We start from the raw sequence: 57,671 nt of genomic DNA, 5'->3' as shown, positions 1-57,671 counted from the left end.
ACGAGCCGGAAAAGGACGCCAAACAGCCTGACCTGGAAGACTACGACTACCCAGGCCAGTTCATTGATCGCGAGCGGGGCAAGTTGCTCAGCCAGCACGCTCTGGAACGTCATCGCGCCGACTACCGCCAGGTCGCCGGTAAAAGCGACCAGCCGACTCTGGTCTGCGGCCACTTTCTGCAATTGGGCGAGCACCCGCGCACCGAGTGGAACGACCTGTGGCTGCTGACCGAGGTGTGCCATGAAGGCAAGCAACCGCAAGTCCTCGAAGAGTCCATCACCAGCGACGTGCAAGTCTCGGACGGCTTTGTCCAGGGTTACCGCAACACGTTCAACGCCATCCCCTGGGCCACTTTCTACCGGCCACCGCTGCCACCGCGCAAACCCGTGCTGGCCAGCCAGACCGCCATCGTGACCGGGCCCAAGGGCGAGGAAATCTATTGCGACGAACACGGCCGGGTCAAAGTCCAGTTTCACTGGGACCGCGACGGCCGCTACGACGACCAAAGCAGTTGCTGGGTGCGCGTGGCGTCCAGTTGGGCAGGCCCCGGTTACGGCCAGGTGGTCATCCCGCGCATCGGCATGGAAGTGTTCATCACCTTCCTTGAAGGCGACCCGGACAAACCGCTGATCACTGGTTGCGTGCCGAACAATGTAACGCCAGTCCCTTACGAGCTGCCGGCGCATAAAACCCGTAGCGTGTTCAAGACCAACAGCAGCCTGGGCGGCGGTGGCTACAACGAACTACGGATTGAAGACAAAGCCGGGCAGGAAGAGATCTACGTTCACGCGCAGAAAGACCAGAATATCCATGTCAACAATGATGAGACGGTCTCTATCGGTAATGACCAGACCATCGGCGTCGTGCGCGACCGCATCACAACCATCGGCCAGGACGAGACCAACACTGTCAGTCGTAACCGCAAGGAGCACATTCGCCAGGATGTTTTCGTCACGATTGATCGCAACGAAGTGCGCAAGGTCGGTAACACACTGCAAGAGGACATCACCGCCAGCCACTTTGTGACGGTCGGCGAAAACGAAAAAATCGTGATCGAGGGTGTGCAATCCATCGAGGTCAAAACGGCCTTGCGTACCCTCACCCGCGAGTACCAGCTACAGGGCACCGACAGCATTCTGATTCGTGGGCCAGCTGGAAAAATCCTTCTCGACAGCAGTGGCATCACCCTGGATGCACCCAACATCCGGCTCAAGGGGAACGTGAGTATCGTTGCTCCTGCCGGCGACCAGGTTCAAGCCATCGAGGCGGCCATTAACCAAGGCTCGCCGCTGATCGAACAATGCCCCTTCGCCAAAGGGGACAAAGCATGAGTGCCTATCAGCATCTCGATGATCGTGGGCTGGCGAGTCGTGCAAGTAACGTACGGATGTTCGTCCTGATAGAGGCCTTAGCCGACCGCAATCTGTTGGCCCGCTTGGAGTTCCACTCTGTCAACCATCGTTCACTGTGGCGTCTGGAGTCACAGAGCGAACTGGAAAAACACGCCCCGTACCTGTGTCAGATCGAACCAGGAGGTGATTTCGATACCTGGTTGGGCGACAACTACGACAAGGTTGCCTTGACCTGGCTGTTCACCCGGATGTCCTTCGACGATCTCTGGCAACACTTGCGTCGCTTCAGCAAATTCGAGAACGAGGGGCGGTACTTTTTCCTGCGTATTGGCAGTCCAGGCTCTCTGCATCTGTACGTGGCCTCAATCGCTCACACGCCTGTGACCGTAGCGCGGCTCTTTGCCGACGGTGGCATCGAAGAGTTCTATTTTCATGATCCGCAAACCGGCCCTGTCACAGCGGGTGCAACCTCTGTTCGAGCAACAACGTGACACCGTCGCCGAATTCGACGGTTCCCTTGTCTGGTATGACGTCGTTGTGCAGGAGGCCGTCTGATGGCCTTACCCTCCATAGACCTTGGCGCCATGGAGCGCATAGAGCGTAAACAGGCCAATCGCCGGCTGGCCCGCTACCTGTGCGAAACCATGGCCCCCGTCCTGCCCCGCCTGCCCAGTGAACCGGAGTGCGTGCCGGGTTTCGTTGACCTGGCCAGCGTCAACGCCACAACCGCACAGTTCGATCAGGGGCGCCAGTACAGCATCCATATCATGATCAGTTTCTTGCTGGGGCTGAATTGGGAGCATGACCCTGCATACGCCTTGGTGCCTCTGATCTTCAGCGATGAAGGCATGGCAGAAGACTCACGCCTGGATATGGCCTTGAACACCGCGATCAAACTGCGCCAGCAGCTCGAAGCCGTGCAATCCCGCATGCACGCCGTGACCCTCGAAACCCTGTTCATTCCAATTGAACAACTCAACCAGCACGACATGTGGTCCGCCTTTCAGCGTTTGGCCGAACTGCGCGGCGTAGTCGATGCGCAAGACGTATTACATATCCTCACGCTGTACGAAGCCGACGCCTGCGAGTACTTCGGCTTACCCCCGATCAAGCGCAAAAAGCTGACGGCGTACGAACGCCTGGGTTATGAGCAAATGGGAATACCGCTGCCTCTGCCCACCGATGAACTCAAAGACATGGAGCGCGATAGCCTGATCCTGTTGACCCACCATGTCTTGCTGGCGGCGAGTTTTGGTCGCTTCTATCACGTCAATCCACTGCTTCAAGCCTTGCATCAATCCCTCAGCGACGCGGCCAACCTGCCTGCGCGAACCAGTGCGTTGGTGACCTTTCTACAGCAACATCAGAACGCCCTCACGGAGCCTGCCCATGGCTAACGAAGCAGTGAATGCCAGCTACGAGAAAATGGCTCAGGACGCAATGGATGACCAAGCGCCACGCCCAAAAGTCACCTGCACAGCGTGCGCTGAGTTGGGAGTGCCCTTCGCTATCAACGGCCCATCGGGGCCGCGTGATGCGGACTTGCTGCTGGGTATCCCCTCCAACGAGAAGGCGGCTACTGCGGACTGGTTTACCAGTAACAAATGGATCAAGGACAAGGTCCAGAATTTCCGTGACAGCTACTTGTTGCAGGTCATTGATAGTCTCGGGAAGACACATGGGGAGGCTTATCTCGCTGAGCTCTATTCTTTTCTGGCGGCCAAGGGCTATGAGTTCGTCTGTATGGACGACGAGATTGAAACCGAAGATTACGTGACTCCGCGTTTCTGGGCCGAGGTTGCTGGTATCCAACCGACACCCCCAACCATTGCGTGCGGCAGTAGCAATTTCGTCTTCCACAGCGGTCGCATCTATTTCTGGACCTTTACCTCCGCCCGCTATGTCGATGACCGATCGATCGGTCCACGTGGAGAGCGCTCTGCGCTGCCCCACTTCGACTGGACCATCACCGGCCAGTACGACCCAGCTAAAGCAGCCCGGGACCTGGCACAGCACTACCAACGGGCCAAGGAAATCGACAAGACCTGGATGAAGGTCTATGCCGTGACGGAAATCGTCTTCGGCGTCCTGACGCTCGTCCCCGTCGTGGGCACAATGGGCCGTGGTCTCTTCGGAGCTTACAAGGGTATTCGTTATGCCATTGCCGCCATTGACACGGCGCTGGCCTTGAATGCCATCGGCAGCGGTAGTACCAAGCTCATCACCGGCGAAAACATCGATGTCGGGGAAAAGCTCTTCGCAAGCCTGGGCAGACTCGCCGACCCCAAGGACGGGGGCGAGCGTGGCCGTCAGGTGTTCATGTTCATCAACCTCGTGATGTTGACGCCGGCTGCGTTTGGCGGGGCGCGCTGGATCCTGCGCAAGATACGGCGTGCACCAGCGTCAGCCGCACTCGACGTCAAGGTACTGAACGAAGAACAGCGCAAGCGACTAGGTGGCCATACCTCGGCCGAACCTCTGGCCATCGAACTGCGCGGCACCAAGCGCGAGACCGGCGCCAGTGCCAAAAACAGCGGTAACGAGACTGGCCCTGGCGAATGGTTCGACCGCCCTTCGCTGGACACTAATAGCAGTCAGGTTGGCTACTCCACCCCAATGGGCAAAGCCAACTACGCCGTCATGTCCAACTCCCTGCAATCCCGACTGAGTTTGTTGATCATTCAGCACTGCGGTAGCCTCAAGGTCGTGGGCCGTATATGCAAGATGGTCGGGGATGCAGGCGAAGAAGCATTTGCAGCCTCCCTGATCAAGCAATGGGGCGTGCTCCCCGGTCGGATCCTCGGCTATAGCAACAATGCGAAAATCCCCAACCGCTTCGGGCTGTCCAACAAGAGCGGCCATGGTCTCGATATGCTGGTCTGGGTGCCACCGCCACCCTCTATAACCGTACGCACCCCTACGGATGCCATGCGTCACGTGATCGACGGCAGCAATGGTATAGCGCCCACCAAGACCTTTACCTTTACAGAGGATACGCTGTTGGTCATTGAGACCAAGTCGACCTTGGGGGGAGCGAAGACGCCTAGGTTCAACAGTACTCAGCAAGGGGGTGGGGCGGGAAAGCTTCAAAGTTTGAGAAAGAAAATCAGCTCGCAAAAAAGTGGATGGACACCCGAGAAGATGGCCGAGGTTGAGCCAAATTATCGCGAAAAAATGAAAGCCATTGATAGCGCTCAACGCAATGGAAGGATTGAGTACTTCCATGCTCAGATATTCTTCGACTCGCAGGGAAACTTGAGCAAACTGGTTGGCAACGGTTCAGGCATACAACTTAATACGTGGTGACAGATAATGGCAAAGAACGCTATGAGCAGACTGGAGAAAAGTCTGCGTGGAACAAAAAAATGGGCATCAGGGAGTTCTTTTCCGACAACTGACTTTGAGGAGTATCTCGAAGGCCAGGGTGATGTTGGGGCCGCCGTAGGTGGATTCTTCGGGTTGTTTGCATTGGGACTGCAGGAGATAAAGAAAAGTCTGCTGGCCGCAGAGTCAGGACAGTGGAAGCTAGCCAACCAACATATGGGCTATGGCTTTACGCGTATGATTTACTCGGAGACTGTTGATTTAATCGATCTGAAGAACTCCACGCGTATGCTGTTCGATGACCTAGATGGCGCCACTCATTTGATGCTAGGCGCTATCGCAATGGGCCGGCCAGAACTCGTGAAACCCTTTCACCAAACAGTGTTTTCCGCTATCGAGGGAGGTTATGGCATTCGCGACGGCCATGATCTACCGCTTGGCACGACGCTACGATATGCTGCCTTCGGCCTGACCATCATTGGCGACTGGCTAGACCAACCCCTTGATCTGGACAAACACGCCTTACCACGTGACCCTGCTTGGGGGCAACTGGTTGCCAATTGGCGCAACCCGGATCCTGACGCACTACTGCCCGCACTGTTGATTGCTTGCGATACTCACGTGGAACGCATCGCGCTGACTGAACGCGAGAGCGATACAGGAAAGTTTGAATTCAGCTCCGAATTCCTCGCCGTACACCCCACCGAAATTCTCGCCGTATTACGCCTGCGTGATCTACTTGGCCTGCCCAACCCGAGCGAAATCGATCACCCACTGATGAAGACGCCTTACGCCGCCATCACCTGCCTGCCTGGTGCAATCACCGAGCGCGACGAGTTGCTTGATCAATTTCTCGCCATCGTGCGCCAGCGTGATCCGCATGTTTTGCCACCTGGGTTGTGAACGGTAACGACATCTCCCCTGCAAGCCACCTACATTATCAACGCTAAGGTGGCTTGAGTTAGCTAGTTTCTAGTGACTCCGGCATACAACTGAATACGCGATAAAAACAATGGCCAAAAATGCTATGGACAGGCTAAAAAAGAGTCTGCGTGGAACAAAAGAATGGGCATCAGGGCGCTCTTTTCCGATTACTGACTTTGAGGAGTATCTTGAAGGCCACGGTGATGTTGGGGCAGCCGTTGATGGAATCTTCGGATTGTTTGCATTGGGGATGAAGGAGATAAAGCAAAGCCTACTAGCCGCTGGGACAGGGCAATGGGCATCAGCTAACCAGCATCTGGCCCATGGTTTTGCACGCATGTTGTATGCGGAAATAATCGACATCAACAACGGAAAAGGCTCTAACCGTATAAAAATTGGCGATCTGGATGGGGCCACTCACCTGATGCTGGGAGCAATCGCCACAGGGCAAACTGAACTCGTAAAATCCTACCATGAGACATTGTTCGCCAGTATCGAAGGCGGCTATGGCATCAGCGATGGTCATGATCTACCGCTTGGCACAACACTGCGCTACGCCGCCTTCGGCCTGACTATCATCGGCGACTGGTTGGGCCAACCCCTCGATCTGGAAAAACACGCTTTGCCACGTGACCCCGCCTGGGGGCAGTTGGTTGCCAATTGGCGCACCCCCGATCCTGACGCACTGCTGCCGGCGCTGCTGGTTGCTTGCGATACCCACGTTGAGCGCATTGCCTTGACTGAGCGTGAGGATGACAGCGGGAAGTTTGAGTTCGGCTCAGTGTTCCTCGCCGTACACCCCACCGAGATCCTCGCCGTATTACGCCTACGTGATTTACTTGACCTGCCCAACCCGAGCGAAATCGATCACCCGCTGATGAAGACGCCTTATGCCGCCATCACCTGCCTGCCCGGTGCAATCACCGAGCACGACGAGTTGCTCGATCAATTTCTCGCCATCGTGCGCCAGCGTGATCCGCATGTTTTGCCATCGGGGTTTTGAGCGATAACCACACGACCACAACTGCTCCTATCGATTGATACTAAAAGGAAGTAACCATGTCTGGACGAGGCGCAATCCGCTTGGGAGATCAGCATTCCGGCGGTGGGACCATGATTGAAGCCAGTGGTTTTCCGGTGAATGGCATTCTGCAATGCCTGCTGGGTGACAAAGCATTTTGCCCAGCACACAAAGGCAATTTCCCATTGGTGTCCGGTGGTGATGGGACTGCGATTCATGATGGGCGCCCAATGGTGTTTGAGCCCGCACAACTCGCGTGCGGTTGTAGTGTCACTTCGTCGTGCACTGCTCAATATGCCAAGGCATGAGCGTCTCAATGAAGCGATGTTGCCGCTCAGTATCACTGATGCTGGGTATGGGTTTCATCAGTGCAACAAGTGATCAACCCCCTCCGCGAAGTACTCGAGTGTAGTGAGCAGACTCTCTAAACCGAAGGTCGATGCGAGGTTTGTCGGCCGCGACTTCAGTGTCGAGTAGCACTACGAAGCACTCAGCGATTCTGACACCGCAGCCAACCGCCCGGACAACCGCATCCTGGCCTTCAAAGACCTGCGTTTCAGTTATGACACCTGGGGCAACCTCAGCGAAAAAACCAGCGCAAGCGGCGCGATGCAACGGTTTCACTACGACAGTGAAAACCGCCTCATCCACGCCCAGACCTGGCAAGGCACCACCCTGAGCAGCGAGGGCCCGTTACCAGTACGACGCCGTCGGCCGACGCATCGGCAAACAGGTCACCCAAAACGAGCAAACCCAACACACCCGCTTGCTCTGGCAAGGCGTCTTCGCCTACCCCAGGAGCAACACACAGAGCGACGTAACCTGGCATGAACGAACTTCATTGGCTTAATGAGCAATTCCACGAGATACAGCCTAAAGCTGATTCTTTTCTGGACACTTATCTAAGTAGCGTCAAAACACGCGCCGTACGAAATGTAATAAGCAAAGGCGCGCTATACAACCTGAGGCCATTTGAGATCCAGAGATCCGGCTTTAAATTGGGCAAAGAACTTAAAGCACTACCCAAGAACATCAAAAACACTCATATATATTATTTCGACATAGAAGAAAGAGTTATATTAACTGAGATTTATGGGCAATCAGGAAAAATTAAAAACAGAGCGTTTTATTTTTACGAGGCCAATGAATTTAAAAGCATCTGCTTTAATTCCGGAGGCAGCATAAGAAATATAATGCTCAGCTCGCTTGATACGGGCAGGATTGTGCAGGAAATCAACTTTGGAAAATATGGCGAGAGCTCTTATAACTACCTGTATGAAAACAACAGGCTTACGTCGATTACGATCAAGCAAAAAGAGCATGATCAAGACGATTACTCCAGCCACCAGGTTTTGTTTAAGTATTTAGATGGCGAGATGATCAAAATCACTAATGTATTCCCAAACGGATACCAAGAGCAACGATATCCATAACGGAGGAGTACTGAATACCTCATACATACCCCGTACACCTTGCCGACGCCCAGGTTCAACAGGTGCATTACCAGTACGACAAACCCAACGATCAGTGCCACAGAGTTTGAAAGTGGGTTTTTCAACAGTAGCCTGCAATGACTAAAGCCTTTCATACAGACAACCCAACCATCAACGGTATCACTAATGACACAGATCGAATCGCCCACACATGACAACCCAAAATGAAGTCCTCAAAAAAGTAAGCAACCACACCTTCCTGGCGCGTATTTTCAGCAGAAACATTGACTGGAACGAAAATCTGGATACCCGTGACTCTACCGAGTTCGATAGTCCCTGGCGCACCAGCCATGACACGCTCAACACGGGTGAATACTCCGAGAGCGAAACAACCACATCAATAAGGGAATCCGTATTCAAGCAAGTCTTCCACCTAACCCAGAATGCCGACCTGGCGGGGTATGTGTCGGATGACTTCGGGTTGATTGCAATGGCATTCGACTGCAAGGCAGACATTGAATTCGTCAACAACCTCTGGGAAAGCTACTGCGAAGGAAGTTTTCCAGGCGGCCAAGCAGACTCTGTTGACCGAAACAACTGAGAAGCCTGCGGAACCAGTCCTCAAAACCGGGAAATAGTGAGCCCTGCGCTACGACAAATGGATCCAATCGCCTCTATAATGCCGCCCGCATTTTCAGGCAGGTTGTGACAAAGCCCTCGGCCAACCGTCACGCGTTAATGCCCGAAGATAGCGCCCTACCCTGTCCGTTACACCGTTTTAGTACTCATCCCTATAGCAAGGAAGTTATTCAATGAAATGCCCTCACTGCGCTACAAACATCAGCCCTTTTTCACGTGCGCTCATGGGCCCGAGCAAACCGGGCGGTGCCCGTGAGTGCAAAGGTTGCGGCCAGTTTTTTTCGATCACGGCGGACAAGAAACTGGCGGTGATTGTAGCTATCGCGGCATCGACTGTCGGTTTTCTGCTGTTGCGTCCCATCCCGACAGTCGGGCCAGCGCTGTGGGGTGGTGTCACCATGCTGGTGACGTTCCTGGTGGCTGCGCGCTTGGTGAAACACGAGCCTAAGCCAGAGTAATCCTGCGCAGGAACAGAGAGGGACGCGAGAACCGGCGCTTGCCAGGTTTCCCGGCGGCCAATATGATAACCATTATCATTAGCAACCCCCTCTCATCTCACTCTGTGCGTACTCCATGCCTTCGACTCCTCCGGCAAGCCTTTACGGTCTCGCGGCCCTGTACCGCGAGCAGCATTCCTGGCTGCAACGCTGGCTAAGGTCCCGGTTGGGTTGTTCACACAGTGCGGCGGACCTGGCGCAAGACGTGTTCGTTCGCGTGTTGAGCAAAGCCGAACCGATCGAGATTCGGGCGCCGCGAAGCTTTCTGGCGACGGTGGCACAGAGCGTTCTGTCCAATCACTTCCGTCGGCAAAAGCTCGAAAAAGCCTACTTACTGACGTTGGCGAGCTTGCCTGAAGCCGTAACCCCAGACCTCGAAACCCAAGCCATTTTGCTGGAAACCCTGCTGGAGCTGGACGCCGTGCTGGAACGTCTGGAGCTGCCGGTGCGCAAGGCGTTTCTCTGGTCCCAGCTCGAAGGGTTGAGCCACGGCGAGATTGCCGAACGCCTGCACGTGTCCATCGCCACCGTCAAACGCTATATCGTCAAGGCCGGTGCGCTGTGCATCACCCTTGACGCTGGCTGGGGCTGACCCGGCGATGAGCGCGCCTCAACGTGCGCCCGGCGCTGGCGCTATCCCGCTGAACATCGCCGAAGAGGCCATGCAGTGGTTGCTGGAATTGCAAGAACCGCAGGTGTCGGAGCAAACCCGCGCACGCTGGTTGCTCTGGCGTCAGGCCGATCCGCTGCACGAACAGGCCTGGCAGCGCGCCCACGCCTTTTCGCTGCGCATGAGCGCGCTGCGTTCGCCCGACCAGAAAGCGTTGGCCAGCGCCACGTTGTCACCGATGTTGTCGCGCCGCAGCACCCTGAAAAATCTGGCGGTGCTGCTCGCCGCCGGAGGGGTTGCCTGGGGCGCCAGGGACACCGCGCTGGTGCAAGACTGGTCCAGTGATTTCAGCAGCGCCGTGGGTGAACGCCGCACGCTGCAACTCGCCGAACACGTGACGGTGCAGCTCAATACCGACAGCGCCATTGACGTGCATTTCGATCCTCAGGCACGGCTGATCCGCTTGCGCCGCGGGGAAATCATCGTCGATGTCGCCTCTGTCGACGGGCACCCATTGTGGGTGCAAACCGCCGAGGGCCGGATTCAGGCGTTGGGCACACGATTTGCCGTACGCCAGCGCAACGGGTTTACCCAGGCCAGCGCGGTACAGGGCGGCCTCGGCGTGTTTCCGTTGGCGCCATCGACCGCCCTCGCCCCGCTGCCCCACGGCGAAATCATCAGCTTCGACAGGCAAGGCCAATTGGCCCGGCGCCCTCAGGATGCCGGCGAACTGGCCTGGACCCAAGGCATGATCGTTGCGCGTGGCCAACGCCTGGCTGATTTCCTTGCGGACCTTGCACGCTATCGCCCGGGTCATCTGGGGTGCGACCCATTGATTGCAGAGCTGCGAATCTCCGGGACTTTTCCGCTGGACGACACCGATAAAGTGCTGACAGCCCTGGGCGAAACCTTTGCCCTGGACATCCACCGAATGACCCGTTACTGGGTCACGCTGAAACCAAAAAACGCTTACAGCTGATTTTGTTTGCAGGTGGGTGAGCCGTTTTCGTTTCTCGCGAGACTTGTATCCCCAACGACCACTTCATTGGGGAACAACCCATGCACCACCCGAATCAAACACGCCCGCTCAAACAGCAACTGGCCGCCGCGGTGCTGCACGGCATTGTTTGCATGACCGCCACCAGCCCGCTGTGGCTGGCGTCAACACAGGTACAGGCTGCGCAAAACCAGCTCGACTTCGCCATCCCGGCCGGGCCATTGAGCGAAGCGCTGGCGCGATTCGGTGAGACCGCCCATTTGCTGGTCAGCTACCCTGCCGAATTGACCGAGGGCCGCAAGACCCAAGGTCTGAACGGACACTTTGACGTGGCCAGTGGCCTGGAAGTGTTACTCGGCGGCACCGGCCCTGCAAGCGGTGCCAGGTGCCAACGGTGCCTACCGTATCGCCGAACGCCCGAGCACAAACGCCATGCAACTGGACGCCTTGACCATTTCCGGCAAGGCCCCCGGTTCGACCACCGAAGCCACCGGTTCCTACACCACGCAGTCCTCCAGCAGCTCGACGCGCCTGAACCTGACCCCGCGCGAAACGCCGCAGTCGCTCACCGTGATGACCCGCCAGCGCCTCGACGACCAACGCCTGACGAACCTGGTCGACACCCTGGACGCCACCCCCGGAGTCATTGTGCTCCGCGATGGCATGGGCACCGAGTCCGATAGTTTCTGGTCTCGTGGTTTTCAGATCCAGAACGTCGAAATCGACGGCGTGCCAACCGTCACCCGCATGGATAACTACTCCCAAAGCATGGCCCAGTACGACCGTGTAGAAGTCGTGCGCGGTGCCACGGGCCTGATCAGCGGGCTGGGCAACCCGGCGGCCACCATCAACCTGATCCGCAAACGCCCGACCGATGAAGCGCAGGCCAGCGTCACTGGCGAAGCAGGCAACTGGGACCGTTATGGCACCGGGTTCGACGTCTCCGGCCCATTGACCGAAAGCGGTAACGTCCGTGGCCGACTGGTGGCCGACTACAAAACTGGCGGTGCCTGGATCGACCGTTTTAAAGAACAATCGCAGTTGCTGTACGGCATCACCGAATTCGACCTGACCGAAGACACCTTGCTGACGATGGGCTTCAGTTACCTGCGCACCGACGTCGACGCGCCCCTGCGTTCCGGCCTGCCAACACGCTTGCCCAACGGTGCCCGGACCGACCTGAGCCGCTCGACCAATGGCTCGCCTGACTGGTCCTATAACGACCATGAGCAGACCAGTTACTTCACCTCCATCGAGCAACAACTGGGCAACGGCTGGAGTGGCAAGATCGAGTACACCCACACCGAAAACAAATTCGATGAGCTGTTCACCTACCTCAACGGCACCCTGCAACCCGACGGCAGTGGCACCAGCCTGTTGCCGGTGCGGTTCTCCGGTATTCCGCGCCAGGACAACCTGGACCTGTACCTGACCGGGCCACTGAACCTGTTTGGCCGTGAACACGAGTTGATCGGCGGGCTGACCCTGTCCAACTACAACGAGAACGTGCCGAGGTACGGCGGCTGGCGTTATGACTATTCGGGCTCCAGTGCCGGAGCCATCGACAACCTGTTCAACTACCACGGCAACAACTCCAAACCGGACTTCCCGGTCGTCGACAAGTCGTCCACCGAGGAAACCCAGTACGCCGCCTACCTCACCGGCCGGTTCCACCTGACCGACGATCTGAACCTGATCCTGGGGGGACGTCTGGTCGACTGGAAACGCGATACCGAAGAGGGGCCGAACGGTTCGCGCAGTGAAACCCATAGCCGCGAAACCGGGGTGTTCATCCCTTACACCGGGGTGGTTTACGACCTGACCGACGTTTGGTCGGTGTACGCCAGCTACACCAGCATCTTCAACCCGCAAGCCTCCTGGGTACGCGATAAAAACAACCGGTCACTGGAGCCAATGCAAGGCAAAGGGTATGAGCTGGGTGTGAAAGGCACACACTTCGACGGTCTCCTGAACTCCAGCATGGCGCTGTTCAAACTCCAGCAGGACAACCTCGCCGTGTGGCAGGCCGAATTCCCGGGCAGCAACATCTACAAGTCCGAGCAAGACACCACGTCCCAAGGCATGGAGTTCGAACTCAATGGCGAACTGGCCGAAGGCTGGCAGGCCAGCGCCGGGTATGCCTACACCGTGACCACTGACGCCGATGACAAACGCATCAACACCACCCTGCCGCGCCACAGTCTCAAGACCTTCAGCACTTACCGCCTGCCGGGCGCGTTCGACAAACTGACCCTGGGCGGTGGCGTGAACTGGCAAAGCAAAGTGGGCAACGACCTGCACACCTTCACCCAGGGCAGCTACGCGATCACCAACCTGATGGCGCGCTACGACATCAGCAAACAGCTCAGCGCTTCGGTCAACCTCAACAACCTGTTCGACCGCGAGTACTACAGCTATGCCGGCTCCTACGGTAACTACGGGGCGCCGCGCAACATCATGACCAGTTTCAAATACAACTTCTGACCCTCGGCCGGCTACGTCAGCGCCTGTCTCTCGATGGGCCTGACGCACCCGGTCACCTGACGGGAACAGGTATCATCCGCGCCAGATTATCTGGCCTGGGAGCCTGTCATGGAAAAAGACGAGAACAGAATTCGTGAAGTCATTGGTGTATTTCAAGGCATTGATCAACTGGCCGGGTTCGCCAGGGAGCGCTCTGGCTGGGGAGACAGCGACGGTGGCTTTGGCGTGATCTATCCCGAGGACCTGGACGAGTACCAACGGGAAGTGGAAAAGCTCTGCATTCCCGACGGCCAGGTCGAAGTCTATGGCTTCTGGGGGCCGCCGAACGGCTATCAGTTCCTGGCCATGGAGAGGTTTTACCTGGAGATCCTGGCGTCGATGCTGGAGTCACTGGGGCAACGCGACTCCGCCCAAGAAGTGCGTGAACTGATCCCTCACTGCCCGACTGCGCCGCTCGCCTGAGCCCGGCATTCAACAGCTGAACCGCCAACATCATCGGCTCGGCCCTGCTCGCCTTCATCAGCTAGCCTTGGAGCACCAGTGCCCGGAGGGTACGACGCGAGGCAGTGCCCATGTTCAGATTCATCAAAACCACGGTGGCGGGAGGCTTGCTGTTTATCCTGCCGCTGCTGCTGATTGCCGTTGTGCTGGAAAAAGCCCTGAACCTGCTGCGCGGCCCCGTGCACAAACTACTGCCGATGTTTGCCGGCTACGACATTGCCGGCGTCGCCGTGCTGACTCTGGTGACATTACTGGTGCTGATCCTGGTGTGTTTTTTTGCCGGGTTGCTGGCGAAAACCGCACCGGCAGCAAAGCTCTTCAGCGCACTGGAGGAGCACGTGTTGGGCAACTTGCCGGGCTATCAGTTGCTCAAAGACGCCACCGCGCGTTTTGCCGGCATGGAAAACGTCGAGGGTGCGAAAGTCGGTTTGCTGACCGTGGATGAGGGCTTGCAAGTGTGCCTGGTGCTCGAAACACAGGGTCACTGGCTCACGGTGTACGTGGCCGATGGTGGCCCGGCAGGCGGCACGGCGGGTGATGTTCGGCTGGTAGCCGCGACGCAGGTCATCCTCACCGACCTGCCCTGGTTATCGGTGCTGGCCTGCCTGCGCCGTGGCGGCCGGGGGTTGCTGGAGCTGACCGGGCCCTGGATCCCAGAGCCTTGAACGTGCGTGGCTCAGAGCTTGGCAATCGACACCTCGGTGGATTTGACGAAGGCAATGACTTCGCTGCCGACCACCAGTTCCAGGTCCCGAATGGAGCGCGTGGTAATGACCGAGGTGACGATGCCCGACGCGGTTTGCACATCGACTTCAGACACCACCGAACCTTCGACGATTTCCTTGACGACGCCTCTGAACTGGTTGCGAACGTTGATTGCTTTGATGGTCATGGCGAGGCTTCCTGTCTGGGTGAACCCATCGTGATCGCTGGGCAGGCCTCTAACATGCACCCGAAGAAACCATTAACAAAGGAATGAATAAGTCTCTAGTTATTCCATTTAAATATAATAGTGCGCCAAAATCCGCCTGCAAAAACATCCGATCCGAGGCAAATACCCCGGCCTTGTCAGGAATACACCGTCCTCTGCGCGGCGCACATTGCTGCTTCCAGAACCCTCGATTAAGCTCAGCCCGGTGCGGCCGTCCGGCTGCAATCCTTCGCTCGAAGACATCCATGACCGATCAGACCAATGTGCACCAGCTCGAAATCCAGCAATTGCGCGAGATGATTGCGCACAACTCCGATTGGTTGTGGGAGGTGGACACCCAGGGTCGCTATACCTTTTGTTCTGAACACATTCGGCAGTTACTTGGGTATACCCCCGAACAAGTGCTGGGCCGCACGCCCTTCGACCTGATGCCTGCGGACGAAGCCGTGCGTCTGGCCGAGACGTTTGCAGCGATTGTTGCGCAGCAAAAACCCTTCAGTGGCCTGATCAATCGCAACGTGCGCGCCGACGGCACGCTGGTGTTGCTGGAAACCAGCGGCGTGCCCGTGTTCGAAAACGGCGTGTTCAAAGGTTATCGCGGCATCGACCGGGACATCTCGCCGTCCATTGGCCCCTTGAGCACGCGCGTCGTTCAGCTTGAAGCGCTGTACGCCGCCGCGCCGATTGCACTGGGGTTGATCGACCGGGCGGGGTTGTTCGTCAATGCCAACCATGCCCTGGCCGAGTTGCTCGGGGTCGACGCCAACTTGCTGCCGGGCCGCAACGCCCAGGACTTTCTGCCCATCGCCACGGCGGACATTCCCCAGGCGTTCACGCAGATGGAATTGGGTCGCACGGTTGCGCAAAGCTATCTGGAGCGCAACGACCACAGCTACCTGCTGACCGTCAAAAGCGTGCGCGATCCCAATGCTCACGTCATTGGCATGACTATCGCGCTGACCGATGTCAGCGAACAACAGCGCATGCGCGAGGCCCTCGCGCGCAGTTACGAGCAGTTGGCCGCCGTCAATGCCCGGCTCAGTGAACTGGCGGAAAACGACTACCTCACCGGCCTGCCCAACCGCCGTCGGTTCGATGAAATGCTGCTCACCCAGATCGCACTGGCAACCCGCGAGCAGCGTCCACTCTCGCTGCTGATGCTTGATGTCGACCAGTTCAAGGCCTACAACGACCACTACGGGCACCAGGCCGGCGACGACTGCCTGCGCCGCCTCGCCCAGGTCTTTCGGGCCAGCCTGATGCGTCCCGGCGACACCGTGTGCCGGTATGGCGGTGAAGAATTTTCGGTGGTCTTGCCCAACACCAGCGCCGACGCTGCACGGCACATTGCCGAACGGCTGCGCCACCATGTCGTGGAAGCGGGGTTGGTCCACGCACGCTGCGAGACCGGGCACGTCACCGTCAGCATTGGCGTCGCGACTCTGGATTCGTTCAACCCTGATGTAATGGTCGCGAGCCCGCTGATCGAAGCCGCCGACCGTGCGCTGTACCGCGCCAAGCAGAACGGGCGCAATCGCGTGTGCCCGGCGATCACGCCTTCAATGCCCTAGAACAACCCCAACTGCCCGCCGATCAACGTGGCGAAGTCGTCGTTGACGAACGGCAGAATGGCGTCGGCCACCGGTTGCAGTTGCCGGGTGATGTAATGGTCGTAGTCGATGGGTGCCTGGCGGATTTCCAGTGGTTCGGGCCCGGCAACGCTCATGACATAGCTGATCCAGCCACCGTTCTGGTACTGCCGGGGCCGTCCCTGCCGGTCGTTGTAGTCGTCGGCGGTCCTTGCTGCCCGCACGTGGGGCGGCACGTTGCGCTGGTACCCATCGAGAGGCCGGCGCAGCCGCTTGCGATAAATCAATCGCTCATCGAACTCGCCGGCCAGGGTCCGGCGCACGTAGTCGCGGACATAGTCCTGATAGGGCTGGCGGTGAAAAATGCGCAAGTAGAGTTCCTGCTGGAACTGCCGGGCCAGCGGCGACCAATCGGTGCGCACGGTTTCCAGGCCCTTGTAGACCATCTCGTCAGTGCCGTCGGGCCGGGTGACCAGACCGGCGTAGCGTTTTTTGCTGCCCTCCTCGGCGCCGCGAATGGTCGGCATCAGGAAGCGTTTGAAGTGTGTTTCGAACTGCAATTCCAGGGCGCTGTCCAGCCCGAACTCGTCCCGCAAATGGCTGCGCCACCATTGGTTGACATGGGCGACCAGCGCCTGGCCGATCTGCGCCGCTTCCTGCTGGCCGTGGGCGCGCCGCAGCCAGACAAAGGTGGAGTCAGTGTCGCCATAGATCACCGTGTGGCCCTGGGCTTCGATCAGTTTGCGTGTCTTGAGCATGATTTCATGCCCGCGCAGGGTGATCGACGACGCCAGCCGCGTATCGAAAAAGCGGCAGCCGCTGGAACCGAGTACGCCGTAGAAGGCGTTCATGATGATTTTCAGGGCCTGGGACAACGGCGCATTGTGCTCGCGCTTGGCGGTTTCGCGCCCTTCGGCCACCCGCGCCACGATGGCCGGCAGGCAGTGGCGCAAGCGGGAAAAGCGTGCCCCACGAAAACCCGGCACCGACGCCTGGTCATCGGGGTGGCGCAGGCCTTCGATCAGCCCCACCGGGTCAATCAGAAAGGTGCGGATAATCGACGGGTACAGGCTCTTGTAATCAAGCACCAGCACCGATTCGTAGAGCCCTGGTTGCGAGTCCATGACGAAACCGCCGGGGCTGGCTTCTGGCGGCCGTTCGCCCAGGTTCGGCGCCACAAAACCCTGGCGGTGCATGAGCGGCAGATAGAGGTGGGTAAACGCCGCGACCGAGCCGCCGCTGCGGTCGGCCGGCAGGCCGGTGACGCTGGCGCGTTCCAGCAAGAAGGTCAGCAGCTGGGTCTTGGCGAAGATCCGCGTCACCAGTTCGCAGTCCTTGAGGTTGTAGCGCGCCAGAGCCGGTTTGTCCTCGGCAAACATGCGGTTGATTTCGTCCATGCGCTGGTACGGGTTATCAATCGACTTGCCTTCACCCAGCAACGTTTGGGCGACGTTCTCCAGGCTGAATGAGGGGAAACTCCAGGTCGCCGAGCGCAACGCCTCGATGCCGTCGATGATCAATCGGCCGGCAGCCGCCGCGAAATAGTGGTTATTGCCCGAACCGTGCTCGCGCCACTGCATTTCCTCGCCACCGCGCCCCAAACGCAGCGGCACTGCCAGGCGACGGGCGTGTTCATGCAGCACGCGCAGGTCGAACTGCACCAGGTTCCAGCCAATGATTGCGTCGGGGTCGTGGAGGGCCAGCCATTCGTTGAGTTTTTTCAGCAACAGGGTTCGGGAATCACAGTATTCAAGCGCGAAATCCACGGCGCTGTCGTCGCCGTTCGGCGGCCCGAGCATGTACACCTGCCGTTGGCCACAGCCCTCGAGCGCGATGGAGTACAGCTCGCCCTGCGCGGTGGTTTCGATGTCCAGCGAACACAGCTTGAGCTGCGGCCGATAGTCTGGCGCCGGTTTCATCTGCGCGTCGACTAACAGCACGTCACCGTCCGGGGTACCGCTGAACGACACCGGGGCGGTGATGAAACGCTCCATCAGATAGCGTTCCGGCGGTCGGATATCAGCTTCGTAGACATCCACGCCGGCCCGGCGCAAGACGTTGTCCAGGTGCATCAACTGGCGGTGCTGCTGGCAATAGAGGCCCAGCACCGGGCGATGATGAAAGTCCAGCAGGGCCAGCGGACGCAGCTCGACCCCGCGCTCGTCACGCAACAACGGCTCGGCCTGCTCGCGCTGCGCCGCCGTCATAAACGCTACCGATGGCTGGTGCGGCAACCGGACGCAACGCGGGCCGGCATCCGTCGCCAGCCAGAACTCGACCTGAGTCCCGGCGGGCGTGTCGCGCCAGTGCCGGGTCAAGACGAATCCTTGCTGTAAATCCACCACTGCAACCTCACATGCCCGTTTCAGCCGGCAATTCTACTCGCCCTCGGCGTCGATAGCCCGCCGCATCCTGCGCACGGTGCGGATTGACCGGTTTCGCTGAAAAACCTCCACCAATGACGCTTTTCTACCCTATATGTGCCGCTTTGGACCTTGCCCGACACGCGTACGTCTACGATGCTGTAATAACCGACCGGGCGGCTTGCGGCTGCCCCGATAACAAGAGTGGAGAGGCCTCATGAAGACCGTTGCGCAATTGCTGAAACTAAAGGCCAGCCAGAACCAACAGGTTCACACCATCAAACCTGATCAGATGGTGCTCGAAGCACTGATGAAAATGGCCGAGAAAAACGTCGGTGCCCTGCCCGTCGTTGAAAATGGCGAGATCGTGGGCGTGATCAGTGAACGTGACTACGCACGTAAACTCGTACTCAAGGGCCGGTCTTCGGTCGGTACACCGGTCAAGGAAATCATGAACTCGCCCGTGATCACCGTGGACTCGCACCAAACCGTCGAGACCTGCATGGGCATCATGACCGACAAGCACCTGCGCCACTTGCCCGTGGTGGAGAACGGCCAGTTGCTGGGGCTGTTGTCCATCGGCGACCTGGTCAAGGAAGCCATTGCCGAGCAGGCCGAGCTGATTCAGCAGCTGGAGCAATACATCCGCGGCGAATAACCCGCCCGCCGCCACGAGCCGCCCGGTCGCCCGTACACGACCGGGTGGCTGCGACGCCCGCTATCGCACGCGCAGAATTTGCTCTATCGCGATGCACTTCTATATTGAGTGAGTCCATTGCCGTTCCCTGCCCTGCTGCCGAGCGCGACTCATGATGAACACCGAGCAGTTGATCATCTGCGAGCACTGCGATTGCGTGTATGAAAAAGCCACGCTCGCCAAGCACCAAAAGTCCCTGTGCCTGCGCTGCGGCGCGGTCCTGCAACGCTACAACGGCCTGACGGTCCAACAACGCCTGGCCCTGACCCTGACGGCCACGGTGCTGTGGATCTTTGCCAATTTCTACCCGGTCATGAGCATCAGCCTCAAAGGCCTGAAGAACAGCGCCACCCTGTGGGATTCGGTGCTGGCCCTCAGCCAGGGGCCGATCACCTTCATTGCGCTGGTCGCGGCCATTTCCATCATCATTGCGCCGGTCTTCCAGCTCCTGCTGTTGGTCTGGGTGCTGAGCTTTGCCCTGGCCAACCGGCGCTCGCCGGCGTTCAAGGTGTGCATGCGCTGGCTGGAAACCCTCCGGCCCTGGAGCATGCTCGAGGTGTGTTTGCTGGGGGCGATGGTCGCGGTGTTCAAACTCGCCGGCCTGCTGGATGTGCTGCCCGGCATCGGCCCTGTTCGCCCTCGCGGCCCTGAGCCTGCTGTTGATCCGCATTGCCGGTCGCGATGTGCGCGACCTGTGGGACACCCTATGAACACCCCGCCAGTGGCCAGCGACCTCAAGCTTTGCCTGTGCCACAGTTGCGGGAAAGCCTGCGACATTTCCGACCACGCCGACACGTGCGACCGCTGCGACGCGCCGCTGCATCCGCGCAAAATCAATTCCATGACCCGCACCTGGGCGTACATGTTGGCGGCGCTGGTGTTCTACATACCGGCCAATCTGCTGCCGGTGATGAACACCAGCATGCTCGGCAGCGGTTCCGACAGCACCATCATCAGCGGTGTGCTGGAGTTCTGGGAGCACGGCGCCTGGGACATCGCCCTGATCATCTTCATTGCCAGCATTGCGGTGCCGGGCGTCAAGTTTGTCGCCCTCACGCTGTTGCTGGTGACTGCCCAGCGCCGCAGCCTCTGGGCGCGCCGCGAGCGTTCGAAGCTCTACCGGTTCGTCGAACTCATTGGCTACTGGTCGATGCTCGACGTGCTGGTCGTGGCCCTGGTGGCGGCGCTGGTGAAATTCCAGGCGCTGGGTGATATCGAGCCGCGTCCGGGGATTCTGTTCTTCGGTCTGGTGGTGGTGTTCACCATGCTGTCGGCCATGAGTTACGACCCGCGCCTGATCTGGGAAAACCAACCATCCGAGGAGGTCATGGATGAAGTCGCACGCCACTGAGGGGCAACCATTGCCCGGCCAGGCCGCCATCAAGACCCGTCGCTGGAGCATTTCGCTGGTGTGGGTGGTGCCGATCGTCGCGGTGCTGGTGGGGGTATCGCTGGTGGTGCACAACTGGCTGCAACAAGGCCCGATCATCACCATCAACTTCAAGACCGGCCAGGGCCTGACGGCCAACAAAACCGAGGTGAAATACCGCAACGTGGTGATCGGGCAAGTCTCCGACGTGGAGCTGAGCGGCGATCAGAAAAGCGTCAACGCCACGATAAAACTTGCCAAGCAGGCGGAATCCTTCACCCGCAGGGACTCTAAATTCTGGGTCGTGCGGCCGCGGATCGGCGCAGGTGGCGTGTCCGGCATCGACACGCTGCTGTCCGGCGACTTCATCGGTGCCGACGCCGGGCAAGACGATGGTCGCGCCAAGACCTTCATCGGGCTGGAAGTGCCCCCGGCGATCACCTACGGCGAACCGGGCAAGCGTTTCACCCTGCATACCCAGGACCTTGGTTCGCTGGACATCGGCTCGCCGGTCTACTACCGCAAGATCCCGGTAGGCCAAGTGGTGTCCTATGCCCTGGATGCCGACGGCAAAGGGGTGAACATCGAAATCTTCGTGCACGCGCCCAACGACACCTTCGTGACCGATAACACCCGTTTCTGGAACGCCAGCGGCATCGATTTCGACGTGGGCGCCAACGGTGTCTCGGTGCGAACCGAATCACTCTCGGCCTTGCTGCTCGGGGGCATTGCCTTCCGGGCGCCGGACTACAACCCCAACGATCAGTCCGCTGTCGAAGACAAGGCCTTTGACCTGTTCGTCGACCAGCAAAGTGCCCTCGCCCCGCCAAACGGCAAGGCACAGTTCCTGACACTGCGCTTCGATCAGGCATTGCGCGGGCTCAAGGTCGACGCACCCGTCGAATTCCTCGGCGTGGAAATCGGCAAAGTGGTCGCGGTGAACCTGGATTTCGATGAACAGCGGCGCAGCTTTCCGGTCAACGTGGGCATCGTGATTTACCCGCAACGCCTGGGCCGGGCTCACACCAAGATGCTCAAGGTGCTGGAACACAATCCCGATGACGAACAGGCCATCGGCCGCCTGATGTCCACCTTTGTGGGTAACGGTCTGCGCGCCCAGGCTCGCAACGGCAACCTGCTGACGGGCCAGTTGTACATCGCCCTGGATTTCTTCCCGAAAGCTGAAAAAGTGGCCTTTGACCCCACAGCACGCCCCATGAGCATACCGACCCTCCCGGCCAGCCTTGAGCAGCTGCAAGAGCAGTTCCAGGCCATGGTCGACAAACTCAACAAACTGCCCATCGAGCGCATCGCCAACAACCTCGACGGCAACCTCACGGAAATGCGCAAAGGCCTGAAGCAGTTCAACGCCCAGACCCTGCCCGGTGTACAAACCACCTTGCAGGACGTAAGCAAGACCCTGCAATCGGCCAGCTCGACCCTCGCCGAAGACTCGCCGCAACGTGAACAACTGACCAAGACCCTGGACGAACTCGGCCGCATGTCGCGCTCATTGCGTGAACTGTCCGACTACCTGAGCCGGCACCCCGAATCGCTGCTGCGCGGCCGTCCCAAAGACGCGTCCGCGCAGGACCTGCAACCGTCTGCGCGCAATTGATCACAGGAGATCGTGCCATGGCTTTGTCGCTGAAAATCCCCGTGATCGGTTTACTGTTGCTGCTGGGCGCTTGCCGCAGCGACCCGATTCAGTACCACACCCTGACCCCGGTACAACCGGGCGGCACGGCGCGCAACGACGGCGTCCAGATCCAGATTGAAAGCGTCAGCGTACCGCCGCAGGTCGACCGGCCGCAGATCGTGGTGCGCCAGGGCAACAGCGGCCTGGCCATCCTCGAAACCCAATGGTGGGGCGCCAGCCTCGGCGAAGAACTGCGCAGCGCGCTGGTCGATCAGTTGGCCAGCACCTCCTCCGGCGCAAAAGTCCTGTTGCGGGTGGACGTGCAGCGCTTCGACACGGTCCCCGGCCAGTACGCGCTGCTGGACACCCAATGGCGCCTGCGCCGCAGCGATAACGCCACCTCGCTGACCTGCCGCAGCACCCTGCAAACGCCGTCCGGGGCAACCCTTGACGATCTGGTCGCGGCCCATCAGCACAACCTCAAACAACTCGCGGCGCTGATCCTCCAGGCAGCCACCAGCCACCGCAGCACGTGCCCGTCCACCTGAACGACTGGATTTTTGATGACCAATCCCGATACAGTTCCGCCCCCGGCCCGACCGGCACCTATCGACGATTGTTAAGGAACCCTGATGCGCCAACAGGATGGCAACCCCACACCACTACGCGCCAGCGTATTGATTCTGCTGGCCGGCATGGCCTTGAGCGCCTGCTCGCCCGGTAATCATCCTTCCTCTGCGGTGACCGTCAACGGTGTAAAAAGCACCGGCGGCGCACAACTGGCCTATGAACACGAACTGGACCTGAAACTGCCCCAGGCGTTGATCGAACCGCGCCTGACCGCCACTCGCGAAGCCTGCGAAAGTGCGCGGTTCGGTACGTGTAACGTGCTGCGCATCGAACAACGCGCGAACCGTGCCGAAATCACCGTGCGCATTGCCCCAAGTGGCGTTGAACCACTGGTGTCGATGGCCGCCGAAGGCGGTGAACTGGGCCAACGGGTGACCAGCGCCGAAGACCTGGCCGATGCCGTGGACGACGTGCGTCGGCGCACCGAACGCCTGAAGGCGCAGCAACAACGCCTCGACACACTGGCGACACGCACCGACATCAGCGTCGGTGACCTGATTGCCTTGAGCAAGGAGCAGGCCGGTATCGAAAACGACTTGCAGGCCCTGGCTCAGGTCGCGGCGGGCCAGCAGATGCGTCTGGACACCAACCGGGTGACCCTGAATTTCGCACCGACGGGCAGCAGCAACCGTTCCTCGCAACTGGGCAGGGCCTTCAGCAACATGCTGGATAACTTCACCTCAGGCGTGGTCGATGCCCTGGAAAAATTCAGCTACGCATTCCCGTTCATCGTCCTGACGTTCCCGCTGGTGATGCTGTGGGTCTGGCTGTGGCGCAAGTTCATCCGTCGGCGTGCCTGAGGCCGACCCTGTTTGTCATGGAGACGTTGACATGAACCTACCGTTATCTTCGCGCCCCAATGTTCGCGTTGTTGAACTGGGCAGCGACGACGAAGTACGCCTGCAGCGTTTCTTCGACGAAAGCCCCGGGTATTTCCTGACGATTCATGGAGAGCCCGCCACACCGGATGAGGCCCGCAACGAGTTGCTCCACGAACTGCCGCCCGGTTTTACCTTCAGTCAGAAGTGGACGCTGGGGTTTGAGGACTGCGATGGCGTGTTGGTGGCTGTTGCGCAACTGGTCAGCGACCTGATGGAGCCTGCTGTCTGGCAGCTCGGCCTGTTCATGGTGGCGCCCGGACGTCACGGGACCGGCGACGCTCAGGCGTTTTATCAGGATCTTCAGGACTGGACGCTGGCCAACGGTGCGCAGTGGCTGCGCCTGGCGGTGGTCCACGGCAACGTGCCCGCCGAACGCTTCTGGCAGCGCCAGGGCTTTTCGGAGATCCGGCGCCGCGACAGCGTCGAAATGGGCAAGCGCCTCAATACCCTGATCATGATGATCAAACCCCTCAACGGCAGCACACCCGAGCACTACATCCAACACGTGGAACGGGAACGGCCCACGGCTGCCTGAGCCTCAGCTGCCTGACGCCCGCGTCAGGCAGCGCTGATAACGTTCATCGACCCGTTTGGCGAACCAGGCTGTGGTGAGCTGACGGGTAATTTTCGGACTTTGCAGCACGATTCCCGGCAGGACCGCACGGGGCAGCGCTTTGCCCTGTTTCTTTTCGGCCAGTTCGAACACTCGCTGGTAGAGCGTGCTGTTTTCGAACTCAAGGCTATTGCCCAACGCCAACTGGTCCCGAATGGTCGTATTGCGCATGCCCAGTGACTGCCCCAGCGTACGCACCGCCAACTCCGTGGTGCCGGGCATGATCGAGTCGTAGCGGATCAGGTCGCCGTCCAGCGCCAAGGGGCGGCCCGATGCACGACTGAGCGCATTCTGGAACGCCGCATTGCGGCTGGCGTACCAACCGGCGTTGAAGTCAGCAAAACGGTACAGCGGCTGGGTGTAACTCACCGGATACCCCAGCAGGTGGGCGATACCGAAATACATCCCCCCGCGCCGGCTGAACACTTCGTTCCGGATCGTGCCGTCCACCGGATAGGGATAACCGCGCGCGTGCTTCTCGGCGAAGGCGATGCTGACCTGCATCGGCCCGCCGGTATGCACCGGGTTGAAACCACCGAACAATGTCTGGCCCATCGGCACCCGGTCGATGAAGTCATCGAAGATGGCGCTGAGTTCTTTCTCACTGCGCGCCGCCTTCAGTCGGTCGCTGTAGCTTTTACCGCTGGAAGATCGCACCTGCAACGCGCCGCTCACCAGCACACTGGGGATGTACACCCTGGCAGCGCGCCGATCGATTTCATCGCGGGCGATCTTGCCCAGCCCCGGCACGGATGGGTCGGCCTGGAACGTCGACTCCTGTTCGGTCACCGCCAGCACCGCACACAGGTTCCGGGTATTGGCGACAAGCCCTTGTGTGGCAAACGCGGTGTAGATGTCGTTCGCCCAGCCTTCGCGGTCAGTCGTTTTGGCCGGCAACAGCCGGACAATCTGAGCCTTGACCTGTGCCGGGTTAACCTCGGGCGCCTCGCGGCCACGCTGCGTCCCGCAACCGGCCAGCGCCAGCAGCGCCGCGAACGCCATGATCATTCGATGTGTGCGCATGTTCCCTCGCTCGCTCCCCACGCTGGCCAGACGATACCCCGAGGCGGGTCGCCGCGGATATCGACCGTGCTGACGCCAGGCTGTTCAACGCGCTCGGGCAGGACGCTGGAAAAGCCGGCGCCGATGTCCTTCAATCAATAGAACAGCGCGCGCACTGGGTGCACGCCTGAAAGAGGAACGCGCCATGAACCACTGCGATGTGCTGATCGTGGGCGCCGGCCCGACCGGCCTGGTATTGGCGCTGTGGCTGAGCAAGTTTGGGGTCAAGGTGCGCATCGTCGACAAGACCGCCGCGCCCGGTACCACGTCCCGGGCGCTGGCCGTCCAGGCGCGAACCCTGGAGCTGTATCGGCAACTGGACCTCAGCCAGACGGTGGTGCAAAACGGCCACAAAGTGCCGGCAGTCAATCTGTGGGTCAAAGGTGCCCCGGCGGCGCGCCTGTCCTTCGAACAGATCGGCAAGGGCCTGACGCCCTACTCTTTCCTCGAAATATTCCCGCAGGACCAACATGAGCAACTGCTGATCGAGCGGCTTGAGCAGTTCGGCGTCGCCGTGGAGCGCACCACAGAATTAACGTTGTTCTACGAACATGACAACGGCATCACCGCCCACCTGCGCAACGCGCAAGGCCGGGACGAAACCTGCAAGGCCAGCTACCTCGCCGGTTGCGATGGCGCGCGTTCCATTGTGCGCAAAACCTTGAGGCTGGATTTCCCTGGAGGCACTTACCAACAAGTGTTCTATGTGGCCGATGTGAACGCCTCGGGCCCGGCGATCAACGGCGAACTGCACGCGGACCTTGATGAAGCAGACTTTCTCGCGGTGTTCCCGTTGGCCGGTGAAGGCCATGCCCGCCTGATCGGCACTGTGCGCGACGAACGCACCGAGCACCTGGAGTCGTTGCAGTTCGAGGACGTCAGCCGCCGCGCCATCGACCACCTCAAGGTGCAGGTCCATCAGGTGAACTGGTTTTCGACTTACCGGGTTCATCACCGCGTGGCGGAACATTTTCGGCGTGGTCGAGTATTTGTGCTCGGCGATGCGGCCCATGTCCACAGCCCTGCCGGTGGCCAAGGCATGAACACCGGAATCGGCGACGCGATCAACCTGGCCTGGAAACTGGCCGCCGTCCTGGCCGGCAAGGCCTCGGACGACTTGCTCGACACCTATGAAGCAGAACGCATCGGTTTCGCCCGACGGCTGGTGGCGACCACCGACCGGGTCTTCAGCTTCGTCACCGCCGAAGGCCAGATGGCCGATTTGCTGCGCACGCGTCTCGCGCCGTTGCTGATCCCGAAAATTGCCGCACTGGAACCGGCCCGCGAATTTCTCTTTCGCACCGTGTCGCAAATCACCTTGAACTACCGGGGATCAGCCCTGAGCGCGGGCAATGAGGGGCATGTCCATGGCGGAGACCGGCTGCCTTGGGCGCAAGCGCCTGGCGTGGACAACTTCGACACACTGTCGAGCATGAATTGGCAGGTGCAGGTGTACGGCGACACCAGCGACGAAATGCGCCGCTGGTGCGCCGAACAGGGTCTGGCCTTGCACGTGTTCGACTGGGACCCGGCCTTTGAAGCGGCCGGGCTGGCGCGCAACGGGTTCTACCTGCTCAGGCCCGACACTTACGTGGCGCTGGCGGACCTGTCGGCAGACCCGAAAGTCATCGAGCGCTACTTCAAGGATCGCCGGATGACACTGGACTTCAGTTGAACCTGCACAGGCGTTTAGATCCCGCTCAAGGCCAGGTCCATCGCGAAGTAGGTGAAGATCAGGTCGGCTCCGGCGCGCTTGATCGCCCCCAGGCTTTCACGCACCACGCGGTCTTCGTCGATGGCGCCAGCCTGGGCGGCAAACTTGATCATCGCGTACTCACCGCTGACCTGATACGCCGACAGCGGCAAGCGTGAGGCTTCGCGGATATCGCGAATGATGTCCAGGTAGGCACCGGCCGGTTTGACCATCAAGGCGTCGGCACCCTCCTGCTCGTCGAGCAACGATTCGCGCACGGCTTCGCGGCGGTTCATCGGGTTCATCTGGTAGCTTTTGCGATCACCCTTGAGGGCGCTGCCGCCCGCTTCGCGGAACGGACCGTAAAGCGCCGAGGCGAATTTGGTCGAGTACGCCACGATCGACGTCTGAGTGAAACCGGCCTCGTCGAGCGCCCGGCGAATGGCCTGGACTTGCCCGTCCATGGCCGCCGACGGTGCAATCACATCGGCCCCGGCACGGGCAGCGGCAACGGCTTGCTTGCCCAGGTTGATCAGCGTCTGGTCGTTGTCGACTTCGCCGCCGTGAAACACGCCGCAGTGGCCGTGGTCGGTGTATTCGCAAAAGCAGGTGTCGGACATCACGATCATCTCCGGCACCGCATCCTTGCAGATCCCGGCCATGCGCGAGACCAGCCCCCGCTCGTTCCAGGTGTCACTGCCCGTGCCGTCCAGGTGATGGGAAACGCCGAAGGTCATCACCGACTTGATACCGGCGCGGGCATAACGCTCGATTTCACCGGCCAGTTTCGATTCCGGAATACGCATCACGCCAGGCATGCTGGTGATGGGCACGAAGTCGTCGATTTCTTCTTCGACGAAGATCGGCAACACCAGATCATTGAGGCTGAACTCGGTTTCCTGGAACAGGCTGCGCAATGCAGGCGAGCGGCGCAGACGGCGTGGACGTGCTTCGGGGAACTGGCTGGACATGGGTTTTCCTGAAAAAAGTCCAAAGGCATGGACGAGACGAAAGCCGTAGAGGGTGCAAGCTTATGCCCTTGGCCGACAGCGACACAAACGCAGGTTGTGGAACAGTTTATTACAGCGACTGCAATAATCGAACACCCTGTTTGCGCCTGATGCCTGGCACAGTTGCCGGTCCTCAAGCCGCGTTGTAGGGTTGGCCGTGGAAGGCGCGCGTGGCGCAACCGGCGATGAGCCCCCAAGGATCAGGAGTGAACCCGCATGTTCGACATTCAAAACTACGGCAGCTTTATCGCCGCGATTGTGATCTTTCAGTTGATGCCCGGCCCCGGCACGTTCGCCATCCTTAATGCCACCGCCAGAAACGGCGTTGGCGCAGGCTTCGCGGCGGTCTTCGGTACGTTGTTGGGGGATGCCACCTACATGATTGCCGCTGCCGCAGGCCTGGCCGCGATCATGAATGCCAACCCTGTACTGTTTCAGGTCCTGCAATGGTTTGGCGCAGCCTATTTGTGCTGGATGGGGGTGCAAATGCTCCGGTCGTCCGCGACCCGAGGCGATGCGTCCCTGGAACCGAAACGCTCGGCGCGACGCTACTTTCGCAACGCGCTGTTCGTGAGCCTGACCAACCCGAAAGTCATCCTGTTCTTCGTGGCCTTTTTCCCGCTGTTTCTGCACGCGGACTCATCAAGCGCAACGCTGGTGGCGATGATGGTTCACGTCTCGCTCATCAGCCTCCTCTACCAGGGCGCGCTGGTGCTGATCGGCAATGCCGCCGCCAACCGTTTGAAAACCCTGCCGCTGGCCCGAAAACTGGCGTCACGGGTGGCGAGCCTCGCACTGATCGGTTTTGGCATCAAACTGGCGGTGGGTAATCGCTGAACCGTTGGCCCGGGCAGATACGCTCAGCCCGTGCCATCCTTCACAGATTCAAGGTGCCTTCGATGCAGGTCACCGTCGAGCCACCGATCCAGATTTCATCGCCCACTTTTTCGACCTGGATGCGTCCGGCGCGGCCCATGGTCAGGCCCTGGCTCACCACATAAGAGGCAGGCGCCAGCCCTTCACTCAACAGCCATTGCGCAACCCCGGCGTTCAGGCTGCCGGTGGCCGGGTCTTCGGGCATGCCGTCGCCAGAAATGAACGCCCGCACTTCGAACTGCGCGGCATCGCCGTCGCGCTCGGCATCCCACGGTGCGATCACGCCAACCGCCAGCCCCATCATTTGCGAGTGATCGGGCTGCAACGCCAGCACCTGCGCCCGGTCCGCGAGCATGACCGCCAGCCAGCCAGCGCCGTTATCGACCCATTGCGCCCGTAGGATGACCCCTTCTTCAAGCCCCAACCCCAGCCGCACACGTTCCACCAGCGACGCGTCCACCGGACCGGACTTGAGCAAGGGTGGCGCGAGGAACGCCAGCTCGCCACCCCGGCGACGGATGCGCACCAGGCCCACACCGCACTCCTGAATGATCTCCTCACCCCGGGGAATACCACCGGCCTCCAGCCAGGCATGACAACTGCCCAGGGTCGGATGACCGGCGAACGGCAGTTCCTCCAGGGTGGTGAAGATTCGAACCCGGTAATCGGCTTCCGGATCTCGCGGCGCCAGCACGAACGTGGTTTCACTCAAGTTGGTCCAGGCCGCGAACGCGGCCATGCGTTCAGCGCTCAACTCATCTGCGCCGAGCACCACGGCCAACGGATTGCCCTTGAGCGGAACGCGACTGAACACGTCCACTTGTTTAAATTCGAATCGACTCAACGCCCCACTCCCTGCCTGGCTCAATCAAAGGCGCCAAGCCTCCCACGGCGCTGCGAGATACACAATCTTCAGGCGCTACCTGGGAATTTCCAGCCCCCGAATCACCGCCGGCCGCGCCACGAAGCGCTCCAGCACACGCAGCACGTTGGGGAAATCGTTGATGCCCACCAGGTCCCCGGCTTCGTAAAAACCGATCAGGTTGCGCACCCAAGGGAAGATCGCGATATCGGCGATGGTGTAGCGCTCGCCCATGATCCAGTTGCGTCCTTGCAAGCGAGTGTCCAGCACGCCCAACAGTCGTTTGCTCTCCTCGACATAACGATCGCGGGGGCGTTTGTCTTCGTAGTCCTTGCCGGCAAATTTATTGAAGAAACCCAACTGACCAAACATCGGGCCAATACCGCCCATCTGGAACATCAGCCACTGAATCGTCTCGTAGCGCGCCGCCGATTCCTGGGCCAGCAACTGGCCGGTCTTGTCTGCCAGGTAAATCAGGATCGCCCCGGATTCAAACAGCGCCAGCGGCTCATCGCCCGGGCCATGAGGGTCAATGATTGCCGGAATCTTGTTGTTGGGGTTGAGCGAGAGAAACTCGGGCGAGAACTGATCCTGAGTCTCGAAGCCAACCCGGTGCGCCTCGTAGGGCAGGCCGGTTTCTTCGAGCATGATCGAGACCTTGACGCCATTGGGGGTCGGCAAGGAGTAGAGCTGCAGCCATTCAGGGAACTGCGCGGGCCATTTTCGGGTAATCGGGAAGTCGCGAAGATCGGTCATGGTCAACATCCGGTGACAATTCAAGGGTGAGACAGTGCCATGGCCACTGGAGCCTGGCAGTCGGGCGCCGTGATTATAAGCACTGCACGGGCACAGGATTCTTAAATCCGAAACATCCTGTGGTTAACCTGCGCCCAGCCCTGACACAACAGCAGATAAAGTGCCACGCACCGGCCCTCATCGAACCAAAGTGCGTCACGGGACTCTGAGCAATGCCCTTTGGGGAGACGGACCGCTTCAATGACAAGGAAACCCACCCGATGCAGGGCGCTCGTGGTGCAAAGGTGTGTCAGCCTTAATCGAATGTGCTGAAGATCGACTATTCAATGACCAACCTGCTGAACCTCGCCAAACGCTTGAAGCACCGCAGCTACATGTTCGTGCCGTCGATGCTGATGGTGGGTGGCCTGCTCCTGTCGCTGGAATCGAGCGAAAGCCGCGCCCAGCCGGCTGACGGCACGCAAACCCTGGTGTTCCTGCGCCACGCGGAAAAACCTGCCGGTGGCCTGGGTCAATTGAACTGCCAGGGCCTGAACCGTGCCATCGACCTGGCGACACTGTTGCCGGACAAGTTCGGCAAGGCCAATTATGTCTTCGCCGCCAACCCGACACGCAATGTTGAAGAGGGCGAGTTCGACAACTCCTACAGCTACATTCGCCCCCTGATGACCATCAGCCCCAGTGCCATCAAGCTCGGCCTGCCGGTGAACATCGAATTCTCGGCCAACGACACCAGCGCCCTGGCCGACGAGTTGATGCACGACAAGTACCACAACGCCACCATCTATACGGCCTGGTCCCACGGTTACCTGCCGGAACTGATCAACAAAGTGGCCGAAGAAGCCCTCGGCGAAAAACGCACGATCACCGACGACTGGAAATCCAGCGATTTCGACACCTTGTTTGTGCTGACACTGACCTGGCACAACGGCAAGGCCACCCTGCTCAGCCACAGCTACAAGCAAGGGCTGGATAACGGCCAGCAGACATGTCCGACATAATCGAGTGACTTGCGCCCACACGCCATCGAGGCCATGGATGAAACCGTGCTGGGGTATGATGCCGCATCTGTCCTGACTGCCCGGAACCTCTCCATGCCCAACTCATTCGCCGCCCCTCAACGGGGCTGGTCGTTCTGGTGGAAACCCGCCCTCTTCCTGCTGGTCGCCTGCGTGGGCCTGTACTACGTCAAGTGGTCGCCCTACTACCTCAAGGTGTTTGTCGCCGCCGAAAATCACAGCATTGGCGCCTCGATTCTCAACGATGAACAAAGCGCTCCGCTGGCCGCCGCCCTGGCGTACGCCAAGGTGTACTTCCTGGCCATCTGGAAAGCCGCCGTGCTGGCGGTCATCCTCGGCTCGCTGCTGCAAGTGCTGATCCCTCGCGACTGGCTGTTGCGGCTGTTCGGTCGCGCCGGTTTCGCCTCGACCCTGCGCGGCGGGCTGTTCGCCCTGCCGGGGATGATGTGTTCCTGCTGCGCAGCGCCGGTTGCGGCAGGCATGCGTCGGCAGAACGTCTCGGTGGGCGCAGCGCTGGCCTTCTGGATCGGCAACCCGGTGCTCAACCCCGCGACACTGGTGTTCATGGGCTTCGTGCTCGGCTGGGGGTTCACCGCATTGCGTCTGGTCGCCGGGATTGTGCTGGTGCTGGGGGTGTCGTGGGTGGCCCAACGCGTCGCGCGCCCCGAGCAACTGCCGGAAGCCGCGCTGAACGCCGTGACCGCCGCCAGCAACGTCGACAGCGAGCCGTTCCTCACTCGCTGGGCGCGCACCTTGTGGCAGTTGTTCTGGAACACCATCCCGATTTACGTGCTGGCCGTTCTGGTGCTGGGGGCGGCTCGGGTCTGGCTGTTTCCGCACGTTGACGGTGCCATGGCCAACAGCCTGCTGTGGCTGGTGCCGCTGGCCATCGTCGGCACGTTGTTCGTGATTCCTACCGCTGCTGAAATCCCGATCGTGCAGACCATGATGGCGCTGGGCATGGGTACCGCACCGGCCGTGGCCTTGCTGATGACCCTGCCGAGCATCAGCCTGCCGTCGCTGCTGATGCTGCGCAAGGATTTCGACACCCGGGTGCTGGTGACCGTTGCCCTGCTGACCATGCTGATCGGCGTGATCAGCGGGCTGATCGCCGCCGCCCTGCTTTAACCCTCAGCCCCGCTGGCTGCTGCGCTCACGCAAGTACTCGAGCACGGCAGCCTGCTCCCCGGCGAATTCGATGCGGACGCCTTTCTTCTCACGCTGGAAGGCGTACATCGGGTCGTAGTACTCGCTCAGCAACCCTTCGATCCAGTCCCGAAAAAGCTCAACCGAACCAGTTCGTGCCTGCTCCGCCAGCGCGTATTCCATCTGCAAGAGCATCCGCTGGTGACGCTCGCCACCTAGACGCCGGTGAATATTGTTCAGGCTGGAGATCAAACGCTCCGCATACAGCAAGAAGCCCTGTTCGCCATACAGCTCGACAAACTCGGCGTGCAGGTTGATCACGTAATCCTGCAAAATCCGCTCAACCCGTCCTTCGACACTGTCTTCCAGCCAGACCATCGGAAAACCCTGCATGCCCTGGTACAGAGGCAACGGCAAGGCACAGCTACCGACCATGCGACTTTCGTCTTCCAGCACGAATTGCACGATGCCACCGGCGCGCTTTTTCAACACATCCACCGCCAGACGATTTTCGAAGTCGATGTTGGTCGGTTGCCCTGTCGCGCGTTTGCCGAAACTGGAACCACGATGATTGGCGTGCCCCTCTAGATCGAGGCCATTGGTCAACTGCGCGAGCACTTCAGTCTTGCCGGTTCCGGTCATGCCGCCCAAGAGGACGAAGTCGCACTGATCAACCGCTTGATCGACGGTGTCCAGCAAAAACGTACGCATCGCCTTGTATCCACCACCGATACGTGGATAGTCGATTCCTGCCTCTTCCTTGATCCATTGCTGCACGATCTGTGAGCGCAGACCGCCGCGGAAGCAATACAAGTAGCCATCGGGATGAGCCTGAACAAACTCCATCCAGGCTTGGACACGTTGGTCCTTTACTTCACCGGACACCAACCGTTGCCCCAGGGCAATCGCCGCCTGCTGGCCGTGTTGCTTGAAACAGGTGCCTATCTGTTCACGATCGTTGTCATTCATCAGCGGCAGGTTGACCACGCCGGGGAACGAACCCTTGCTGAATTCCACCGGCGCACGGGTGTCCATCATCGGTCGGTCGGTGAGGAAAATGTCGCGATAGTCGGTGATGTCGACAGGCATCAGATCACCTCTACCGCGTTGCTCTGTCGCTCGATCAGTTCACCGATCGGCGCCAGGTCGAGCCCCAGTTCGGCGGCCATCGCCAGGAACGCTTCGTTGCCTTGCGGCGTGACGGCAATCAGCAAGCCGCCGCTGGTCTGTGGATCGCACAATACCCGCTTGTGCAGTTCCTGCACGCGACCGAGCTTGTCGGCGTAGCTGTCAAAGTTACGCAAGGTGCCACCGGGGACGCAGCCCTGGTCCAGGTAATATTCAACGCCTGGCAGGCGTGGCACGCGGTCATAGTGGATGCGCGCAGTCACCCCGCTGCCATCGGCCATTTCCACCAGGTGCCCCAACAACCCGAACCCGGTGACGTCGGTCATGGCGGTCACCCCGTCCAGTTTGCCGAAACGACTGCCGGGTTTGTTCAGGGTGCACATCCAGTCACGGGCCAGGCCCACGTCGCTGTCACGCAGTTTGCCTTTCTTCTCGGCCGTCGTGAGGATGCCGATGCCCAGGGGTTTGGTCAGGTACAACAGGCACCCGACGGTGGCGGTGTCATTGCGTTTCATGTGGCGCTTTTGCACCAGGCCGGTCACCGCCAGGCCGAAGATCGGCTCGGGGGCGTCAATCGAATGCCCACCGGCCAGCGGGATACCGGCCTCGTCACACACCGAGCGGCCGCCCCGAATCACTTCCCGGGCAATCTCCGGCGCCAGCACGTTGACCGGCCAGCCAAGGATTGCAATCGCCATCAGCGGATCGCCACCCATGGCGTAAATGTCGCTGATGGCGTTGGTGGCCGCGATGCGGCCGAAATCAAACGGATCGTCGACGATCGGCATGAAGAAATCGGTGGTCGAGACCACGCCGCGTTCGTCGTCGATGGCATACACCGCCGCATCATCGCGCGAGGCGTTGCCGACCCAGAGTTTCGGGTCCAGGTTCTGCGCGCCGCTACCGGCCAGAATCACTTCCAGCACCTGCGGGGAAATCTTACAGCCGCAACCGGCGCCGTGGCTGTACTGGGTCAGGCGAATCGGCTCGCTCATGGGGTGCACCTCGTCAAGTCAAGGGGGCGATTCTAGCAGAGCGCTCGAGCCTGCCGGCACTCATCGGCGCCCCGCGTCCGGTGTTTGGGGGCGATTTACGATTGCGGCGTGCCTTGGTGAAAGACCATTTGCCACTGCTCCTTTTGCTTGCGCCAGACCGAGCTGCGCAAAGACACCTGTTCCGACTGTCCGATGGCTGCCGCACGCCGGGAACGGTAGGTCACCAGTGCGACGGACTCGGACAAGAGCCGGGCCGAAAAGTCGCTGATGGTGCGCTCGGTAAACGGCTCGTCAGGCAGGCGCTGGACGACGTCCGTTTTGCTCCAGGCATTGCCACTGGCCCCGAACTCAAGAAAGTCATCGGCAATCAGTTGCGATAGCGCCTGGGCGTCAGCCCGTGTTGCCGGCTCCTGAAGCCGTGCTTCGAGGTACAGCAGATGGTGATGCAGGTCCATGGCCGTCAAGTTCCATCAAAAAAACAACTGTAGCAGCAAAAAAAAGCCGCCCTGAAGGGCGGCGGTCAGTCCTCGGCAGAATCAGAAACCGAGGCTGAAACTGATGGTCATGGCGTGGTCCTTGTTGTCGTGGGACAACTGGCCGGAGTAACCGATACCCAGCTTGCCGGCGGGGCTGATCTGGTAGTCCAGACCGGCCTCGACCAGTGCGCTGTCCTTGGCGATCGGTACACCCTGGGTGGTAAATGAGGTGCCGCTGTCAATGAAGGTCAAGTCGGCATCGGGTTGGGTATCGCCGTAGGCATGGCGCCAGCCCAGTGCTGCGCGTGGGGTGATCTGCGAGCCGTTGGACAAGGTGATGCGCTTACCGGCGCGCAGGCCGACCGTGGAGAAAGTAACGTCCTGGCTGGCATCGGTTTTCAAGCGAGCGGCCCCACCCTTCTCCTTGCCGGTGTCACTGTCATAGTTGACGTAAGACAGACCGACGAAAGGTTCCAGCGCCACACCGGCAGTTTCCAGTGCGTAACCGACTTCACCGAACACCTGCGCGCTTTGCGCGTCGTAATCGGCTTTCAGGCGATCGTTGTAGCTGCCGACGCTGACGTCTCGTTTGGTTTCGATCTTGTGCCAGCTGTACGCCGCGCCCAGACGCACCGCCACCGCATCGAACTGCGAGTTGACGTACGCCGCCAGGTGCGTGGTATTCACCGAGGCATCGGACCGACGCTGGTCCACGCTCAGGTCGCTGCGGGTGTAACCCACGGCCGCACCGGCGCGCCATTGTTCGTCGAGCTGACGGTCGGTACCGAGCATGAAACCGGACAGGTTGCGGTCCAGCTTGGCCGCATTGCCATCGCCGTCCATGTCACCCCAGCCACCAAGAACGCGCATCCAGCCAACCATTTCTCCCTGGCAACCTTCGCTGCTCAAGCGGTTTTCGCTGGAGGCCAGCGTGCGCCGTGGATCGTCCTGGGCGCTGCAACCCGGTTGACGCATACGGTCGTTGAGCGCATCGCGTACGTACCGGGAGTCTTCAAGCATCGCACTGACGGTACTGGCGTGGATTTCCCCCGACAGGCTGTCGAACGCTGAACGGGCGGAAGCCTGGTCCAGATTGAGGATCTGGTAATTCAGCGCTTCGGCGTCATCATCGTCATCCCCCACATAAGCATCCAATGCTCCGGCGACACCGCCCTGGTTAGGGGTGTTGGCCACCTGGGCGAATGTCGTCTGATTGCGGGTGACGCTCAGCCCGACCTGATTGGCGCTGTACACCAGCGCCGTGTTGAGGAACGCCAGGTTCGGCAGGCTGATGGCGCTGAACGTGCCGTTGACCCCGCCGCCGGCGGTAATCAGCGAGTACGTCTTGTCACCGGTGTAAGGCACCAGGGTGTGCACTTGCAGCCCGCCCCCCAGGGTTGCCGTGCCGCCGACCGCGAGCGCGGTACTCGTTGGCGATGTCACCGTCAGGTCGAGCACACCGTCCGCGGCGTTGTTGAAGTTACCCGCCACACTGAGCGTGCCAGCCGAGGCACCGGATTGCACCAGACCATGGTTGGTCAGCGAACCGACGCTGCCGTTGCCGCTCAAACCGGCGCCATTGGCCACGGTGACCTGACCGCCGAACGTGGTCGGATTGCTGCGGTCACCCACTTGCAGCACACCTTGCTCCACCGACACGGTCCCGCTGAATGGCTGGTTGCCGGTGATCAGCAACAGCCCTGCACCCTGTTTGACCAGACTGCCACTGCCATTGATGACGCCGTTGAAACGACCATCGGTGTTCTGCGCAAACAACATCCGCGCGTTGTTGAGGAAGCGGCCTTGCAGGCTGGTGGTGTTACCGGCCAGGGTGCCGCCGCTGATGGTGGTGCCACCGCTGTAGGTGTTGGCACCGGTCAGCAACAAGGTACCGGCATCGAGTTTTTCAATCCCGCCGCTGCCCACCAATGGCGCGTCGATCTGAGCGGTGACGCCGGCATTGACCCGCACGGCAGCCAGCGTGCCGTCAGCCGCATTGGTCGGGCTCAAGCTGCCGCCGCTGCCCGCGACCAGGGTGTAACCGGAGTCGAGGAACTGCAACCCGGTGAACCCTTGATTGCCAACCACAGTGACCGTGCCGCCCTGCCCGCCAAAGACCGCAAACTGATTGTTCGTACCCTGGCTCTGCGTGCCGTTGGGGTCCGTCCAGTTGGTGCCTGGCCCCCAAGTGCCGCTGCCACCGCTGATGGTGCCGTCGGCATTGGTCTTGCCACCGTTCCAGAATTGCACTTCACCCGGTGTGTTCTGCACCAGCAGGTTGACCTGATTGGCCACTGCAGTTTGCAGAAACAGGCTCGCGGGCAGTACGCCGCCCGGCAAGGTGCCATAGCTCAAGCCGTTGTCGGTCAGGCTGCCGCCGTAGCGGAACAGTTGATAGATACCGGTGCCGAAGGCATCGCCTTGGGTGATGTTCAGCGTACCGTCGAGGGTCAGGTTGCCGGCCACGTTGACCACGGTGGTCGAGCTGCTGGCCTGGCCGAGGGTGAAGTCCAGCGTGCTGCCAGACGCCAGGCTCAATGCACCCACCGACAACGGTGTCGCGGCGCCCCCCGCCGTCAGGCTCGCGCCATTGCTCAGTTGCACGGCACCTGCAATCTGGCCACTGCCGCCAAGTTTGGCACCCGATGCAACGTTCACACTGGTGCTGCCGAGGCTGCCATTGACCAGCAAGCCACCGGCCTGGACGTTGGTCGCACCGGTCAGGGCGTTAGTGCCGGTCAGCAACAGATCGCCGCTGCCGCTTTTGATCAATGTCCCCGTGCCGGTGAGGTTGCCGCTGTACGTGCCGTTGCTGTTTTGCGCGAACGTCAGCGACGCGTTGTTGAAGATCGCCCCTTGCAGGCTGCTGGTGTTGCCACTGGTGCTGCCACCGTTGAGGATAGTGCCGCCGCTGTAGGTGTTGGCGCCGCTGAGCACCAGCACGCCACTGCCGTTTTTCACCAGGCTGCCGGTGCCGCTGACGACGCCGCTGAGGGTCAGGTCCTGGCTGCCGGCCAGGGTCAACTGGGCGCCCAGATTGAACGCATTGGCCAGTTGCAGCGCCACCGGGCTGTCGAGTTGTGCATTGCCGCCCACGCTCAGGGCAGCACTGCCTATTGCCGCGTTATTGCCGAGAATCAGCTGCCCGCCGTTGAGTTGAGTGCCGCCCTGATACGTGTTGACGCCATTGAGGGTCAGGCTCGCCGCGCCATTCTTGATCAGGCTGCCCGTGCCACTGACGACGCCACCCAAGGTCAGTGCATTAGAGCCCGCCACGTTCAGTGCACCATTCAGCACCGCGGCGTTGCTCAGGCTGACGGCGTTGTTGCTGTCCAGCGTGGTGCCATTGGCGGCGGTCAACACGCCACTGCCCAACGCGCTGTTGTTGCCGACGACCAGGCTGCCACCATTGAGGGCGGTGCCCCCGGTGTAGCCATTGGCGCCATTGAGCACCAGGGTGCCACTGTCGAGTTTGGCCAGCGTGCCGGTGCCATTGATGGCCACATCGAGGGTGGCAGTCACGCCCGGATCGACACGAATCGCGGTGTTGCCGGTGCCGCCATTCACCGCCGTCAGTGTCCCGCTCGAACCCGACACCACGTTGTAGCCATTGGTGACGAATTGCAGGCCGGTGATGCTTTGCGCACCGTTGACCGTGACCGTGCCCGCCGCGCCCTGGAACACCGCAAAGCTGTTGCCCCAGGCTTGGTTGAGCGTACCGTCCACGTTGGTCCAGTTGGTGGTGCCGCTGCCCCAGGTCCCGGTGCCGCCGTCGATGGCGCCGTTGCCGACCAACTGGCCGCCGTCCCAGAACTGCACCGTGGTGTTCGGCGCCGTCACCAGCACGTTGACCTGATTGCTGACTGCGGTCTGCACTTGCAGATCACCCGGCACCACACTGCCCGGCACGGTGCCGACCACCAGACCGTTGTCGGTGAGGGCACCGGTGTAGTTGATCAGCCGATACACGCCGCTGCCGAAGCCGCCGATGTCGCTGACGTTCAAGGTGCCGTCCAGGGTCAGGTTGCCGCCGACATTGAGCAACGAGGTGCCGCCGCCCGACACCGGAACGCCAAGACCGACATCCAGGTTGGCGCTGGGTGCCAACACCAGCGAGCCCACCGACAAGGTGTTGCCGCTGCTCAGGGCCAGATGACCACCGTTGGCGACCGTGACCGCACCGCCCAGGCTGCCGGTGCCGGTCAGGGTCCCGCCACTGTTCACCGCCACGTTGGTACTGGCCAGCGAACCGCTGAGGTTAAGCGTACCGCCGTTGACGCTGGTGTCGCCGGTCAGGGTGCTGTTGCCGGTGAGGTTCAAGGTGCCGGTGCCGAGTTTGTTCAGCAGGCCCGTGCCGGTCAGCACACCGTCGAAGGTGCTGCCCAGGTTGTTGCCACCAATGCTCAACGTGTTGCCGGCGCCGATCAGTGCCGTACCGCTGCCGGTCAGGCTGGCGATGCTGGCCGAGCCGCCGAGGTTGAGCTGGGTGCCGGTCGCCAGGTTGACCCCGGCGTTGTTGCCCAGGGCCGAACCGCCGAGGGTAGTGAGGCTACCGCCGAGCACGTTGAACAACCCGCCAAAAGTGTTGGCCCCGCTGAGGGTCAGGTCAGCCGCGCCATTTTTGGTCAGGGTGCCGGTGCTGGCCACCACGCCGGACAGGGTCAGGTTGTTGCTGCCCGCCACGCTCAGGGCAGCGTTGACGTTCAGGCCGTTGACCAGGCTCAGCGCTGAGGTGCTGTCCAGAGTCGACGCGCCGCCGACAGTCAGCGCGCCCGTGCCCAACGCCGCAGCGGAACCAAGAGTCAGTGTCCCGGCGGTCAGTGTGGTGCCGCCCTGGAAGGTGTTGACGCCATTCAGGGTCAGGTTGGCGCTGCCATTCTTGGTCAAGGCGCCGGTGCCGCTGAGGACACCGCCAAGGGTCAGCGCATTGCTGCCGCCAACGGCCAGGTTAGCGTTCAATGCAACGTTATTGCCCAGTGTCAGGCCGGCGTTGCTGTCCAGGGTCGACGCCCCGGCGACCGTCACATTGCCCAGCCCCAGTGCCGCCGCATTACCGACGGTCAGGGTCCCGGCGTTCAACGTGGTGCCACCAAGGTAACCGTTGGCCGCGTTGAGGATCAGGTTGGCCGCGCCATTTTTGGTCAGGCTGCCCGCACCGTTGATGGCGCCGCCCAGGGTCAGGTTGGCGGTGCCGCCGATGCCCAGGCTACCGGCCAGGTTCAGCACGTTGCTGATACTGACCGCACTGCTCGCATCCAGTGTGGTGCCGTTGGCGGCATTCAGCGCGCCAGAACCCAGCGCGGTGTTGGCGGCCAGGATCAACCCACCCGCGTTCAGCGCAGTAGGGCCGAGGTAGGTGTTATTGCCGCCGAGGGTCAGGCTGGCCGCACCGGTTTTGATCAAACCACCCGTGCCGCCAATCGCCCCGTTCAGGGTCAGCGCGTTACTGCCGGCCACCGTGAGGTTACCCGCCAGATTCACGGCGTTGCCCAGCGTAACCGCGGTGTTGCTGTCCAGCGTGGTGCCCGCGGCGGCGGTGAGCAGGCCGGTGCCCAGTGCGGTGTTGCTGCCCACCACCAACGTACCGCCATTGAGCGACGTACCGCCGGTGTAGCTGTTGGCACCGTTGAGTACCAGAGTGCCGCTGTCGAGCTTGGCCAGGGTGCCGGAGCCATTGATGCCCACGCCGAGGGTCGCGGTGGAACCCGGGTCGACCCGAATCGCCGCATTGCCGCCCGTCCCGTTGACCGCCGTCAGTTGACCCGCAGCCCCCGTCACCAGGTTATAGCCGTCCGTGACGAACTGCATGCCGGTGAACGCTTGCGTGCCGTCCACGGTGACCGTTCCCGCCGTGCCCTGGAACACCGCGTAGTCACTGGCCCAGGTTTGATTGAGTGTACCGTTGGCCGATGTCCAGTTGGTGCTGCCGAGATTCCAGGTGCCGGTGCCGCCGTCCACGGTGCCATTAGGCGTGGTCTGGCTGCCGTCCCAGAAACGGATGTTGGGGTTCGAGGCCGCGACCACCAGGTTGATCTGGTTGCCGATGGACGTCTGCACTTGCAGATCCCCCAGGCTGAAACCCACCGGGATGCTGCCGATGTCCAGCCCCAGGTCCAGGAGGCTGCCGGTGTAGTTGATCAAGCGATAGACGCCCGTGCCAAAGCCACCGGCATCGGTCACGTTCAGCAGGCCGTCCAGCGTCACGTTGCCACCGACATTGAGCAAGGACGTGGTGGACGGCGCGCCCAGGCTCACGTCCATGTTGCCGGTGCTGCTCATCACCAAGGAGCCTGCCGACAATGTGCTGATGGAACTCAGCGCCAGGTGCCCGCCGCTGTTGATGCTCACCGCCCCCAGCAACGAGCCGGTGCCGGTCAGGGTAGCGCCCGTGTTGACGGCGACGGTCGAACTGCCCAGTGACCCGCTGAGGTTAAAGGTCCCGCCATTGATCACGGTGTTGCCGGTAATGCCGTTGATCCCGGTCAGGTTGAAGGTACCGGTGCCGACCTTGGTCAGGCTGCCACTGCCGCTGATGTCGCCGTCGAACGTGCTGGTGGTACTGGCACCGCCGACGCTCAAGGTGTTGCCTGCCCCGATCAGCACCCCGCCGCTGCCGGTCAGGCCCGCCAGGTTGCCGTTGGCGCCTATGTTCAGACTCGCACTGGCGCTGATGTTCGCGCCGGAGGTGTTGCCGAAGGCGCCGGTGCTGGCGGTGCTTACGCTACCGCTCACCACGTTCAGCGCACCGGTGAAGGTGTTGGTGCCGCTCAGGGTCAGGTTGTCCAGACCGTTCTTGATCAGGGCACCACTGCCGCTGATGACGCCGCTCAAGGTCAGGCCGCTGTTGCCCGCCACACTCAGGTCGGCATTCAGCGCAAGCGCGTTGCCCAGTGTGAACGCAGCGCTGTTGTCCAGGGTGGCTGCGCCGCCGACGGTCAGTGCGCCCGTGCCCAATGCCGAGCCATTGCCCAGGGTCAGGGTCCCGGCGTTCAGGGCGGTGCCGCCCTGGAAAGTATTGATGCCGTCGAGCGTGAGATTGGCCGCGCCGTCCTTGATCAGTTGGCCGGTGCCGCTGATGACGCCACTCAGCGTCAGGCCATTGGTGCCGCCGACGGTCAGGTCGGCATTCAGGGCCACGCCATTGTTCAGGGTGACGGCGGTGGTGCTGTCCAGAGTGGCTGCCCCGCCCACCGTCAATGCGCTGCTCCCCAACGCCGCACCGTTGCCGACCGTCAGGGTCCCGGCGTTGAGCGTGGTACCACCGAGGAAACCGTTGGCACCGGTGAGAATCAGGTTGGCCGCACCGTTCTTGACCAGACTGCCCGCGCCGTTGACCAGCCCTGCCAGGGTCAGGTCGGCCGTACCGCCAACCGTCAGGGCACCGGCCAGGTTCACCAGATTGCTCAGGGTGACGGCCGTGTTGGCGTCCAGCGTTGTTCCAGCAGCGGCGTTCAGGGCGCCGCTACCGAGCGCGCTATTGTTGCCAACGATCAGTTTGCCGACGTTGAGCGCAGTGTTGCCCAGATACCCGTTGGCGCCGTTGAGGATCAGGTCCGCCGAGCCGTTCTTGATCAACCCGCCGACGCCGTTGACCACGCCACCGAGGGTCAGGGCGCTGGTGCCCGCAAGGGTCAGGTTGCCACCCAGGTTGACGCTGTTGCCGAGGGTCACCGCCGTGCTGGCGTCGAGGGTCGTGCCAGCCGCAGCGTTCAGCGCCCCGGTGCCCAGCGCCGTGTTGGAGCCGACGATCAACGAGCCACCGTTGAGTGCCGTAGTGCCCTGATAAGTGTTGTTGCCGGTCAGGGTCAGGCTTGAGCTGCCGGCCTTGATCAGGCCTCCCGCGCCACCGACCACACCGCCCAGCGTCAAGGCATTGGTACCTGCAACGGTCAGGTTGGCGTTGAGGTTGACGGCATTGTTCACCGTCAGCGCACTACCGCTGTCCAGAGAACTGGCGCCGGCCACGGTCAGGGCACCGGTGCCCAGTGCCGCCGCATTGCCCAGCGTCAGCGTGCCTGCGTTCAGGGTGGTGCCCCCCTGGAAGGTGTTGGCACCGTTGAGGGTCAGGTTTTGCGCGCCGTTCTTGATCAGTTGGCTGGCGCCGCTGATAACGCCGCCCAAAGTCAGGGCGTTGGTGCCGGCCAGGGTCAGGTCGGCATTGAGTACAACGTCATTGGCCACGGCAATGCCCGCGCTGTTGGCCAGGGTGGCTGCACCGCCAACGGTCAATGCGCCACTGCCCAGCGCCGCGTTGTTGTTCACGGTCAGGGTCCCGGCGTTGAGCGCGGTGCCCGCGAGGAAGGTATTAGCGCCGCTGAGAATCAGGTTGGCCGCACCATTTTTAGTCAGGCCACCGTTGCCGCCGATCACACCGCTCAGGGTCAGGTCGGCGCTGCCGCCCAGGTTCAGGTTGCCGGCAAGATTCAGCGCGTTGCTCAGCGCCACCGTCGCATTGGCATCCAGCGTGGTGTTGTCTGCCGCGCTCAAGCTTCCCAGGCTGAGCGCCGTGTTCGAACCGACAATCAGGGAACCCGCATTCAGCGAGGTGGTGCCGAGATAACCATTGTTGCCGCTGAGCGTCAGGGCCGCGCTGCCGTTCTTGATCACCCCGCCGGCACCGGTGAGCGAACCCGTGAGGGCCAGTGCCTGGGAGCCACCGAGGGTCAGGTCCGCCGCCATGCTGACGTTATTGGCCAGGGTGACGCCGGTGGTGGCGTCCAGCGTGGTGCCTGCGGCAGTGTTCAGGGCTGCCGTCCCCAGCGCGGTGTTGGAGCCGACCAGTAACTTGCCGCCATTGAGCGAGGTTGGTCCCAGGTACGTGTTGTTGCCCGTCACCGTCAGGTCCGCCGAACCATTCTTGAGCAGGCCCCCGGCGCCAGAGATCACACCGCTCAACGTCAGTGCGTTGCTGCCGACGGTGCTCAGGTTGGCATTGAGCGTCACGTTATTGGCCAGGCTCACCACCCCGGTGGTGTCCAGGTTTGCGCCGCCGTTGACGATCAGCGCTCCGGTGCCCAGCGCATTGTTGTTGCCTACCGTCAGAGTGCCGGTGTTCAGGTTCGTCGTGCCGGTGTAGCCGGTGTTGTTGCCGCTGAGCGTCAGGCTGCCGCTGCCGCTCTTGTTGATCCCGCCACTGCCGCTGATCTGCCCCGCCAGCGTCAGGCTGCCCGTGCCGGTGGTGGTCATGTTGTTATTGAGGGTGATGAGGTTGTTCAGCGTGACCGTCCCCGGTGCCGACAACGTACCCGCACCGCCGAAGGTCACCGTCCCGGTACTGAACGCCAGGTTGTTGCCCAGCAGCACTGAACCGCTGTTGATCGTGGTGTTGCCGCCGTAAGTGTTGGCCGCGCTGAGCGTCAGTTGACCGGTGCCGTTCTTGGTCAGGCCGCCACTGCCCGAGATCACGCCGGACAACGTCACGCCGTTAGCCCCTTGCAGGGTCCCGCCGCTGCTGCCCAGAGTGATCAGGTTGCTCAGGTTCAGACCGGCGTTGCTGGCCTGCAAAATCCCGCCATTGACGGTGAGCACGCCACTGCCGAATGTCGCGTTGTTGTTGAACAGCGAAACACCACCGTTCAGCGTAGCGCTGCCGCTGACCAAGGCCCCTTGCAGGGTCCAGGTGCCGCTGTCGACCCGCAGGTTATTGAAGTTGATGTAGTTGGCGCTGGACGCCGAGCCGACACCCGAGGTGCCGCCGCCGACCCCGATCGGGTTTTGCAGGATCAGGTTGTTGCTGCCACCGGCACCACCGTCGATCTGGCCCGTTGGCGCAAAGGTCAGGTCGATACCGATCAGACCACCCAGGCTCGACCCGGAACCGCCCCCGGCAGAGATGCTCGACCCGGTCACCGCGGTGAACGTGTTGGTGCTGTTGGCCCCCATCGACACACTGCCGCTGATGGCACTGGTGTTGATGAAGGAGTTGCCACCCGCCGAGGTCTCGAATGCCACGCGCCCGACAATGGAACCCGCGTTGACCATCGAGACCTGGGAGCCGCCGAACACCGCCACCACCGGTGCATCGGACCCGGTCAGGGTCAACCCGAGCAAAGCGGATGAATCGATGGTGCCGCTGTTGGAAATGTTCGTCGTGCCGCCGACCCCGTTATTGATGTTCAGCGCCATGCCGTCGAGGGTGGTCAGGTTCAGGCTCAGCACGCCTGACGAGCCGCGAAGAACGCCAGTGCCGGCGTTACTGACATTGACCGTCGAGGCGGCCGCGTTGCCGATCACGACACCGTTGCTCAGCAAGGTAATCAACCCGGCAAACGCCGGGTCGATGGTCCCGGCGTTGTTCAGCGTGATGTTGTTCCCGATCAGGTTCAACGCACTCCCGCCCAAGACTGCGTTGATCCCGGCGCCGCTGGCCACGTTGACAGTCAGGTCATCGACCGAACTGGAAAAGGTATTGAGCAGTAATGGCAGTGTCGGAACACCGGTGCAGGTTACCGTGCCCCCCGCTGCCGGGCTGGCCGGAGAGCAGGCCGCCAGTGCTTGCGGGCTGGCAAGGCCCAGAAGCAGCCCGGCAAGCCCCAGGCGCACAGCCATGGAAAGAGGGGAAATATGACCGACAACATCCATGACCTGACGTTTACCCACGCTCAACTCCTTGTAGGGTCAAACTCTTCATCCATGAATGCGTGTACAACCCACATCAACACCTTGAATCAACACGCATCAACTTCGAACACCTGACCGTGACGACAATGAATCATTGCTCAGCAACTTAGACGAGACTTCACCTTCTGCATAACTTTCGGGTCTGTTAAATAGCATTAATACTTTAGTTAAAAGTGATCTGTTAACTCTCTGAAATATGCAATAACCAGCTTAACTTTCAATTAGTTATAGAAAACGACGATTCACTGAAGCGACTGCTGTGGCAATCCGCCACACCCTACTGTCCCGCTGTCGATCCACCGCGCCCCGCGCTCTAACCAAAACGTCAGCCAACACACAAAATCCGTCATTTTTTCAATGGGCTGTTCCAAATTGGTACGACACATGCAAACGTTTGCGTCAGTTGCTTGAACGGTTCATCCCGACACGTCCGTTCCCGCTTCGCCAAACCCCGCACGAACAAGGATTTTCAATGCACCTCACCTCCCCACGCCCCGCGTCGCGCAACCGTTTTGCTGTTTCCCTGCTACTGAGCACCGTTACAGGACTACTCAGCCACAGCGCCCTGGCGCTAGAAACCACCATTGATGAGTCCGCTCAGGGTGAAGCCTTGAGCGCCGAAGCCAGCCCGCCGAAAAAAGGCGCTTACCTGTCGGACTGGTTCAACCAGGACCTGATGATCATTGGCAGCAAGGACATCAGCTTCGGGCCGCAACCGGCCGACGATATCTACCTGGAATATGAATACTTCGGCCGCAAGGGCCCGTTCGAACTCTATGGCTACGTCGACATCCCGAAGATTTTCGACATCGGCAACAGCCACGACAAAGGCGTCTGGGACCACGGTTCGCCGCTGTTCATGGAGCACGAGCCGCGCATTTCCATCGACTACCTGGCCGGCCGCAGCCTGGCCATCGGGCCGTTCAAGGAATGGTATGTGGCCTTCGACTGGATCTACGACCACGGCAGCCGCACCGCCAACCGCGCCAACACCTTGTACAGCGGGCTGGGCACCGACATCGACACCCACTCGCGGGTGAACCTGTCGGCCAACTTCTATGGGCGCTACCAGTGGGAGAACTACGGCGCCAGCAACGAATACTCCTGGGACGGCTATCGTGCACAGTTGAAGTACATCGTGCCGATCAGCAGTTTCAGCAATGGTGCATCGCTGACCTACATCGGCTTTACCAACTTCGATTTCGGGTCCGACCTGCACAAGGACAATCCGGCGCGCACCGCCAATGCCACGGTGGCCACCAATGTGTTGCTCTATTCCTTCACCCACTTGCGCTTCACCCTGGTCGGGCGTTACTTCCACAACGGCGGCAACTGGGACGACGGCAGCGAGTTGAACTTCGGTGATGGCAACTTCCGTGCACGTTCCGATGGCTGGGGTTACTACGCCGGGGTCGGTTATCAGTTCTGAGCGGCACATTTCAATCGACAAGCTGCCAGCAGCTTGTCCTGCATTCAGTCAGGGAGATTCTGATGCACACAATCACTCGTCTTTGTTTGTCCGTGGGCCTGGCCTGCGGCACCCTCCTCGCTTCTACCGCGTGGGCCGCTGAAACACCGATCCAGCCAAAAGTAATGCTGATCACCATGTTCGCCCCCGAAGCGCAACACTGGATCGATCGCCTGGAGCTCAAGCAGCAGGTCCGCGTGCCCGGACTGTCCGCCGAGTACCCGAACATCCGCTGCAACACCCGACAGGTGTGCCTGATGGTGACCGGCATGGGCCAGACCAATGCGGCAGCGTCCACCCTGGCATTGGCGCTGTCGCCAATGTTCGACCTGCGCAAAAGCTACTTCGTGATTGCCGGGATCGCCGGAATCAGTCCAAAACACGGCACCCTCGGCACCGCCGCGTGGGCACATTACCTGGTGGAGTTTGGCACCCAGTGGGAGCTGGATTCCCGGGACGCACCGAAAGACTGGCCGACCGGCTACACCGGGATCAACACCCAGGGCCCTGACGAAAAACCGCCGCTGGACTACAAGACCGAAGTCTTTGAGCTCAACCCGAAGTTGCAGGCCAAGGCCTTCGCCCTCAGCCAAAACGTGCCGTTGAGCGAAAGCGCGCAATCGGCGGCCTGGCGCCTGAAGTACCCGTCTGCCCCGGCCAATCAACCGCCGGTGGTGACCCGATGCGACACGCTGGCAGGCAACACCTGGTTTTCCGGGACCCGTTTGAGTGAACGGGCGGAAGTCTGGACCAGGCTCCTGACCGATAACAAAGGCGCCTACTGCACGACCCAGCAAGAAGACAACTCCACTTATGAGGCGCTGCTGCGAGCCAGCCGTGAGGGGCTGGTGGATGTCCAGCGTCTGGCAGTGGTGCGCGCCGGGTCGGATTTCGACCGGCCGGCACCGGGCGCGAGCGAAGTGGACAACCTGCTCAAGTACGCGGATCAGGGCGGGTTTGTCCCGGCCCTGGAAAACCTGTACCGCACGGGTAACCCGTTAGTGCAGGAAATTCTCGACAACTGGTCAGCGTGGGAAAACGGCGTGCCTGAGGCGTGATGCTGCATTGATCGAACCGACGCCTTCGCGGGCAAGTCGGATCGCCACACCGCTCGCGCCTACACACCGTAATCGCCGTAGGCGCGAGGCTTGCCCGCGATCAACCGTGCAGCGGTCGCACAACGGTATCGATTGGGTACGCGTCTCAAGGCACCAGCACTATCTTGTCGCCACGCCCCTGATTCACTTCGCCATAGCGGTCCAGCCCTTCGGCCAATGGGGATTCGACCAGGCCTTCGGGCAGCGGCAGCAGTCCTTCGTCGAAGAACCGGCCGAACTGGTCGAGCATCGCCGCACACGCCTGCACGCCATAGAGCAACGAATTGATCCCCACCACCGAGCCGCCCCGGCGATACAGCGCCAATGCAGGCAACTGCACATGACCGTCAACCGGAGCGGCAATGATCGCAATCCGCCCGAACGTCGCCAGTGCCGGCACGGCAGCCGGCAGCCAGAAGCCTGTGGTGTCGAAAATCACCTCTGCGCCCCCGGCAAACACCGCATTGACCTGCGTCGGCAGATCCTCAGGCTTACCCAACTCAATCGTCTTGATGCCCTGAGCCTGCAAAGCGTTGACCTGCTCCGGCCGTCGCGCCGCTGCCAGCACCTGGGCACCACGGACCTTCGCCAGCGCCAGCGCTGCACTCCCGACCGCCCCGCCGCCGATCACCAACAACCGGGTTCCGGCCTTCACCAGGCTGCGTTCCAGCGCGTCCCACGCCGTGGTGTACGGCACGCCGAGGCTGGCGGCCTGGGCGAAGCTCAGATGACTCGGCTTGAGCGCCACGCCATTGGCCGGCAGTTTGACGAATTGCGCATGGGAGCCGTCGGCGAAGAAACCCAACTCGCGGCCAGTGCCCCAGACAGCCTGGCCGATCAATGCCTGCGGGCCTTCCACCACGACACCTGCAAAATCCCGTCCGGGAATCCTCGGCAGCGTGGTGTAGGGAAAACGCCCGAGCACGTTCTTCACATCGCTGGGGTTCAGGCCGGCCGCCTTGATCTGCACCAGCACTTCATTCGCGCCCGTGGCCGGGGTCGGCACCTCAACGTAACGCAACGCTGCAAGGTCACCGGTTTTATCGAATTGCAGGGCTTTCATGGGAGGCTCCATCAAAAAAGTGAAAAGGTGTTCAAGAGATCCAGCCTGCGAGCAACTGCCGGCCCATTGGCCAGAGCTTTTCGCCGGCAAGCATGCCCAACAACCCCACTAACGCGATGGCTGGCGGCGCGGGCGAACGAAAGTCCAGCGCGCCATAGAGCACGCCGACACCCAGGCCAATGACCAGTGACATGAGGTAATTCATGGCGAACTCCGTGCGCTTGGCGTCATGCGACGATGCAAATGGGGAATGCACACAGTGTAGAGAGTGCCCGCAACGGCTATCGGCCAAGCGCTTCTGGATTTCGGACAACTGAGCCGGGAGACACCGTGAACTGTGATGGCGCCACGCCCAGTTCCCGACGAAACATGTCACTGAAACTGCTCGGCGAGTAACCCAGCGCACGGGCAATGGCGCCGACCGGCGCACCCTGGATCAGTTCGGCCACGGCCACCGCCAGTTGCACCTGACGCCGCCACTCGGCAAACCCCATGCCCAGGCCATCCTTGAACAGGCGGGCCAGGGTCCGCACGCTGGCACCGGCATGTTCAGCATGCTGCTCGAAGGCGATCTCCAGCGAAGGCGCGGCCATGACCGCCTGACACAGGCTTACCAAACGGCGATCCGAAGCGTCCGGCATGGGAATCTTCAACAGCGAACGTTTTGCCCGTTTCAACTCCAGCAGCGCCAACCCCACCAATGCTTCGTAATAGTCGGTTGGACCGCTGTCGCCCTGCGCCACCAACCCGAGGATCAACTCGCGTAACAGCCCGCCCACCTCGATCACCTGAACGCGGCTGTCCAGCGTTGCGGCCAACGAAGGGCGCAGGTAGATATTGCGCATCTGCAAATCGGAAACCACCCGAATGCCATGCACCACGCCCGGTGGCAACCAGACTGCGCGCTGCGGTGGCACGACCAGCGCTTCGGTCGGCGTCTCGACCCACATCACACCGCTCATGGCATAGAGCAACTGGCCCCACTCATGCGCGTGAGGCTCGATAAACAACCCGCGCGGATAGGTCCGTGCCAAGGGTTGCACCGGCACATCGAAGTCACTCAGGTCAGGGGGAGCGGCAAGGGCCATGGGCACGTATCGAGGTTGGGGGTATACGTGTTCATGGTAACGAGGCAGTCCGATGCCCGCCAGCAAAGCGTTCCGCTCGGCAATCAGAGTGAATTTTTCAGCAGGGCGGCGATCCCTCTATAACAACAAGGAGGAATACGGGCGCTATGAACAACGCAAAACTTTTCGTCATCGAGTACACCCTGCATGGCGTTGCCAAGTCTTTCATCATCCGCCAGGAGAAGATGGACAACGCCGAAGCCTGGCACTGGGCCAGTTGTGATGCGGGGGTGGGCCGGATTGGACGTTTCGGTCGCGAACAGGTGAAAAAGACCACCCGGCCGCTGGCGGAAAAGTTCGGCATCGAAAACGTTGCCTGGCGGCCGACGCGTTAACCCGCGATCAGCCCGGCACTGAGCGCGGAGCCCCGACGAGCTCCACGTTCAGGCCGTCGCGGTCAACCATGAGCGCCCTTGGCGCACTTGCAACCGCTGCCAGCGCAGGCTTCGCCGTGTTCATGGTGCTTGGCGCAGCCTTCACAGCAATAGTGCTTGCCGTGGCGAACAATCGAATGTTCTCCCAGTTTGCAGGTGCAATTGGGGCAGGCGCAGGTTTCTGCTTTCATCAGTCTGACTCCAGTGTGAGGGTCGTCCGGACACCGCCATACAGCCATGCCCGAAGCACCGACCGCCCGCACCTGAACGCAGATTGCCTAACGGCGAGAACGGTCGTTACTCAGAGCAAAGCGTAGTCGACGCCCGCCGGTGAGGTGCACACCCTTTTCTAACCTGAAATATCGCGCCAAAGGCAGGTATGCTTTGGCGGCCTGCCGCGCAGAGCCCCGATCAGAGGAACCCGATGAAAACCGCTTGCCCACCCTATCTGCACCCTGGCGATCGCGTCGTGTTGTTCGATGGCGTCTGCACACTGTGCAACGGCTCGGTGCGCTTCCTGATCGCCCATGACCCTCACCAGAAAATCAAACTGGCCTCAATGCAATCGATCCAGGGTCAAGCGCTGTTGAATTGGTTCAACTTGCCCACCGAGCAGTTCCAGAGCATGGCGTTCATCGAAAATAACGCCGTGTTCGAACGCTCGGACGCCTTTATTCGAATGATGCGTCACCTGCCGTGGCCATGGCGGGCGCTCAGCGCAATCCGGGTGATTCCACGCCCCGTGCGTGACTGGGTTTACGACCGGGTAGCACTCAATCGCTATCGGCTATTCGGTCGTCGCGATGTGTGCCTGTTGCCAGACCCTGCGCATCAGGACCGGTTTCTCGATGATCGGGGTTGAGTTGTAACCCCTGTGCCCTACCTTCTGCCCACGTACAAGGATGTTGCCGTGCTGATGCTGAAACTGTTGGTGGTTCCTGGTTTTTTGCTGCTGATTTCCCTGGCGGGTAAACGTTGGGGACCCAGTGTTGCGGGTTGGCTGGGGGGCTTCCCGGTGGTCGTGGGGCCGATCCTGTTTTTCCTCGCCCTCGAACAAGGCGTGGCATTTGCCGCCCAGGCGTCGACTGCCGCGCTGTCGGCACTGTTTGCAATGATCGCGTTCAGCATCGTCTACGCCCAGGCCGCGCAACGCTTGCGTTGGCCCAGCGCCTTGGCTTTGGCGGTATTGGTGTGGGCGCTCTGCGCGGCGCTGTTGTCGCTGGTGCCGACATCACTGGGGTTTTCCATCGCCGCTGCAACCACCGCACTGGTCGGCGCGCCGTACCTGTTCCCCAAGGTCCAACCGCTCACTGTGCCAGTTGCGCCCCGATCCGACCGGTTGATCTACCGCATGCTCGCGAGTGGCGTTCTGACCCTCGCAGTCACCCTGTTGGCCAGCTCCGTGGGCGAACGCTGGAGTGGGTTTCTGGCAGTGTTCCCGGTACTCGCCAGCGTGCTGGCGGTGTTCTCGCACCAGAGCCACGGCCCGGCCTTCACCGCTACCTTGCTCCGGGCCATCGCCACCGGCTTGTATTCCTTTGCCGCGTTTTGTCTGGTACTGGCACTGGCCTTGCCGACGCTGGGACTACTGGCATTCCCGTTGGGGGTGGGGGTTTCGCTGGGGGTTTTGTTTATGAGCAAACGGTGGCTATCAAAACCAGAGCCTGGTGACTTGAATCCATCCATCGGTGGAGAGGTACGATGAATGGCAGCCATCTCCTGATCATCGCGGCAGCGCTTCTGGATATCACCTCTTGCTTGAACGCGCCACCACTGGAGTGATCCATGCCTGCCGTGGGATGATCGCCGCCACTGCGTGTAGCCCCGGAGAATTTGCATGTCACTGTTCCGCCAAAAAACCGTTGCCCTGTTGCTGACTGCGGTCGCCAGTTTCGGCACCGTCAACACGTATGCGGCCACCAAAAACACAGGGAACACCACTCCCGCACAAAAAGTCTCGGTGCTGAGCGGCAAGTTCAGCTTCACCCTGCCCAAAGGGTTCATTGCCAACCCGCTGTCAGCCGGCGATGAAGCCAGCGGAACGGCTGGCGCCACCGGCACCATGTACACCAATCAGGCTACAAAAACCGTGGTAATCGTCGCCGAAAACACCATCCCCAATGGTGTGACGGTCAAGGACAACGACTCCGCGTTCCTCGACCAGTCCGTATCGGGCTTTGCCACCCAACAACGCCAGGCCTTGCCTGACTTCAATAAACAGAGTGAAAAAAGCCTGACAGTGAAAGGTCTTGGGCTGCGCCAGATCGACAGCACGGCCACACAGGGCGGTGGCCAGACTCTCAACACCAGCCTGTTGGCCGGCTCCGGCAACCGCATGGCACTGATCCAGATTATTTCCCGCGCCGACGACAAAACCGGGCATGGCGTGCTGGTCCAGCAAATTCTTGCCGGTAAGTAAGCAAAAACGGGAGCCGCCAGGCGGCCCCCGTTTATTGATTGATCCGCCGCATCCAGGCGTTCAAGTCCTGCATTTCGGTGCCGCTGATGGTGTGGCCAATACCCGGATAGGCATGAAACTCAGGCTTGAGTGAAAGCCCCTGCAATAGGCTGTAGGCTTCGGTGCCATCGGTGTAGGGCAATCGCGAGTCCGCCGTGCCATGCCCAATGAAAATGGCCAACGACTCACGTCTGGGGTCTGTCTTGAGGTTCTCACTGAGCAGCGGCAGGACTTTGCCACTCAAGCGCGCACAGCGTGAGGATGAGTCAGGGCGACTTCATAGGACATGATTGCGCCCTGACTGAACCCGACCAAAATAACCTTGTCCGCTTGGGTGCGATACTTCTCCGCCGCTTGCACCACGAAGTCCAGTATCAACTGTGTACTGCCCTGTAAGTCATCGGTCTCACCGTCGTAGGCTCCTTCGCCCTTCTTGCGAAACCACTGGTAACTCCCGTCTTCCAGCATCTGCGGTGCGCGTACGGATAAAAAAGTATACGTCGCGGGCAACGTGTCCTTGATGTCGAACAGGTCTTCTTCATTGCTGCCAGAACCATGGAGGAAAATCACCAACGGCTGGTTCTGTGGAGCGGGTGTTGTTTGCTCCAGATACGGCAACGGTAGGTCAGTGTGCAAAGGTGTCTGGGCGTTTACGGCGAAAGATGCCATCAGCATCAACAACCCAAGAATCTTGTGCATGGGGGTTCCTTCAGTTTCACCGATGAGTGCGGCAGAGTTTCTCGGTGTGGGGAGTGGGGGGTTACACAATGGGGCTCAATCGTTAATCAGCTTTCCGGCTCGAATCGCGTCGCGCCCTGCGACCTTGGCTTGCCAGATTCCCGGTTGCGTGTAGCGCCCGCGATCAAGGGCAAACAACACCCCGCTGGTTCCGGCACACACGGTACTGACCCGATCACTCAGCGGGTCAACCACCTCGAACAGCGCATCGCCCGTCTCCACCCACTCCCCTGCCTCACGCAGGAAACTGACAACCCCGTGATGCGGTGCGAAGAGGTACTGCGTGCCCTCAAAGGGCATGCCTTCACAACAATCACTCGGCGCTGACGGCCAGTCTCCGTCGATAAATCCCTGCTCGGCGAAGAAGCCGAGAATGGCTTCGCAATTGGCCTGCGCCTGAACCACACGGGTGTCACCCATACTGCCCAACTCCAGGGTTGTTGCCAGGTTAGCCGGAGGAATGGCTGCTTGCGGGAACGCTTTGGCCAAGCGCAACCACGGCGATGAGCAAGACTCATCGAAAGAACTGCCGCCTGAGTCTTCACACAGCAACGCGACACCAGCCTTCAGTCGTGCTGCCAGCGATTGCCACTGTGGCCAATGTTGCGGCAAGGCATAGAGGTGAATGACGGCCTCAAAATCACAATGCAGATCGAGCGTGATATCAGCATCACAAGCATGGCGCAGCAGCAGTCGGTGCAAGGCTTCGAGTGATGAGACCGGCGCTGGCAATTGATCGAGGACCTGCCCCATGGCCTGGCGGATCAAGGCAATATTGGACTGCGCATCGGCGCCCAGACGCGTCCCGATCAACTCACCCACGGGCCCGCCAAGCTCGTGGAACGCCCGGTTGAAATTTTTTCCGCTGCCCAATTCGAAGCGGCCCAGATGACTACCTTGCAGGTGCTGGTCCAAGCCGATGGGGTTGGCCACGGGGACCAATTCGATGATGCCCCTTAACTGACCTTGGCTTTCAAGTTCAACAAGCCGCTTCTTCAACTCCCAGGCGGTACGCATGCCCGGCAGTTCATCGGCGTGCAAGCTGGCCTGGATATAGACCTTGCGTGAGCCACTACCGAAACGGAATACGCTGAGGCTACGCTCAGTGCCCAAGTGGCTCCAAGGCAGTGGATGATCAATACGTTGCATGGGATCTCCTGGATCAATCACCAAAGGAACAGACCGCGCAGAATACCTCTCGACCTGCAGATCATGAAGACCCATTTCCGCTGATGACTTTTTCGCAGGCAAAACAAAACCCCTACCTGCATACGCAGATAGGGGTTTCGGAATTTAATCTTGACGATGACCTACTCTCACATGGGGAAACCCCACACTACCATCGGCGATGCATCGTTTCACTACTGAGTTCGGGATGGGATCAGGTGGTTCCAATGCTCTATGGTCGTCAAGAAATTCGGTAGCCAGCTCGTGTGCCTTTCGGTTCACGCTCCAGCGAATGGGGATGTGATAGATCTCGGTGCTTTGTGAATCGCAAACTTTCGGTTCGTTTCGTCTTCACACACCGCAATCTGGCGCTCTCTCGAGTCACTAAATTGCTTGGGTGTTATATGGTCAAGCCTCACGGGCAATTAGTATTGGTTAGCTCAACGCCTCACAGCGCTTACACACCCAACCTATCAACGTCGTAGTCTTCGACGGCCCTTCAGGGAACTCAAGGTTCCAGTGAGATCTCATCTTGAGGCTAGTTTCCCGCTTAGATGCTTTCAGCGGTTATCTATTCCGAACATAGCTACCCGGCAATGCCACTGGCGTGACAACCGGAACACCAGAGGTTCGTCCACTCCGGTCCTCTCGTACTAGGAGCAGCCCCTCTCAAATCTCAAACGTCCACGGCAGATAGGGACCGAACTGTCTCACGACGTTCTAAACCCAGCTCGCGTACCACTTTAAATGGCGAACAGCCATACCCTTGGGACCGGCTTCAGCCCCAGGATGTGATGAGCCGACATCGAGGTGCCAAACACCGCCGTCGATATGAACTCTTGGGCGGTATCAGCCTGTTATCCCCGGAGTACCTTTTATCCGTTGAGCGATGGCCCTTCCATACAGAACCACCGGATCACTAAGACCTACTTTCGTACCTGCTCGACGTGTCTGTCTCGCAGTCAAGCGCGCTTTTGCCTTTATACTCTACGACCGATTTCCGACCGGTCTGAGCGCACCTTCGTACTCCTCCGTTACTCTTTAGGAGGAGACCGCCCCAGTCAAACTACCCACCATACACTGTCCTCGATCCGGATAACGGACCTGAGTTAGAACCTCAAAGTTGCCAGGGTGGTATTTCAAGGTTGGCTCCACGCAGACTGGCGTCCACGCTTCAAAGCCTCCCACCTATCCTACACAAGCAAATTCAAAGTCCAGTGCAAAGCTATAGTAAAGGTTCACGGGGTCTTTCCGTCTAGCCGCGGATACACTGCATCTTCACAGCGATTTCAATTTCACTGAGTCTCGGGTGGAGACAGCGCCGCCATCGTTACGCCATTCGTGCAGGTCGGAACTTACCCGACAAGGAATTTCGCTACCTTAGGACCGTTATAGTTACGGCCGCCGTTTACCGGGGCTTCGATCAAGAGCTTCGCGTTAGCTAACCCCATCAATTAACCTTCCGGCACCGGGCAGGCGTCACACCCTATACGTCCACTTTCGTGTTTGCAGAGTGCTGTGTTTTTAATAAACAGTCGCAGCGGCCTGGTATCTTCGACCGGCATGAGCTTACGGAGCAAGTCCTTCACCCTCACCGGCGCACCTTCTCCCGAAGTTACGGTGCCATTTTGCCTAGTTCCTTCACCCGAGTTCTCTCAAGCGCCTTGGTATTCTCTACCCAACCACCTGTGTCGGTTTGGGGTACGGTTCCTGGTTACCTGAAGCTTAGAAGCTTTTCTTGGAAGCATGGCATCAACCACTTCGTCACCCAAAGGGTAACTCGTCATCAGCTCTCGGCCTTAGAATCCCGGATTTACCTAAGATTCCAGCCTACCACCTTAAACTTGGACAACCAACGCCAAGCTGGCCTAGCCTTCTCCGTCCCTCCATCGCAATAACCAGAAGTACAGGAATATTAACCTGTTTTCCATCGACTACGCTTTTCAGCCTCGCCTTAGGGACCGACTAACCCTGCGTCGATTAACGTTGCGCAGGAAACCTTGGTCTTTCGGCGTGGGTGTTTTTCACACCCATTGTCGTTA

General features: G+C 60.5%; 48 protein-coding genes, 2 rRNA genes and 2 pseudogenes (2 of these 52 only partly in view). 34 read left to right on the top strand and 18 right to left on the bottom strand.

The window, feature by feature from the left end; all coding sequences use genetic code 11:
- The 16 genes from tssI to AABM54_RS11275 form a co-directional block, all read left to right on the top strand.
- Nucleotides 1-1,331, top strand: partial view of a type VI secretion system tip protein TssI/VgrG gene (gene tssI / locus AABM54_RS11345; RefSeq protein WP_347905605.1) — the 3' portion only. The gene continues 724 nt to the left of window position 1, outside the view; only the last 1,331 of its 2,055 coding nucleotides appear in the window; the start codon falls outside the window, past its left edge; it ends in the stop codon at nt 1,329-1,331.
- Complete coding sequence (locus tag AABM54_RS11340; RefSeq protein ID WP_347905604.1) at nt 1,328-1,843, top strand: DUF4123 domain-containing protein; 516 nt, start codon at nt 1,328-1,330, stop codon at nt 1,841-1,843. The genes tssI and AABM54_RS11340 overlap by 4 nt, the downstream gene beginning before the upstream one ends.
- 63 nt (nt 1,844-1,906) lie before the next feature.
- Nucleotides 1,907-2,749 carry a hypothetical protein gene (locus AABM54_RS11335; RefSeq protein ID WP_347905602.1) on the top strand — a complete coding sequence of 281 codons (843 nt, stop codon included), beginning with the start codon at nt 1,907-1,909 and terminating at the stop codon, nt 2,747-2,749.
- Nucleotides 2,742-4,658 carry a hypothetical protein gene (locus AABM54_RS11330; protein ID WP_347905600.1) on the top strand — a complete coding sequence of 639 codons (1,917 nt, stop codon included), beginning with the start codon at nt 2,742-2,744 and terminating at the stop codon, nt 4,656-4,658. The genes AABM54_RS11335 and AABM54_RS11330 overlap by 8 nt, the downstream gene beginning before the upstream one ends.
- A gap of 6 nt (nt 4,659-4,664) precedes the next feature.
- Nucleotides 4,665-5,579, top strand: a complete 915-nt coding sequence (locus AABM54_RS11325) for a hypothetical protein (protein WP_347905599.1) — start codon at nt 4,665-4,667, stop codon at nt 5,577-5,579.
- A 109-nt stretch (nt 5,580-5,688) separates the two neighbouring features.
- On the top strand, nt 5,689-6,603 hold the full coding sequence (locus AABM54_RS11320; protein WP_347905597.1) for a hypothetical protein: 915 nt from the start codon (nt 5,689-5,691) through the stop codon (nt 6,601-6,603).
- Nucleotides 6,604-6,659: 56 nt separating this feature from the next.
- Nucleotides 6,660-6,929, top strand: coding sequence for a PAAR domain-containing protein (locus tag AABM54_RS11315; RefSeq protein ID WP_347905595.1), 270 nt, complete (start codon nt 6,660-6,662; stop codon nt 6,927-6,929).
- 223 nt (nt 6,930-7,152) lie between these two features.
- Complete coding sequence (locus tag AABM54_RS26900) at nt 7,153-7,452, top strand: RHS repeat domain-containing protein (protein ID WP_367576138.1); 300 nt, start codon at nt 7,153-7,155, stop codon at nt 7,450-7,452.
- Nucleotides 7,449-8,054 (top strand): hypothetical protein, encoded by a 606-nt coding sequence (locus tag AABM54_RS11310; RefSeq protein WP_347905577.1) that lies wholly within the window; start codon nt 7,449-7,451, stop codon nt 8,052-8,054. The genes AABM54_RS26900 and AABM54_RS11310 overlap by 4 nt, the downstream gene beginning before the upstream one ends.
- 211 nt (nt 8,055-8,265) lie before the next feature.
- On the top strand, nt 8,266-8,655 hold the full coding sequence (locus tag AABM54_RS11305) for a hypothetical protein (RefSeq protein ID WP_347905542.1): 390 nt from the start codon (nt 8,266-8,268) through the stop codon (nt 8,653-8,655).
- Nucleotides 8,656-8,917: 262 nt separating this feature from the next.
- Nucleotides 8,918-9,151, top strand: a complete 234-nt coding sequence (locus AABM54_RS11300) for a hypothetical protein (RefSeq protein WP_347905541.1) — start codon at nt 8,918-8,920, stop codon at nt 9,149-9,151.
- A gap of 115 nt (nt 9,152-9,266) precedes the next feature.
- Complete coding sequence (locus AABM54_RS11295) at nt 9,267-9,782, top strand: sigma-70 family RNA polymerase sigma factor (protein ID WP_347905540.1); 516 nt, start codon at nt 9,267-9,269, stop codon at nt 9,780-9,782.
- Nucleotides 9,783-9,789: 7 nt separating this feature from the next.
- Nucleotides 9,790-10,779, top strand: a complete 990-nt coding sequence (locus tag AABM54_RS11290; protein WP_347905539.1) for a FecR domain-containing protein — start codon at nt 9,790-9,792, stop codon at nt 10,777-10,779.
- Between the two features lie 354 nt (nt 10,780-11,133).
- Nucleotides 11,134-13,281, top strand: coding sequence for a TonB-dependent siderophore receptor (locus AABM54_RS11285; RefSeq protein ID WP_347905538.1), 2,148 nt, complete (start codon nt 11,134-11,136; stop codon nt 13,279-13,281).
- 108 nt (nt 13,282-13,389) lie between these two features.
- A complete protein-coding gene (locus tag AABM54_RS11280; RefSeq protein WP_347905537.1) occupies nt 13,390-13,743 on the top strand; it encodes a hypothetical protein in 354 nt (117 codons plus the stop codon).
- Nucleotides 13,744-13,853: 110 nt separating this feature from the next.
- The gene (locus AABM54_RS11275) at nt 13,854-14,447 is read left to right on the top strand and encodes a hypothetical protein (protein WP_347905536.1); all 594 of its coding nucleotides are present in this window, start codon (nt 13,854-13,856) and stop codon (nt 14,445-14,447) included.
- 11 nt (nt 14,448-14,458) lie between these two features.
- Here AABM54_RS11275 and AABM54_RS11270 read toward each other — a convergent pair whose 3' ends face one another.
- Nucleotides 14,459-14,674: a TOBE domain-containing protein gene (locus AABM54_RS11270; protein ID WP_347905535.1), complete on the bottom strand. Its 216-nt coding sequence runs from the start codon at nt 14,672-14,674 to the stop codon at nt 14,459-14,461.
- 284 nt (nt 14,675-14,958) lie between these two features.
- Between AABM54_RS11270 and AABM54_RS11265 the strand changes: the two genes are divergently transcribed.
- On the top strand, nt 14,959-16,284 hold the full coding sequence (locus AABM54_RS11265) for a sensor domain-containing diguanylate cyclase (protein ID WP_347905534.1): 1,326 nt from the start codon (nt 14,959-14,961) through the stop codon (nt 16,282-16,284).
- Here AABM54_RS11265 and AABM54_RS11260 read toward each other — a convergent pair.
- On the bottom strand, nt 16,281-18,644 hold the full coding sequence (locus tag AABM54_RS11260; RefSeq protein ID WP_347905533.1) for a DNA polymerase II: 2,364 nt from the start codon (nt 18,642-18,644) through the stop codon (nt 16,281-16,283). The two genes, AABM54_RS11265 and AABM54_RS11260, sit on opposite strands and share 4 nt — an antisense overlap.
- Before the next feature lie 238 nt (nt 18,645-18,882).
- Between AABM54_RS11260 and AABM54_RS11255 the strand changes: the two genes are divergently transcribed.
- The 7 genes and pseudogenes from AABM54_RS11255 (at nt 18,883) to AABM54_RS11225 (ending at nt 24,416) form a co-directional block, all read left to right on the top strand.
- Entirely contained in the window at nt 18,883-19,323 is a 441-nt protein-coding gene (locus AABM54_RS11255) for a CBS domain-containing protein (RefSeq protein ID WP_347905532.1), read from the top strand.
- A 151-nt stretch (nt 19,324-19,474) separates the two neighbouring features.
- Nucleotides 19,475-20,072 (top strand): annotated as a pseudogene (locus AABM54_RS11250) (paraquat-inducible protein A).
- Complete coding sequence (locus AABM54_RS11245; protein WP_347905531.1) at nt 20,069-20,713, top strand: paraquat-inducible protein A; 645 nt, start codon at nt 20,069-20,071, stop codon at nt 20,711-20,713. Before AABM54_RS11250 ends, AABM54_RS11245 begins: the two are co-directional and overlap by 4 nt.
- Nucleotides 20,694-22,349 carry an MlaD family protein gene (locus AABM54_RS11240; protein WP_347905530.1) on the top strand — a complete coding sequence of 552 codons (1,656 nt, stop codon included), beginning with the start codon at nt 20,694-20,696 and terminating at the stop codon, nt 22,347-22,349. The genes AABM54_RS11245 and AABM54_RS11240 overlap by 20 nt, the downstream gene beginning before the upstream one ends.
- Before the next feature lie 17 nt (nt 22,350-22,366).
- Nucleotides 22,367-22,918, top strand: a complete 552-nt coding sequence (locus tag AABM54_RS11235) for a PqiC family protein (protein ID WP_347905529.1) — start codon at nt 22,367-22,369, stop codon at nt 22,916-22,918.
- Nucleotides 22,919-23,002: 84 nt separating this feature from the next.
- A complete protein-coding gene (locus AABM54_RS11230; RefSeq protein WP_347905528.1) occupies nt 23,003-23,800 on the top strand; it encodes a DUF4349 domain-containing protein in 798 nt (265 codons plus the stop codon).
- A gap of 31 nt (nt 23,801-23,831) precedes the next feature.
- Nucleotides 23,832-24,416 (top strand): GNAT family N-acetyltransferase, encoded by a 585-nt coding sequence (locus AABM54_RS11225; RefSeq protein WP_347905527.1) that lies wholly within the window; start codon nt 23,832-23,834, stop codon nt 24,414-24,416.
- A 3-nt stretch (nt 24,417-24,419) separates the two neighbouring features.
- On the opposite strand, the gene AABM54_RS11220 is transcribed toward AABM54_RS11225, so the two are convergent.
- Entirely contained in the window at nt 24,420-25,517 is a 1,098-nt protein-coding gene (locus tag AABM54_RS11220; RefSeq protein WP_347905526.1) for a DUF1615 domain-containing protein, read from the bottom strand.
- A 184-nt stretch (nt 25,518-25,701) separates the two neighbouring features.
- Between AABM54_RS11220 and AABM54_RS11215 the strand changes: the two genes are divergently transcribed.
- The gene (locus AABM54_RS11215) at nt 25,702-27,231 is read left to right on the top strand and encodes an FAD-dependent monooxygenase (RefSeq protein ID WP_347905525.1); all 1,530 of its coding nucleotides are present in this window, start codon (nt 25,702-25,704) and stop codon (nt 27,229-27,231) included.
- Nucleotides 27,232-27,245: 14 nt separating this feature from the next.
- Here the strand turns inward: AABM54_RS11215 and hemB are convergent, their stop codons facing one another.
- The gene (hemB, locus tag AABM54_RS11210) at nt 27,246-28,220 is read right to left on the bottom strand and encodes a porphobilinogen synthase (protein ID WP_347905524.1); all 975 of its coding nucleotides are present in this window, start codon (nt 28,218-28,220) and stop codon (nt 27,246-27,248) included.
- A gap of 255 nt (nt 28,221-28,475) precedes the next feature.
- On the opposite strand from hemB, the gene AABM54_RS11205 reads away from it, so the two are divergent.
- Complete coding sequence (locus tag AABM54_RS11205; protein ID WP_347905523.1) at nt 28,476-29,096, top strand: LysE family translocator; 621 nt, start codon at nt 28,476-28,478, stop codon at nt 29,094-29,096.
- 40 nt (nt 29,097-29,136) lie between these two features.
- On the opposite strand, the gene AABM54_RS11200 is transcribed toward AABM54_RS11205, so the two are convergent.
- Nucleotides 29,137-29,979, bottom strand: coding sequence for a PhzF family phenazine biosynthesis protein (locus AABM54_RS11200; RefSeq protein ID WP_347905522.1), 843 nt, complete (start codon nt 29,977-29,979; stop codon nt 29,137-29,139).
- A gap of 75 nt (nt 29,980-30,054) precedes the next feature.
- Complete coding sequence (locus AABM54_RS11195; protein WP_347905520.1) at nt 30,055-30,753, bottom strand: glutathione S-transferase N-terminal domain-containing protein; 699 nt, start codon at nt 30,751-30,753, stop codon at nt 30,055-30,057.
- Nucleotides 30,754-31,079: 326 nt separating this feature from the next.
- Between AABM54_RS11195 and AABM54_RS11190 the strand changes: the two genes are divergently transcribed.
- Nucleotides 31,080-31,754, top strand: coding sequence for a histidine phosphatase family protein (locus tag AABM54_RS11190; protein ID WP_347905519.1), 675 nt, complete (start codon nt 31,080-31,082; stop codon nt 31,752-31,754).
- A gap of 93 nt (nt 31,755-31,847) precedes the next feature.
- Nucleotides 31,848-32,900: a permease gene (locus AABM54_RS11185; protein WP_347905518.1), complete on the top strand. Its 1,053-nt coding sequence runs from the start codon at nt 31,848-31,850 to the stop codon at nt 32,898-32,900.
- A 3-nt stretch (nt 32,901-32,903) separates the two neighbouring features.
- Here AABM54_RS11185 and mnmH read toward each other — a convergent pair whose 3' ends face one another.
- From mnmH to AABM54_RS11165, 4 genes are all read right to left on the bottom strand, one after another.
- Nucleotides 32,904-34,007 carry a tRNA 2-selenouridine(34) synthase MnmH gene (gene mnmH, locus AABM54_RS11180; protein WP_347905516.1) on the bottom strand — a complete coding sequence of 368 codons (1,104 nt, stop codon included), beginning with the start codon at nt 34,005-34,007 and terminating at the stop codon, nt 32,904-32,906.
- Entirely contained in the window at nt 34,007-35,041 is a 1,035-nt protein-coding gene (gene selD / locus AABM54_RS11175) for a selenide, water dikinase SelD (RefSeq protein WP_347905515.1), read from the bottom strand. Before selD ends, mnmH begins: the two co-directional genes overlap by 1 nt.
- Nucleotides 35,042-35,136: 95 nt before the next feature.
- Nucleotides 35,137-35,496, bottom strand: a complete 360-nt coding sequence (locus AABM54_RS11170) for a DUF4440 domain-containing protein (protein WP_347905514.1) — start codon at nt 35,494-35,496, stop codon at nt 35,137-35,139.
- Nucleotides 35,497-35,577: 81 nt separating this feature from the next.
- On the bottom strand, nt 35,578-46,065 hold the full coding sequence (locus AABM54_RS11165; RefSeq protein ID WP_347906170.1) for an autotransporter-associated beta strand repeat-containing protein: 10,488 nt from the start codon (nt 46,063-46,065) through the stop codon (nt 35,578-35,580).
- Nucleotides 46,066-46,609: 544 nt separating this feature from the next.
- Here AABM54_RS11165 and AABM54_RS11160 point away from each other — a divergent pair.
- A complete protein-coding gene (locus AABM54_RS11160; RefSeq protein ID WP_347905477.1) occupies nt 46,610-47,566 on the top strand; it encodes a nucleoside-specific channel-forming protein Tsx in 957 nt (318 codons plus the stop codon).
- 62 nt (nt 47,567-47,628) lie between these two features.
- Nucleotides 47,629-48,663: a purine nucleoside permease gene (locus AABM54_RS11155; protein ID WP_347905475.1), complete on the top strand. Its 1,035-nt coding sequence runs from the start codon at nt 47,629-47,631 to the stop codon at nt 48,661-48,663.
- A 145-nt stretch (nt 48,664-48,808) separates the two neighbouring features.
- Here AABM54_RS11155 and AABM54_RS11150 read toward each other — a convergent pair whose 3' ends face one another.
- From AABM54_RS11150 to AABM54_RS11140, 3 genes are all read right to left on the bottom strand, one after another.
- The gene (locus AABM54_RS11150) at nt 48,809-49,765 is read right to left on the bottom strand and encodes a zinc-binding alcohol dehydrogenase family protein (protein ID WP_347905474.1); all 957 of its coding nucleotides are present in this window, start codon (nt 49,763-49,765) and stop codon (nt 48,809-48,811) included.
- Between the two features lie 31 nt (nt 49,766-49,796).
- Nucleotides 49,797-49,970 carry a DUF1427 family protein gene (locus tag AABM54_RS11145; RefSeq protein ID WP_347905472.1) on the bottom strand — a complete coding sequence of 58 codons (174 nt, stop codon included), beginning with the start codon at nt 49,968-49,970 and terminating at the stop codon, nt 49,797-49,799.
- A gap of 76 nt (nt 49,971-50,046) precedes the next feature.
- Nucleotides 50,047-50,853, bottom strand: a complete 807-nt coding sequence (locus AABM54_RS11140) for a helix-turn-helix transcriptional regulator (RefSeq protein ID WP_347905470.1) — start codon at nt 50,851-50,853, stop codon at nt 50,047-50,049.
- 146 nt (nt 50,854-50,999) lie between these two features.
- On the opposite strand from AABM54_RS11140, the gene AABM54_RS11135 reads away from it, so the two are divergent.
- Nucleotides 51,000-51,227: a DUF6555 family protein gene (locus AABM54_RS11135; RefSeq protein ID WP_347905468.1), complete on the top strand. Its 228-nt coding sequence runs from the start codon at nt 51,000-51,002 to the stop codon at nt 51,225-51,227.
- A gap of 62 nt (nt 51,228-51,289) precedes the next feature.
- On the opposite strand, the gene AABM54_RS11130 is transcribed toward AABM54_RS11135, so the two are convergent.
- A complete protein-coding gene (locus AABM54_RS11130; protein ID WP_347905466.1) occupies nt 51,290-51,457 on the bottom strand; it encodes a metallothionein in 168 nt (55 codons plus the stop codon).
- 233 nt (nt 51,458-51,690) lie between these two features.
- Between AABM54_RS11130 and AABM54_RS11125 the strand changes: the two genes are divergently transcribed.
- The 3 genes from AABM54_RS11125 (at nt 51,691) to AABM54_RS11115 (ending at nt 53,685) form a co-directional block, all read left to right on the top strand.
- Nucleotides 51,691-52,128 (top strand): thiol-disulfide oxidoreductase DCC family protein, encoded by a 438-nt coding sequence (locus tag AABM54_RS11125; RefSeq protein ID WP_347905464.1) that lies wholly within the window; start codon nt 51,691-51,693, stop codon nt 52,126-52,128.
- 48 nt (nt 52,129-52,176) lie between these two features.
- Nucleotides 52,177-52,971 carry a hypothetical protein gene (locus tag AABM54_RS11120; RefSeq protein ID WP_347905462.1) on the top strand — a complete coding sequence of 265 codons (795 nt, stop codon included), beginning with the start codon at nt 52,177-52,179 and terminating at the stop codon, nt 52,969-52,971.
- Between the two features lie 132 nt (nt 52,972-53,103).
- Nucleotides 53,104-53,685 (top strand): hypothetical protein, encoded by a 582-nt coding sequence (locus AABM54_RS11115; RefSeq protein ID WP_347905460.1) that lies wholly within the window; start codon nt 53,104-53,106, stop codon nt 53,683-53,685.
- Between the two features lie 31 nt (nt 53,686-53,716).
- Here the strand turns inward: AABM54_RS11115 and AABM54_RS11110 are convergent.
- The 4 genes and pseudogenes from AABM54_RS11110 to AABM54_RS11095 form a co-directional block, all read right to left on the bottom strand.
- Nucleotides 53,717-54,423, bottom strand: a pseudogene (locus tag AABM54_RS11110) (alpha/beta hydrolase).
- 75 nt (nt 54,424-54,498) lie between these two features.
- Nucleotides 54,499-55,611 carry a succinylglutamate desuccinylase/aspartoacylase family protein gene (locus AABM54_RS11105; protein ID WP_347905458.1) on the bottom strand — a complete coding sequence of 371 codons (1,113 nt, stop codon included), beginning with the start codon at nt 55,609-55,611 and terminating at the stop codon, nt 54,499-54,501.
- Nucleotides 55,612-55,759: 148 nt separating this feature from the next.
- Nucleotides 55,760-55,875: ribosomal RNA gene (rrf, locus tag AABM54_RS11100) — 5S ribosomal RNA — on the bottom strand.
- Between the two features lie 158 nt (nt 55,876-56,033).
- A 23S ribosomal RNA gene (locus AABM54_RS11095) occupies nt 56,034-57,671 on the bottom strand; it runs 1,254 nt beyond the window's last position.

This window comes from Pseudomonas purpurea, from assembly GCF_039908635.1.
Taxonomy (GTDB): domain Bacteria; phylum Pseudomonadota; class Gammaproteobacteria; order Pseudomonadales; family Pseudomonadaceae; genus Aquipseudomonas; species Aquipseudomonas purpurea.
Note: the sequence above shows the minus strand (reverse complement) of the source record. Positions and strands in the feature narration are given on the sequence as shown.

Coding starts and splice junctions, on each gene's coding strand:
- AABM54_RS11340 (WP_347905604.1), top strand. CDS start 1,328: ATGAGTGCCTATCAGCATCTCGATGATCGTGGGCTGGCGAGTCGTGCA.
- AABM54_RS11335 (WP_347905602.1), top strand. CDS start 1,907: ATGGCCTTACCCTCCATAGACCTTGGCGCCATGGAGCGCATAGAGCGT.
- AABM54_RS11330 (WP_347905600.1), top strand. CDS start 2,742: ATGGCTAACGAAGCAGTGAATGCCAGCTACGAGAAAATGGCTCAGGAC.
- AABM54_RS11325 (WP_347905599.1), top strand. CDS start 4,665: ATGGCAAAGAACGCTATGAGCAGACTGGAGAAAAGTCTGCGTGGAACA.
- AABM54_RS11320 (WP_347905597.1), top strand. CDS start 5,689: ATGGCCAAAAATGCTATGGACAGGCTAAAAAAGAGTCTGCGTGGAACA.
- AABM54_RS11315 (WP_347905595.1), top strand. CDS start 6,660: ATGTCTGGACGAGGCGCAATCCGCTTGGGAGATCAGCATTCCGGCGGT.
- AABM54_RS11310 (WP_347905577.1), top strand. CDS start 7,449: ATGAACGAACTTCATTGGCTTAATGAGCAATTCCACGAGATACAGCCT.
- AABM54_RS11305 (WP_347905542.1), top strand. CDS start 8,266: ATGACAACCCAAAATGAAGTCCTCAAAAAAGTAAGCAACCACACCTTC.
- AABM54_RS11300 (WP_347905541.1), top strand. CDS start 8,918: ATGGGCCCGAGCAAACCGGGCGGTGCCCGTGAGTGCAAAGGTTGCGGC.
- AABM54_RS11295 (WP_347905540.1), top strand. CDS start 9,267: ATGCCTTCGACTCCTCCGGCAAGCCTTTACGGTCTCGCGGCCCTGTAC.
- AABM54_RS11290 (WP_347905539.1), top strand. CDS start 9,790: ATGAGCGCGCCTCAACGTGCGCCCGGCGCTGGCGCTATCCCGCTGAAC.
- AABM54_RS11280 (WP_347905537.1), top strand. CDS start 13,390: ATGGAAAAAGACGAGAACAGAATTCGTGAAGTCATTGGTGTATTTCAA.
- AABM54_RS11275 (WP_347905536.1), top strand. CDS start 13,854: ATGTTCAGATTCATCAAAACCACGGTGGCGGGAGGCTTGCTGTTTATC.
- AABM54_RS11270 (WP_347905535.1), bottom strand. CDS start 14,674: ATGACCATCAAAGCAATCAACGTTCGCAACCAGTTCAGAGGCGTCGTC.
- AABM54_RS11265 (WP_347905534.1), top strand. CDS start 14,959: ATGACCGATCAGACCAATGTGCACCAGCTCGAAATCCAGCAATTGCGC.
- AABM54_RS11255 (WP_347905532.1), top strand. CDS start 18,883: ATGAAGACCGTTGCGCAATTGCTGAAACTAAAGGCCAGCCAGAACCAA.
- AABM54_RS11245 (WP_347905531.1), top strand. CDS start 20,069: ATGAACACCCCGCCAGTGGCCAGCGACCTCAAGCTTTGCCTGTGCCAC.
- AABM54_RS11240 (WP_347905530.1), top strand. CDS start 20,694: ATGAAGTCGCACGCCACTGAGGGGCAACCATTGCCCGGCCAGGCCGCC.
- AABM54_RS11235 (WP_347905529.1), top strand. CDS start 22,367: ATGGCTTTGTCGCTGAAAATCCCCGTGATCGGTTTACTGTTGCTGCTG.
- AABM54_RS11230 (WP_347905528.1), top strand. CDS start 23,003: ATGCGCCAACAGGATGGCAACCCCACACCACTACGCGCCAGCGTATTG.
- AABM54_RS11225 (WP_347905527.1), top strand. CDS start 23,832: ATGAACCTACCGTTATCTTCGCGCCCCAATGTTCGCGTTGTTGAACTG.
- AABM54_RS11220 (WP_347905526.1), bottom strand. CDS start 25,517: ATGCGCACACATCGAATGATCATGGCGTTCGCGGCGCTGCTGGCGCTG.
- AABM54_RS11215 (WP_347905525.1), top strand. CDS start 25,702: ATGAACCACTGCGATGTGCTGATCGTGGGCGCCGGCCCGACCGGCCTG.
- hemB (WP_347905524.1), bottom strand. CDS start 28,220: ATGTCCAGCCAGTTCCCCGAAGCACGTCCACGCCGTCTGCGCCGCTCG.
- AABM54_RS11205 (WP_347905523.1), top strand. CDS start 28,476: ATGTTCGACATTCAAAACTACGGCAGCTTTATCGCCGCGATTGTGATC.
- AABM54_RS11195 (WP_347905520.1), bottom strand. CDS start 30,753: ATGACCGATCTTCGCGACTTCCCGATTACCCGAAAATGGCCCGCGCAG.
- AABM54_RS11190 (WP_347905519.1), top strand. CDS start 31,080: ATGACCAACCTGCTGAACCTCGCCAAACGCTTGAAGCACCGCAGCTAC.
- AABM54_RS11185 (WP_347905518.1), top strand. CDS start 31,848: ATGCCCAACTCATTCGCCGCCCCTCAACGGGGCTGGTCGTTCTGGTGG.
- mnmH (WP_347905516.1), bottom strand. CDS start 34,007: ATGCCTGTCGACATCACCGACTATCGCGACATTTTCCTCACCGACCGA.
- selD (WP_347905515.1), bottom strand. CDS start 35,041: ATGAGCGAGCCGATTCGCCTGACCCAGTACAGCCACGGCGCCGGTTGC.
- AABM54_RS11170 (WP_347905514.1), bottom strand. CDS start 35,496: ATGGACCTGCATCACCATCTGCTGTACCTCGAAGCACGGCTTCAGGAG.
- AABM54_RS11165 (WP_347906170.1), bottom strand. CDS start 46,065: ATGGCTGTGCGCCTGGGGCTTGCCGGGCTGCTTCTGGGCCTTGCCAGC.
- AABM54_RS11160 (WP_347905477.1), top strand. CDS start 46,610: ATGCACCTCACCTCCCCACGCCCCGCGTCGCGCAACCGTTTTGCTGTT.
- AABM54_RS11155 (WP_347905475.1), top strand. CDS start 47,629: ATGCACACAATCACTCGTCTTTGTTTGTCCGTGGGCCTGGCCTGCGGC.
- AABM54_RS11150 (WP_347905474.1), bottom strand. CDS start 49,765: ATGAAAGCCCTGCAATTCGATAAAACCGGTGACCTTGCAGCGTTGCGT.
- AABM54_RS11145 (WP_347905472.1), bottom strand. CDS start 49,970: ATGAATTACCTCATGTCACTGGTCATTGGCCTGGGTGTCGGCGTGCTC.
- AABM54_RS11140 (WP_347905470.1), bottom strand. CDS start 50,853: ATGGCCCTTGCCGCTCCCCCTGACCTGAGTGACTTCGATGTGCCGGTG.
- AABM54_RS11135 (WP_347905468.1), top strand. CDS start 51,000: ATGAACAACGCAAAACTTTTCGTCATCGAGTACACCCTGCATGGCGTT.
- AABM54_RS11130 (WP_347905466.1), bottom strand. CDS start 51,457: ATGAAAGCAGAAACCTGCGCCTGCCCCAATTGCACCTGCAAACTGGGA.
- AABM54_RS11125 (WP_347905464.1), top strand. CDS start 51,691: ATGAAAACCGCTTGCCCACCCTATCTGCACCCTGGCGATCGCGTCGTG.
- AABM54_RS11115 (WP_347905460.1), top strand. CDS start 53,104: ATGTCACTGTTCCGCCAAAAAACCGTTGCCCTGTTGCTGACTGCGGTC.
- AABM54_RS11105 (WP_347905458.1), bottom strand. CDS start 55,611: ATGCAACGTATTGATCATCCACTGCCTTGGAGCCACTTGGGCACTGAG.